The organism is Vibrio cincinnatiensis, assembly GCF_022113815.1.
Lineage (GTDB): Bacteria > Pseudomonadota > Gammaproteobacteria > Enterobacterales > Vibrionaceae > Vibrio > Vibrio cincinnatiensis_A.
Genome location: NZ_SGOM01000005.1, coordinates 57,672 through 113,178, shown reverse-complemented (window position 1 = coordinate 113,178; position 55,507 = coordinate 57,672). Strand labels below are relative to the sequence as shown.

69 protein-coding genes and 1 pseudogene (2 of these 70 only partly in view) are annotated in these 55,507 nt (G+C 45.0%); 52 read left to right on the top strand and 18 right to left on the bottom strand.

Annotated features, from left to right (window positions below; genetic code table 11):
• The 9 genes from EXA13_RS08395 to EXA13_RS08355 all read left to right on the top strand — a co-directional run.
• On the top strand, positions 1-419 hold the 3' portion of the coding sequence (locus EXA13_RS08395; protein WP_238132772.1) for a Dam family site-specific DNA-(adenine-N6)-methyltransferase. Its footprint begins 403 nt before the window's first position; 419 of the gene's 822 nt are visible here — the last part of the coding sequence; its start codon lies beyond the left edge, outside the window; it ends in the stop codon at positions 417-419.
• 126 nt (positions 420-545) lie between these two features.
• Positions 546-1,217 carry a ribulose-phosphate 3-epimerase gene (gene rpe / locus EXA13_RS08390; protein WP_238132771.1) on the top strand — a complete coding sequence of 224 codons (672 nt, stop codon included), beginning with the start codon at positions 546-548 and terminating at the stop codon, positions 1,215-1,217.
• A 28-nt stretch (positions 1,218-1,245) separates the two neighbouring features.
• Complete coding sequence (locus tag EXA13_RS08385; protein ID WP_238132770.1) at positions 1,246-1,926, top strand: phosphoglycolate phosphatase; 681 nt, start codon at positions 1,246-1,248, stop codon at positions 1,924-1,926.
• Between the two features lie 131 nt (positions 1,927-2,057).
• The gene (trpS, locus tag EXA13_RS08380) at positions 2,058-3,080 is read left to right on the top strand and encodes a tryptophan--tRNA ligase (RefSeq protein WP_238132769.1); all 1,023 of its coding nucleotides are present in this window, start codon (positions 2,058-2,060) and stop codon (positions 3,078-3,080) included.
• Between the two features lie 63 nt (positions 3,081-3,143).
• Positions 3,144-3,722 carry an aminodeoxychorismate/anthranilate synthase component II gene (locus EXA13_RS08375; RefSeq protein ID WP_238132880.1) on the top strand — a complete coding sequence of 193 codons (579 nt, stop codon included), beginning with the start codon at positions 3,144-3,146 and terminating at the stop codon, positions 3,720-3,722.
• A gap of 367 nt (positions 3,723-4,089) precedes the next feature.
• Entirely contained in the window at positions 4,090-5,301 is a 1,212-nt protein-coding gene (locus tag EXA13_RS08370) for an aspartate aminotransferase family protein (RefSeq protein ID WP_238132768.1), read from the top strand.
• A gap of 98 nt (positions 5,302-5,399) precedes the next feature.
• The gene (gene astA / locus EXA13_RS08365) at positions 5,400-6,419 is read left to right on the top strand and encodes an arginine N-succinyltransferase (protein WP_238132767.1); all 1,020 of its coding nucleotides are present in this window, start codon (positions 5,400-5,402) and stop codon (positions 6,417-6,419) included.
• A gap of 18 nt (positions 6,420-6,437) precedes the next feature.
• On the top strand, positions 6,438-7,901 hold the full coding sequence (gene astD, locus EXA13_RS08360; RefSeq protein WP_238132766.1) for a succinylglutamate-semialdehyde dehydrogenase: 1,464 nt from the start codon (positions 6,438-6,440) through the stop codon (positions 7,899-7,901).
• 34 nt (positions 7,902-7,935) lie between these two features.
• Positions 7,936-8,730 (top strand): DUF1338 domain-containing protein, encoded by a 795-nt coding sequence (locus EXA13_RS08355; protein WP_238132765.1) that lies wholly within the window; start codon positions 7,936-7,938, stop codon positions 8,728-8,730.
• 67 nt (positions 8,731-8,797) lie between these two features.
• Here the strand turns inward: EXA13_RS08355 and crp are convergent, their stop codons facing one another.
• The 6 genes from crp to EXA13_RS08325 all read right to left on the bottom strand — a co-directional run bounded on the left by crp (position 8,798) and on the right by EXA13_RS08325 (position 14,403).
• Positions 8,798-9,430 (bottom strand): cAMP-activated global transcriptional regulator CRP, encoded by a 633-nt coding sequence (gene crp / locus EXA13_RS08350; protein WP_004394497.1) that lies wholly within the window; start codon positions 9,428-9,430, stop codon positions 8,798-8,800.
• Between the two features lie 239 nt (positions 9,431-9,669).
• Entirely contained in the window at positions 9,670-10,539 is an 870-nt protein-coding gene (locus EXA13_RS08345; protein WP_238132764.1) for a phosphoribulokinase, read from the bottom strand.
• Positions 10,540-10,643: 104 nt separating this feature from the next.
• Positions 10,644-10,853: a YheU family protein gene (locus tag EXA13_RS08340; protein WP_238132763.1), complete on the bottom strand. Its 210-nt coding sequence runs from the start codon at positions 10,851-10,853 to the stop codon at positions 10,644-10,646.
• Between the two features lie 95 nt (positions 10,854-10,948).
• On the bottom strand, positions 10,949-11,923 hold the full coding sequence (locus tag EXA13_RS08335; protein ID WP_238132762.1) for a hydrolase: 975 nt from the start codon (positions 11,921-11,923) through the stop codon (positions 10,949-10,951).
• Between the two features lie 81 nt (positions 11,924-12,004).
• Complete coding sequence (locus tag EXA13_RS08330) at positions 12,005-12,484, bottom strand: TIGR02444 family protein (RefSeq protein ID WP_238132761.1); 480 nt, start codon at positions 12,482-12,484, stop codon at positions 12,005-12,007.
• Positions 12,481-14,403, bottom strand: a complete 1,923-nt coding sequence (locus EXA13_RS08325) for an ABC transporter ATP-binding protein (protein WP_238132760.1) — start codon at positions 14,401-14,403, stop codon at positions 12,481-12,483. Before EXA13_RS08325 ends, EXA13_RS08330 begins: the two co-directional genes overlap by 4 nt.
• 213 nt (positions 14,404-14,616) lie before the next feature.
• Here EXA13_RS08325 and kefG point away from each other — a divergent pair, with 213 nt between their 5' ends.
• The 36 genes from kefG to rplQ all read left to right on the top strand — a co-directional run bounded on the left by kefG (position 14,617) and on the right by rplQ (position 37,810).
• Positions 14,617-15,177, top strand: coding sequence for a glutathione-regulated potassium-efflux system ancillary protein KefG (gene kefG, locus EXA13_RS08320; protein WP_238132759.1), 561 nt, complete (start codon positions 14,617-14,619; stop codon positions 15,175-15,177).
• Entirely contained in the window at positions 15,170-16,960 is a 1,791-nt protein-coding gene (gene kefB, locus EXA13_RS08315) for a glutathione-regulated potassium-efflux system protein KefB (protein ID WP_238132758.1), read from the top strand. Before kefG ends, kefB begins: the two co-directional genes overlap by 8 nt.
• Before the next feature lie 9 nt (positions 16,961-16,969).
• Positions 16,970-17,170 (top strand): YheV family putative zinc ribbon protein, encoded by a 201-nt coding sequence (locus EXA13_RS08310; protein ID WP_238132757.1) that lies wholly within the window; start codon positions 16,970-16,972, stop codon positions 17,168-17,170.
• A gap of 95 nt (positions 17,171-17,265) precedes the next feature.
• Positions 17,266-17,859, top strand: coding sequence for a peptidylprolyl isomerase (gene slyD / locus EXA13_RS08305; RefSeq protein WP_238132756.1), 594 nt, complete (start codon positions 17,266-17,268; stop codon positions 17,857-17,859).
• A gap of 271 nt (positions 17,860-18,130) precedes the next feature.
• Positions 18,131-19,429, top strand: a complete 1,299-nt coding sequence (locus tag EXA13_RS08300) for an adenylosuccinate synthase (protein WP_238132755.1) — start codon at positions 18,131-18,133, stop codon at positions 19,427-19,429.
• A 210-nt stretch (positions 19,430-19,639) separates the two neighbouring features.
• A complete protein-coding gene (gene motX / locus EXA13_RS08295; protein ID WP_238132754.1) occupies positions 19,640-20,275 on the top strand; it encodes a flagellar protein MotX in 636 nt (211 codons plus the stop codon).
• A 325-nt stretch (positions 20,276-20,600) separates the two neighbouring features.
• Entirely contained in the window at positions 20,601-23,051 is a 2,451-nt protein-coding gene (rnr, locus tag EXA13_RS08290) for a ribonuclease R (protein ID WP_238132879.1), read from the top strand.
• A 7-nt stretch (positions 23,052-23,058) separates the two neighbouring features.
• Positions 23,059-23,799, top strand: a complete 741-nt coding sequence (gene rlmB, locus EXA13_RS08285; protein ID WP_238132753.1) for a 23S rRNA (guanosine(2251)-2'-O)-methyltransferase RlmB — start codon at positions 23,059-23,061, stop codon at positions 23,797-23,799.
• A 351-nt stretch (positions 23,800-24,150) separates the two neighbouring features.
• On the top strand, positions 24,151-24,462 hold the full coding sequence (rpsJ, locus tag EXA13_RS08280; RefSeq protein ID WP_001181007.1) for a 30S ribosomal protein S10: 312 nt from the start codon (positions 24,151-24,153) through the stop codon (positions 24,460-24,462).
• A gap of 14 nt (positions 24,463-24,476) precedes the next feature.
• Complete coding sequence (gene rplC, locus EXA13_RS08275; RefSeq protein ID WP_238132752.1) at positions 24,477-25,106, top strand: 50S ribosomal protein L3; 630 nt, start codon at positions 24,477-24,479, stop codon at positions 25,104-25,106.
• 16 nt (positions 25,107-25,122) lie between these two features.
• The gene (rplD, locus tag EXA13_RS08270; protein ID WP_078926691.1) at positions 25,123-25,725 is read left to right on the top strand and encodes a 50S ribosomal protein L4; all 603 of its coding nucleotides are present in this window, start codon (positions 25,123-25,125) and stop codon (positions 25,723-25,725) included.
• Complete coding sequence (gene rplW, locus EXA13_RS08265) at positions 25,722-26,024, top strand: 50S ribosomal protein L23 (protein ID WP_004394523.1); 303 nt, start codon at positions 25,722-25,724, stop codon at positions 26,022-26,024. Before rplD ends, rplW begins: the two co-directional genes overlap by 4 nt.
• Before the next feature lie 16 nt (positions 26,025-26,040).
• On the top strand, positions 26,041-26,865 hold the full coding sequence (gene rplB / locus EXA13_RS08260) for a 50S ribosomal protein L2 (RefSeq protein ID WP_238132751.1): 825 nt from the start codon (positions 26,041-26,043) through the stop codon (positions 26,863-26,865).
• Positions 26,866-26,885: 20 nt separating this feature from the next.
• Complete coding sequence (rpsS, locus tag EXA13_RS08255) at positions 26,886-27,164, top strand: 30S ribosomal protein S19 (protein ID WP_004394525.1); 279 nt, start codon at positions 26,886-26,888, stop codon at positions 27,162-27,164.
• 10 nt (positions 27,165-27,174) lie between these two features.
• Entirely contained in the window at positions 27,175-27,507 is a 333-nt protein-coding gene (gene rplV, locus EXA13_RS08250) for a 50S ribosomal protein L22 (RefSeq protein WP_238132878.1), read from the top strand.
• A gap of 19 nt (positions 27,508-27,526) precedes the next feature.
• The gene (gene rpsC, locus EXA13_RS08245; RefSeq protein WP_004394527.1) at positions 27,527-28,225 is read left to right on the top strand and encodes a 30S ribosomal protein S3; all 699 of its coding nucleotides are present in this window, start codon (positions 27,527-27,529) and stop codon (positions 28,223-28,225) included.
• An 11-nt stretch (positions 28,226-28,236) separates the two neighbouring features.
• The gene (rplP, locus tag EXA13_RS08240; protein ID WP_004394529.1) at positions 28,237-28,647 is read left to right on the top strand and encodes a 50S ribosomal protein L16; all 411 of its coding nucleotides are present in this window, start codon (positions 28,237-28,239) and stop codon (positions 28,645-28,647) included.
• Positions 28,647-28,838 carry a 50S ribosomal protein L29 gene (gene rpmC / locus EXA13_RS08235; RefSeq protein WP_000647192.1) on the top strand — a complete coding sequence of 64 codons (192 nt, stop codon included), beginning with the start codon at positions 28,647-28,649 and terminating at the stop codon, positions 28,836-28,838. Before rplP ends, rpmC begins: the two co-directional genes overlap by 1 nt.
• On the top strand, positions 28,838-29,092 hold the full coding sequence (gene rpsQ / locus EXA13_RS08230; protein ID WP_238132750.1) for a 30S ribosomal protein S17: 255 nt from the start codon (positions 28,838-28,840) through the stop codon (positions 29,090-29,092). Before rpmC ends, rpsQ begins: the two co-directional genes overlap by 1 nt.
• Before the next feature lie 160 nt (positions 29,093-29,252).
• Positions 29,253-29,624 (top strand): 50S ribosomal protein L14, encoded by a 372-nt coding sequence (rplN, locus tag EXA13_RS08225; protein WP_004394532.1) that lies wholly within the window; start codon positions 29,253-29,255, stop codon positions 29,622-29,624.
• 13 nt (positions 29,625-29,637) lie between these two features.
• Positions 29,638-29,955: a 50S ribosomal protein L24 gene (gene rplX / locus EXA13_RS08220; protein ID WP_078926686.1), complete on the top strand. Its 318-nt coding sequence runs from the start codon at positions 29,638-29,640 to the stop codon at positions 29,953-29,955.
• A gap of 22 nt (positions 29,956-29,977) precedes the next feature.
• Positions 29,978-30,517, top strand: a complete 540-nt coding sequence (rplE, locus tag EXA13_RS08215; protein WP_238132749.1) for a 50S ribosomal protein L5 — start codon at positions 29,978-29,980, stop codon at positions 30,515-30,517.
• Between the two features lie 17 nt (positions 30,518-30,534).
• A complete protein-coding gene (rpsN, locus tag EXA13_RS08210) occupies positions 30,535-30,840 on the top strand; it encodes a 30S ribosomal protein S14 (RefSeq protein ID WP_099610467.1) in 306 nt (101 codons plus the stop codon).
• A gap of 29 nt (positions 30,841-30,869) precedes the next feature.
• Positions 30,870-31,262, top strand: a complete 393-nt coding sequence (rpsH, locus tag EXA13_RS08205) for a 30S ribosomal protein S8 (protein WP_099610466.1) — start codon at positions 30,870-30,872, stop codon at positions 31,260-31,262.
• Positions 31,263-31,279: 17 nt separating this feature from the next.
• The gene (gene rplF / locus EXA13_RS08200; RefSeq protein WP_238132748.1) at positions 31,280-31,813 is read left to right on the top strand and encodes a 50S ribosomal protein L6; all 534 of its coding nucleotides are present in this window, start codon (positions 31,280-31,282) and stop codon (positions 31,811-31,813) included.
• A 9-nt stretch (positions 31,814-31,822) separates the two neighbouring features.
• Positions 31,823-32,176 carry a 50S ribosomal protein L18 gene (gene rplR / locus EXA13_RS08195; protein WP_078926681.1) on the top strand — a complete coding sequence of 118 codons (354 nt, stop codon included), beginning with the start codon at positions 31,823-31,825 and terminating at the stop codon, positions 32,174-32,176.
• Positions 32,177-32,190: 14 nt separating this feature from the next.
• Positions 32,191-32,694 (top strand): 30S ribosomal protein S5, encoded by a 504-nt coding sequence (rpsE, locus tag EXA13_RS08190; protein ID WP_078926680.1) that lies wholly within the window; start codon positions 32,191-32,193, stop codon positions 32,692-32,694.
• A gap of 6 nt (positions 32,695-32,700) precedes the next feature.
• Positions 32,701-32,877: a 50S ribosomal protein L30 gene (rpmD, locus tag EXA13_RS08185; RefSeq protein ID WP_078926679.1), complete on the top strand. Its 177-nt coding sequence runs from the start codon at positions 32,701-32,703 to the stop codon at positions 32,875-32,877.
• A gap of 5 nt (positions 32,878-32,882) precedes the next feature.
• Positions 32,883-33,317, top strand: coding sequence for a 50S ribosomal protein L15 (gene rplO / locus EXA13_RS08180; protein WP_078926678.1), 435 nt, complete (start codon positions 32,883-32,885; stop codon positions 33,315-33,317).
• Positions 33,318-33,337: 20 nt separating this feature from the next.
• Complete coding sequence (gene secY, locus EXA13_RS08175) at positions 33,338-34,672, top strand: preprotein translocase subunit SecY (protein ID WP_238132747.1); 1,335 nt, start codon at positions 33,338-33,340, stop codon at positions 34,670-34,672.
• Between the two features lie 38 nt (positions 34,673-34,710).
• A complete protein-coding gene (rpmJ, locus tag EXA13_RS08170; RefSeq protein ID WP_000868186.1) occupies positions 34,711-34,824 on the top strand; it encodes a 50S ribosomal protein L36 in 114 nt (37 codons plus the stop codon).
• A gap of 148 nt (positions 34,825-34,972) precedes the next feature.
• Entirely contained in the window at positions 34,973-35,329 is a 357-nt protein-coding gene (rpsM, locus tag EXA13_RS08165; protein WP_004394544.1) for a 30S ribosomal protein S13, read from the top strand.
• Between the two features lie 19 nt (positions 35,330-35,348).
• The gene (gene rpsK, locus EXA13_RS08160; protein WP_001118870.1) at positions 35,349-35,738 is read left to right on the top strand and encodes a 30S ribosomal protein S11; all 390 of its coding nucleotides are present in this window, start codon (positions 35,349-35,351) and stop codon (positions 35,736-35,738) included.
• Positions 35,739-35,765: 27 nt separating this feature from the next.
• A complete protein-coding gene (rpsD, locus tag EXA13_RS08155; protein WP_078926676.1) occupies positions 35,766-36,386 on the top strand; it encodes a 30S ribosomal protein S4 in 621 nt (206 codons plus the stop codon).
• Between the two features lie 24 nt (positions 36,387-36,410).
• Positions 36,411-37,403, top strand: a complete 993-nt coding sequence (locus tag EXA13_RS08150) for a DNA-directed RNA polymerase subunit alpha (protein WP_238132746.1) — start codon at positions 36,411-36,413, stop codon at positions 37,401-37,403.
• Positions 37,404-37,429: 26 nt separating this feature from the next.
• Positions 37,430-37,810 (top strand): 50S ribosomal protein L17, encoded by a 381-nt coding sequence (gene rplQ, locus EXA13_RS08145; protein WP_005383141.1) that lies wholly within the window; start codon positions 37,430-37,432, stop codon positions 37,808-37,810.
• Between the two features lie 131 nt (positions 37,811-37,941).
• Here the strand turns inward: rplQ and EXA13_RS08140 are convergent, their stop codons facing one another.
• Positions 37,942-38,433 (bottom strand): DUF2780 domain-containing protein, encoded by a 492-nt coding sequence (locus EXA13_RS08140; protein WP_238132745.1) that lies wholly within the window; start codon positions 38,431-38,433, stop codon positions 37,942-37,944.
• A gap of 171 nt (positions 38,434-38,604) precedes the next feature.
• Positions 38,605-39,225, bottom strand: a complete 621-nt coding sequence (locus EXA13_RS08135) for an FKBP-type peptidyl-prolyl cis-trans isomerase (RefSeq protein WP_238132744.1) — start codon at positions 39,223-39,225, stop codon at positions 38,605-38,607.
• A gap of 230 nt (positions 39,226-39,455) precedes the next feature.
• Between EXA13_RS08135 and EXA13_RS08130 the strand changes: the two genes are divergently transcribed.
• Positions 39,456-40,055, top strand: coding sequence for a LysM-like peptidoglycan-binding domain-containing protein (locus EXA13_RS08130; RefSeq protein ID WP_238132743.1), 600 nt, complete (start codon positions 39,456-39,458; stop codon positions 40,053-40,055).
• A gap of 6 nt (positions 40,056-40,061) precedes the next feature.
• Here the strand turns inward: EXA13_RS08130 and EXA13_RS08125 are convergent, their stop codons facing one another.
• On the bottom strand, positions 40,062-40,520 hold the full coding sequence (locus tag EXA13_RS08125; protein ID WP_238132742.1) for a GNAT family N-acetyltransferase: 459 nt from the start codon (positions 40,518-40,520) through the stop codon (positions 40,062-40,064).
• Between the two features lie 170 nt (positions 40,521-40,690).
• On the opposite strand from EXA13_RS08125, the gene dbpA reads away from it, so the two are divergent.
• The gene (gene dbpA, locus EXA13_RS08120; RefSeq protein WP_238132741.1) at positions 40,691-42,073 is read left to right on the top strand and encodes an ATP-dependent RNA helicase DbpA; all 1,383 of its coding nucleotides are present in this window, start codon (positions 40,691-40,693) and stop codon (positions 42,071-42,073) included.
• 65 nt (positions 42,074-42,138) lie between these two features.
• Here the strand turns inward: dbpA and cpdB are convergent, their stop codons facing one another.
• Positions 42,139-44,115: a 2',3'-cyclic-nucleotide 2'-phosphodiesterase gene (cpdB, locus tag EXA13_RS08115; protein WP_238132740.1), complete on the bottom strand. Its 1,977-nt coding sequence runs from the start codon at positions 44,113-44,115 to the stop codon at positions 42,139-42,141.
• Between the two features lie 378 nt (positions 44,116-44,493).
• Between cpdB and cobA the strand changes: the two are divergent.
• From cobA to cysC, 4 genes and pseudogenes are all read left to right on the top strand, one after another.
• Positions 44,494-45,267, top strand: a pseudogene (gene cobA, locus EXA13_RS08110) (uroporphyrinogen-III C-methyltransferase); the annotation flags it as partial.
• 66 nt (positions 45,268-45,333) lie between these two features.
• Positions 45,334-46,242: a sulfate adenylyltransferase subunit CysD gene (cysD, locus tag EXA13_RS08105; protein ID WP_238132738.1), complete on the top strand. Its 909-nt coding sequence runs from the start codon at positions 45,334-45,336 to the stop codon at positions 46,240-46,242.
• Between the two features lie 18 nt (positions 46,243-46,260).
• A complete protein-coding gene (gene cysN / locus EXA13_RS08100) occupies positions 46,261-47,694 on the top strand; it encodes a sulfate adenylyltransferase subunit CysN (RefSeq protein ID WP_238132737.1) in 1,434 nt (477 codons plus the stop codon).
• Positions 47,691-48,308, top strand: coding sequence for an adenylyl-sulfate kinase (gene cysC, locus EXA13_RS08095; RefSeq protein ID WP_238132736.1), 618 nt, complete (start codon positions 47,691-47,693; stop codon positions 48,306-48,308). Before cysN ends, cysC begins: the two co-directional genes overlap by 4 nt.
• 44 nt (positions 48,309-48,352) lie before the next feature.
• Here the strand turns inward: cysC and EXA13_RS08090 are convergent, their stop codons facing one another.
• From EXA13_RS08090 to msrA, 8 genes are all read right to left on the bottom strand, one after another.
• Positions 48,353-49,249 (bottom strand): TIGR03899 family protein, encoded by an 897-nt coding sequence (locus EXA13_RS08090; RefSeq protein ID WP_238132735.1) that lies wholly within the window; start codon positions 49,247-49,249, stop codon positions 48,353-48,355.
• A gap of 298 nt (positions 49,250-49,547) precedes the next feature.
• Positions 49,548-50,015 carry a DUF3299 domain-containing protein gene (locus tag EXA13_RS08085; protein WP_430794481.1) on the bottom strand — a complete coding sequence of 156 codons (468 nt, stop codon included), beginning with the start codon at positions 50,013-50,015 and terminating at the stop codon, positions 49,548-49,550.
• 42 nt (positions 50,016-50,057) lie between these two features.
• Complete coding sequence (locus tag EXA13_RS08080; protein WP_238132733.1) at positions 50,058-51,317, bottom strand: ABC transporter permease; 1,260 nt, start codon at positions 51,315-51,317, stop codon at positions 50,058-50,060.
• Entirely contained in the window at positions 51,317-52,030 is a 714-nt protein-coding gene (locus EXA13_RS08075; protein ID WP_238132732.1) for an ABC transporter ATP-binding protein, read from the bottom strand. The genes EXA13_RS08080 and EXA13_RS08075 overlap by 1 nt, the downstream gene beginning before the upstream one ends.
• A gap of 54 nt (positions 52,031-52,084) precedes the next feature.
• On the bottom strand, positions 52,085-52,690 hold the full coding sequence (gene zrgA, locus EXA13_RS08070; RefSeq protein WP_238132731.1) for a zinc uptake protein ZrgA: 606 nt from the start codon (positions 52,688-52,690) through the stop codon (positions 52,085-52,087).
• 61 nt (positions 52,691-52,751) lie between these two features.
• Positions 52,752-53,057 carry a DUF2607 family protein gene (locus EXA13_RS08065; protein WP_238132730.1) on the bottom strand — a complete coding sequence of 102 codons (306 nt, stop codon included), beginning with the start codon at positions 53,055-53,057 and terminating at the stop codon, positions 52,752-52,754.
• 84 nt (positions 53,058-53,141) lie between these two features.
• Complete coding sequence (locus tag EXA13_RS08060) at positions 53,142-53,696, bottom strand: YtfJ family protein (protein WP_238132877.1); 555 nt, start codon at positions 53,694-53,696, stop codon at positions 53,142-53,144.
• 188 nt (positions 53,697-53,884) lie between these two features.
• Positions 53,885-54,505 carry a peptide-methionine (S)-S-oxide reductase MsrA gene (gene msrA / locus EXA13_RS08055; protein ID WP_238132729.1) on the bottom strand — a complete coding sequence of 207 codons (621 nt, stop codon included), beginning with the start codon at positions 54,503-54,505 and terminating at the stop codon, positions 53,885-53,887.
• 246 nt (positions 54,506-54,751) lie between these two features.
• On the opposite strand from msrA, the gene tamA reads away from it, so the two are divergent.
• Positions 54,752-55,507: the 5' end (the start) of an autotransporter assembly complex protein TamA gene (tamA, locus tag EXA13_RS08050; protein WP_238132728.1), read on the top strand. The gene runs 963 nt beyond the window's last position; 756 of the gene's 1,719 nt are visible here — the first part of the coding sequence; it begins with the start codon at positions 54,752-54,754; the stop codon falls past the right edge of the window.

The window sequence follows — 55,507 nt, the reverse complement described above, 5'->3', positions numbered from 1 at the left end:
TTGGCTCATATAAAAAACCTTATTTCCCCGAAGCTGAACTCGAATTTTTTGCTGAAAAAGCGCAGCGAGCGACTTTTATTTGTACGGGTTACCATCAAACATTCAGCCAAGCTACGCAAGAGAGTGTGATTTACTGTGATCCTCCTTATGCTCCCTTGTCGACGACGGCAAACTTCACCTCATATTCGGGGAACGGTTTTTCACTGGATGATCAAGCAGCACTTGCGGATATTGCAGAAAAAACGGCTCAAGAGCGAGGCATTCCTGTCCTGATCTCTAACCATGATACGATTTTAACGCGTCGCCTCTATCATGGTGCACAATTGAATGCGGTGAAGGTGAAGCGAACCATCAGTCGTAATGGTGCAGGTCGCAATAAAGTCGATGAATTATTGGCGTTGTTTACGCCTAATCGATGATTTTTCAGCGGATTCTTTGAGCACTTTTTCAACACTAGATCGTGCTGCATACTAGGATCTCAACACTTCCTTAGGTTAGAATGCGTTACCGCCGTTCTGCGCATTTCATCACCAAAGAGGTTAGCTATGAAAGATTTCCTTATCGCCCCATCCATTCTCTCTGCCGATTTTGCTCGCTTAGGTGAGGACGTTGAAAAAGTATTGGCAGCAGGGGCTGACGTGATCCACTTTGATGTGATGGATAATCACTATGTGCCGAACCTTACTTTTGGCGCTCCAATTTGTAAAGCGTTACGGGATTATGGCATTACCGCCCCTATTGATGTTCACTTGATGGTCAAACCGGTCGATAGAATCATTCCTGATTTTGCGAAAGCGGGCGCATCCATGATTACCTTTCATGTGGAAGCTTCAGATCATGTGGATCGCACCTTACAGTTGATCAAAGAACACGGTTGTCAGGCCGGAGTGGTATTAAACCCTGCTACACCATTGAGTCACCTTGACTACATCATGGACAAAGTTGACCTCATTCTACTGATGTCGGTCAACCCAGGGTTTGGTGGCCAATCTTTTATCCCTCATACGTTAGATAAATTACGTGCTGTGCGTGAACGAATTGAGCAAAGTGGTCGTTCTATCCGTTTAGAAATCGACGGTGGCGTAAAGGTCGATAATATTGCTGAAATCGCTCAAGCTGGCGCCGATATGTTTGTCGCCGGTTCGGCGATTTTTGGTCAACCTGACTACCAAGCAGTCATTCATGCTATGCGTGAGGAATTGGTCAAGGTGAACTAACCTCCCATTCAATGATTAGGAATATGTTTTGCAACCGATAAAGTTAATTGCCTTTGATCTCGATGGCACCTTATTAGACAGTGTACCGGACTTAGCGATTGCAGCAGATCAAGCGGTTCAAGCACTAGGGTTTCCTGGTGTTTCTGAGCATCAAGTGCGTGATTATGTAGGTAATGGTGCTGATGTTTTGATTGCTCGCTGTTTGAGCCAAGGCCTAAACATAGACTCGTCATTAACGCCAGATTTACGCCAGCAGGCGCGTGAGCGGTTTGATGATTATTATGCAAAAACAGGGCATAAACTGAGCCATCTCTATCCACATGTTAAACAAACATTAGAGCAGCTTTACCAAGCGGGTTTTATCTTGGCGTTAGTGACCAATAAACCCAGCAAGTTTGTGCCCGATGTGTTAGTACAACATGGCATTAGTGAATTTTTCAGCGATGTTATTGGCGGGGATACGTTTGCTGAAAAAAAACCGAACCCAATGGCGCTAGAGTGGTTACTTGCAAAGTATCAACTTGCCCCAAATCAGATGTTGATGGTGGGGGATTCCAAAAATGATATTCTGGCGGCCAAAAATGCCGGATGTGTGTCGTTTGGTTTAACCTATGGATATAACCACGGTGAGCCAATCTCAGACTCAGCTCCGGATATCGTTGCAGATGATATCGCTCAGCTCATTGATGTTGTTATGATTTGCGCATAAAAATTATCACTTGCCACTAGTAAAATACTCATCAATGAGTACACTGCTATCTTGTGCTCGCCAGTGGCGAGCACATTTTCTCACAGAGTTTTCTGTCTTATCTCATATTCAGTAACAAGGAAATCATACCCATGAGCAAACCCATCGTATTGAGTGGTGTTCAACCGTCAGGTGAACTAAGTATCGGTAACTACTTGGGTGCTCTACGTCAATGGCAACAGATGCAAGACGATTATGATTGTCACTACTGTGTGGTTGATCTCCATGCGATCACGGTTCGTCAAGATCCACAAGCATTGCGTGAAGCGACCTTAGATGCATTGGCAATTTGTTTAGCGGTTGGTGTTGATCCACAAAAGAGCACGCTATTTGTTCAGTCACATGTACCAGAGCATGCTCAATTGGGGTGGATTCTTAACTGTTACACGCAAATGGGTGAATTGAGCCGTATGACCCAGTTCAAAGACAAATCTGCGCGTTACGCCAATGATGTGAATGCTGGTTTGTTTGACTATCCAGTGCTCATGGCTGCCGATATTTTGTTGTATGGTGCACACCAAGTGCCTGTGGGTAGCGATCAGAAGCAGCATTTAGAATTAGCACGTGATATTGCCACCCGATTTAATAATATTTATTGCCCTGATTCGAAAACGCCAATTTTTACTATTCCTGAACCGTATATCCCACAAGTGAATGCTCGCGTCATGAGTTTACAAGATGCGACTAAGAAAATGTCAAAGTCGGATGATAACCGTAAAAATGTGATTACTTTGTTGGAAGATCCTAAATCGATCATCAAGAAGATCAACAAAGCACAAACCGACACAGAGACGCCACCACGTATTGCTTATGATGTGGAAAATAAAGCAGGTATCTCCAACTTAATGGGGCTCTATTCGGCGGCTACGGGTAAATCTTTTGCTGAAATTGAAGCCCAGTATGCAGGGGTTGAAATGTACGGACCATTTAAGAAAGAGGTTGGGGAAGCCTTAGTTGCGATGCTGGAACCGGTTCAAGCTGAATATCACCGAATTCGTGATGACCGCAGTTATCTCAATAGCGTCATGAGCCAAGGGGCCGAAAAAGCGTCTGCTCAAGCTTCGATGATTTTGGCAAAAGTCTTTGATGCGGTTGGTTTTGTACCTCGTTCTTGATTCATCTCTTAGGCCAGTGAAATGACTGGCCTATTTCTTTATCATTTGTCTGTTAACCATCTTATGTTGCTGATCATCGATAACTACGACTCTTTTACCTATAACTTATACCAGTATTTTTGTCAGTTAGGTGCAGACGTTCAAGTCGTGCGTAATGATGCGATAAATATTGAGCAAATCGAAGCCCTATCTCCCAGCCATTTAGTGATTTCACCGGGGCCTTGCACTCCCAATGAAGCCGGGATCTCCCTCGCGGCTATTGAGCATTTTGCCGGTAAGCTACCTATACTGGGCGTTTGCTTGGGTCATCAAGCGATTGCACAAGTTTTTGGGGGGAAGATAGTCCGAGCCAGACAAGTTATGCATGGTAAAACCTCACAGATACGACATACGGGGAAAAGTGTATTTACCGGGTTAAATAACCCACTGACCGTTACACGCTACCATTCATTAGTGGTGGAGCAAGGAACGTTAGCAGAGGCGTTTGAATTGACCGCTTGGACTGAACATTCCGATGGTTCCATGGATGAAATCATGGGCTATCAACATAAAACATGGCCGATAGAGGCTGTACAGTTTCATCCTGAATCGATAAAAACAGAGCAAGGTCATCAATTATTGGCCAATTTTTTACGCCGTTAATCATCGAGCCTGATCACTTTTTTTACATTTATTCTGTTTTTGGCAGTCATCGTCATTTTTGAAAATTTATGCGCCAAATTTTCTGCTGATTCATCTTCCCTCCCTTATTCATTCCACGATTACTCGCTATTTTTTAATGAAAGAGAAAAAGAGCTTTATAAATATTGTGATTTAATGCATAAATAATCATATTGAATAGGGGTTGTTAATTTGAACGACAATCAAAAAGAATAATTCACTATTGAAATGGTTAATATTTTGTAAATAAAATGCTTGGCAAGCTAGAATGCAATACAAAATCTTCCACTAAGGTTTTGTCACCCCATTGTTGGGCTGCTTGGCATGCAGTATCGAGAGGGAATGTGTAATGACAGTGAAAACAAATGTGGATCGTAGTTTATTTGATGAAGTGATGGTGCCTTGTTATAGCCCAATGGACTTTATTCCAGTCAAAGGGCAAGGTTCTCGTGTCTGGGATCAGCAAGGTCGTGAATACATCGATTTTGCGGGGGGAATTGCGGTCAGTTGCTTAGGACACTGTCATCCAGTCATGGTTCAAGCATTAACTGAGCAAGCGAATAAGTTGTGGCATCTAAGCAATATTATGACCAATGAACCCGCTTTGCGCCTAGCGAAAAAGTTAACGGCTCTCAGCTTTGCTGAGAAGGTCTTTTTTGCTAATTCAGGAGCAGAAGCGAATGAAGCGGCACTGAAATTGGCTCGTCGTTATGCGGCGGATAATTTTGGTCCGGAAAAATCAGAAATCATCGCTTTTTACCAAGGGTTTCATGGTCGTACATTCTTCACGGTCACCGTCGGAGGGCAAGCGACATACTCTGATGGTTTTGGCCCAAAACCAGGCAATATTACTCATCTCCCTTATAATGATATTAGCGCGTTACAAGCACAGATTTCCGATCGTACCTGTGCGGTGATGATGGAGCCATTACAAGGAGAAGGGGGCATTGTTTCACCTTCGGCGGAGTTTGCTCAAGCTGTACGTGATCTATGTGATAAACATAATGCATTACTGATTTTTGATGAAGTTCAAACGGGCAATGGACGTACGGGAGATTTTTATGCCTACCAAGGTATTGGTGTGACACCTGATATTCTCAGTACGGCAAAATCGCTTGGGGGGGGCTTTCCCATTGGCGCAATGTTGACGACCGATAAGTTGGCAAAACATTTAAGTGTTGGTACGCATGGTTCCACTTATGGCGGAAACCCATTAGCGTGTGCTGTGGCAGAAGCGGTAGTGGATATCGTGAGTCAGCCTGAAACTTTAGCTGGTGTGACGGAACGCGGAGAGTGGATTCGTCAAGGGTTAGCGAAAATTAACGATAAATATCAAGTTTTTAAAGAGATTCGCGGGAAAGGCCTATTGGTTGGTGCTGAGCTTAATGAGCAATGGCAAGGTCGAGCAAGAGAGATTCTTGTCGCAGCAGGTCAGCAAGGTTTGATGATTTTAGTGGCGGGAGCCAGTGTGATACGCATTACCCCATCTTTGATTATTAGCCAGCAAGAGATAGAACTCGGTTTGGAAAAATTGGATCAAGCGATTGCTTCACTGGTTTAAATAGTTTGATTCGTCAGCGCCCACCACCATGGAGTTGGTGGGTGTGCCTCTAGGTTTCATCTCTACCTAGATTCTTTATGCATCGGGAGGGGATATTGATGCTAATTATTCGCCCAATTGCTATCTCAGACTACGATGCTCTACATACCTGTGCGGTAGAGTCCGGTTATGGTTTTACCTCATTGCCCGTTAATCAAGAATTACTGACAAAACGTATCGAACACTCAGAATACAGCTTCTCGAAAGCTGAAGTGTCACATCCGAGTGATGAAGGCTATTTGATGGTAGGAGTGGATTCAGAGACCGGCGAGGTGGTGGGGACGACTGGAATTGAAGCTGCCGTTGGTTGGGACCGCCCGAGTTACTCCTACCACATTAGCACCATTGTCCATTCATCCCATAAGCTAGGGGTGCACAATACGGTTAAGCTATTAACGTTTGGTAATAACTACACTGGGTGCACCGAGATCTGTACTTTGTTCCTGCGTGAACCATACCGTCAAGGCTCTAATGGCCGTTTATTATCGAAAAGCCGTTTTTTAATGATGGCGGAACACTCTGAACGCTTTTCCCCCATCATTTTTGCAGAAATGCGTGGAGTGTCGGATGCGAAGGGTAACTCCCCTTTCTGGCAGTGGTTGCAACAGCATTTTTTCTCGATTGATTTCACCCTTGCTGACTATTTAACCGGTATTGGCAAAAAAGGCTTTATTGCGGATTTGATGCCCAAACTGCCGATTTATATCAATTTGCTCAGTCCTGAAGCACAAGCGGTGATTGGGCAAGTACACGACAATACTCGTCCAGCATTAACCCTGCTTGAACAAGAAGGATTTACTTGTCGTAACTACGTTGACATTTTTGATGCGGGTCCAACGGTAGAGTGCGATTTACGTCATATTGAATCTGTGCGTCACTCTGTGCGTGCGCGGGTTGAGATTGCTCGCCATTCCAGTGGGCAAAACTATTTAATGTGTAATAGCACCTTTCAGAACTTTCGGGCCACTGCGGCTAAAGCGGCCTATAACCGAGAGCGCGAGGAAGTAGTTATTACTCCTGAAGTGGCGAAAGCGCTAGAGGTGGAACAAGGAGATTGGTTGCGAATTCTCGCGCAATAAAGAAAAAGGGGAAGGCTCATGACTCAGTGGATTGACGGACAATGGTGTGCAGGTGAAGGTGAAGCGTTTACCTCTCTCTGCCCATACAATGGTCAGGTGATTTGGCAAGGGCATTGCGCCAGCCAGAATCAAGTTGAACAAGCGATAACGGCAGCTCGTTCCGCTTTTATTGCTTGGAAGCACCGCCCTTATCATGAAAGAGAGAGCATTATCCTTGCCTTTGCGGATCTCGTTAAAGCCAACAGTGAGCATATTGCAGTGATCATTGCCAAAGAAACAGGAAAACCATTGTGGGAAGCGCGCACTGAGGCCGCTGCGATGGCGGGAAAAATTGTCATATCCATTCGGGCTTATCATGAACGTACCGGAGAGCAACACCGTGAAAGTGCGGAAAATCAGCTGGTATTACGCCATCGACCACTTGGTGTCATGGCAGTATTGGGGCCTTATAACCTTCCTGTTCACTTACCTAATGGGCATATTGTTCCAGCTTTGCTGGCGGGGAATAGCGTCGTATTTAAACCCTCAGAACAAACGCCTTGGTGTGGGGAATTGGCGGCGAAGCTTTGGCAAGAAGCGGGATTGCCCGAGGGTGTGCTTAACCTTGTGCAAGGAGGCAAAGAGACGGGCATTGCGCTCGCAAGCTCTGCCAATATTGATGGGTTACTGTTTACAGGGAGTGCCAAAACTGGGCATCAGTTGCATCGCCAGTTGGCTGGCCAACCTGAGAAAATGTTGGCATTAGAAATGGGCGGTAATAACCCGCTGGTGGTATCGAAGCAGTATGGTGACATGGATGCCACGGTTTATGCCATTATTCAGTCTGCATTTATCAGTGCAGGGCAGCGCTGTACTTGCGCTCGTCGCTTGTATCTTCCGGCTGATGAATCGGGTGACCAACTGTTAGCAAAATTGGTGAATACCACCGCTAAATTAATCGTTGATGAGCCGTTTGCCGATCCCGCTCCTTTTATGGGGCCGCAAATCTCGGTTGTTGCAGCAGACGCAATCATACAAGCGCAGGAACATTTATGTTCACTTGGAGCTAAGCCATTATTGGCGGCTCAGCTCTCTCATTTTGCTTTTGTTACTCCCGCCATTCTTGATGTGACGGATATCGATAATTTACCCGATGAAGAATATTTTGGTCCATTACTGCAAGTAATCCGTTATCAGACGTTCGAGCAGGCGGTTACATTCGCTAACCAGACTCGCTTTGGCTTATCTGCTGGCCTTATCTCTACCGATGATAAAGAGTGGCACTATTTTCTTGACCACATTCGCGCTGGAATTGTGAACCATAACCGCCCTCTGACTGGAGCCAGTGGCGATGCACCTTTTGGTGGGCCTGGGGCTTCTGGAAATTTGCGTCCCAGTGCTTATTATGCGGCGGATTACTGCGCTTATCCTATGGCCTCAATGGAAGGAGCCAGCACACAATTACCTACGACTTTATTGCCCGGAATTGATCTGGCGTGTTAAACGAGTGAATGATGGGATGATATAAGGAGGTATTATGACCGCTGAACAATTATTTCAATCATTATGGAGCGATTACACTTCGCGGCTTTGCCCTTCAGCAGAGAAAGTGCATCAACTGCTGCAAGAGGGACCTCCTCTCATTAATGACCATATTGCTCTGCGAACGTTTAATCTCGCTCCGCTTCCGTTAGCAAAGTTGGCTGAACCCTTTTTATCGCTGGGCTATCAAGCGGCTGGTAATTATTCGTTTCCCAGTAAAAAACTGCGGGCTCAGCATTTTGAACATCCCGATCCTCTACAACCTAAGGTGTTCATTAGCGAGCTTAAGGTGTCAGAGTGCTCCACGGTTTTACAACGCATTGTGACTAAGTTGGTCAAACAAGTGGCGCTAAGCCCACGAATTCACCATGACTTCTTATATTCTGGCCGTCTTTGGGATATCAGTTATGCCGATTATTTAACTTTAGCTCAAGAGAGTGAATATGCGGCTTGGGTGGCTGCGCATGGCTATGGGGCAAACCATTTTACCGTGAGTATCAATTCGCTCAGTGCGTTTGATGATGTGAAAGCAATCAATGATTACTTACGCCACGTGGGGTTTTCTATCAATGACAGTGGTGGTGAAGTGAAAGGTTCCCCAGCGGTGCTGCTTGAGCAGTCATCCACCATGGCCGATCTTGTCCCCGTTGAATTTAGTGATCGGTGTGAGAGGGTTCCTGGGGGATTTTATGAGTTTGCCAAACGTTACCCAATGGAAAATGGGCTGTTATATCAAGGTTTTGTTGCCGCTTCAGCCGATAAAATTTTTGAAAGTACGAATAGAAAATAAGCCCAAATAAAAAAGCTACTTTAGAATGGCTAAAGTAGCTTTTGTGAGGTTTGTCGGTGAGTAACGATTAACGAGTACCGTAAACTACAATCGTTTTACCGTGTGCTGAAATTAAGTTTTGCTCTTCAAGCATTTTCAAAATGCGACCCACGGTTTCACGTGAACAACCCACGATTTGACCAATTTCCTGACGAGTGATTTTGATTTGCATCCCATCGGGATGAGTCATTGCATCAGGTTGTTTTGCTAAGTTGAGAAGCGTCTGCGCAATACGACCAGTCACGTCTAGGAACGCAAGGTCTCCAACTTTTTGGCTGGTTACTTGCAGGCGACGTGCCATTTGACCAGACAAACGCATGAGAATATCTGGGTTAACTTGAATAAGCTGGCGGAATTTTTTAAATGAGATTTCCGCCACTTCACAAGGCGATTTAGCTCGAACCCAAGCAGTACGCTCTTGATCTTCTTCAAATAAGCCCAGTTCTCCGATGAAGTCACCTTGGTTAAGGTAGGAAAGAATCATCTCTTTACCTTCTTCATCTTTGATCAGTACAGCCACTGAACCTTTGACTATGTAGTACAAGGTTTCTGCCTTCTCACCCGCATGAATCAGCGTGCTTTTTGAAGGGTACTTATGAATATGACAATGTGAAAGAAACCACTCTAGTGTTGGATCGGTTTGAGGTTTACCTAGAACCATAATATCTCACTTCCTCTGCAGGGTACGCTCGCTGCTGTCCGTATTGTAGCGAAGCCTTAATGGACTAACTAGAATAAGAGGACTTCCTAATTGCTGCAAGCTATCTTGTGTTCGGTATGGAATAGTATCCTTTTTCTAATGCGATTTCTTGATTTTAATCGTGTCAAACCATGGATAATCTAAGCAAAAGTGTGCACATGATCACGGTATGAAAAGTAATCGTCATTAGTACGGAATTATTAACCGATTTTCCCAGATTCGATCAACTGTTGTAATAGTGGCCGAACAATTAACTCCATGGCAAAACTCATTTTTCCACCAGGTATGACAATGGTGTTGTGGCGGGACATAAATGAGCCATCAATCATGGCTAAGAGATAAGGGTAGTCGACATTTTTGATTCCCCGAAGCCGAATCACAACAAAGCTTTCATCTAAGCTAGGAATACCTTTGGCGTTGAGTGGGTTAGAAGTATCGACGGTCGGAACGCGCTGAAAGTTAATATGTGTACGCGAAAATTGTGGGGTGATGTAATTGAGATAGTCGTCCATGGAACGGACGATAGAATCCATCACAGCTTCCCGTGAATGGCCTCTGTCTCGGGTATCTCGAACGTATTTTTGGATCCATTCTAGGTTGACGATCGGTACCATGCCTATCAAAAAATCAACATGCTGTGCAACATTGATTTCTCCATCCACGACTCCACCATGCAGCCCTTCATAAAACAGCACATCTGTCTCTTCAGGCAGTTGTTGCCACGGGGTAAATGTGCCTGGCATTTGATTATAAGGGACGGCTTCATCAAATGTATGCAGATAGCGACGAATCTGACCCGTGCCTGATTTACCATACTCTCGAAAAAATTCTTGTAGAGCCGGAAAGTCATTCGCTTGTGGGCCAAAATAACTGATGTGTCGGCCTTGTTCACGGGCTTTACGAATTTCGATATCCATTTCTGGGCGAGTAAAGCGGTGAAAACTATCACCTTCAACCCAAGCGGGTTTAATGTCCATCATATTGAACATTTTTCGAAATGCTTCTGATGTCGTGGTGGTCCCAGCTCCTGAGGAGCCAGTAACGGCAATAATAGGGTATTTCGCTGACATGACAAACCTTGTCTATAAATCCTCAACGGGTCACGCTGACCGTGTTGTTAGTTTTCACTATATCATGGAAAATTCGCCGCAGAAAATGGCATTTTTATGCTCAATTAACGAAGTTTGCTTTTGATATCGATGGTTTCATGTAATTCTGAGTAGACGATCACAGCCTCACCAGCGTGAAGCTGGGCTTTCACTTGTTCAATTTTATCTTGCAGGCTAACTTCGGCTTCACCGTAATCTGTCCCTTCTCGTAATACAAATTCTCGGATCAAGTTTTCCAGCGTGTCGTTGGCGATCTGTTGCCAAGGTACGATCATAAATACCTCATCTATTTTATGTTCGAAGGTGAATCGTTCACCCACCGTTTAAAGATGATAAAACCGATCAACGGTGAGTGTAGTGGTAAGACAAACTAAGCGGTTTGCAACCCTGCATAGTAGGCTGGGAGGGCTTTTTCTAACCAAAATTCAGGTTTCGTTAAACTACCGGATAAAAAGCCGACATGGCCGCCTTTGGCAAATAATCGGTAATCAATATTGCTGGGGAGTACAAATTTCGGGATCACGGCATCGGTCATGAAAGGATCATCTTTTGCATGGATGATTTGGGTTGGTACTCGTATTTCTTTCAGTCTGTGTATGCCAGAGCAGCGTTGATAGTAATCTTGTGCATTTTTAAAACCATGCAATGGTGCCGTAATGAGTTCGTCAAATTCATACAGCTTGGTGACGCGTTTAATACTGTGATAAGAGAGCCCTAGCTCGCCTTTGAGCAAATGGTGTTTTTTTAAGGCATTGTGTTTTAACGATGAGAGCAAATAGCGGCGATAAAGCTTAGAAAAACCTTGTTCAATACGTTGTGAGCAAGCGGTTAAATCTAAGGGAGCGGAGATGACTGTTGCTGCGGTAACGATGGGGTCTGCTCGATAATCAGCAAGGTAATTGATCAACATATTACCCCCTAAGGATACGCCAGCAGCGACAATGGTTTGTTGTGGAAACTGTTGGCGTAAATATTCGAGTACCCATCGTGCATCTTCGGTTTCTCCGGAGTGGTAAGCTCGAGCTAAGTGATTAGGTTTCCCACTGCAGCCTCGAAAATGCATCATCACGGAAAGCCAGCCTTGCTTGGCAAACGCATCCATTAATCCGTTAGCATAAGGGCTATAAAAGCATCCCTCCAAACCGTGAAACAGAATAAAAATGGGTTTATTTTTCGCTTCTTTTGTTTCAGGATCTTCACTCCAAGCGAGGTCGAGAAAATCACCATCGGGGGTATCGAGTGTTTGCCAGATGGGTTCGAACAGTGCTTTTTTCCGAATGAGACGAGGGAGCAGTGTTTGTAAGTGTGGATTTTGTAAACCACTGGCAGCAACGAAGTGAGGCATAATTTCACCCTGAAGTATTATTTATTGGTAAGTATATACCTAAGTGATATTTCCTTCCTACCGGAAGCGATGGTGAGCGAGCTAAGCTTTAGTCAATGTGGAAATGGAGGGTAAAAATATTTCGCTAAGGCATTGAGCTCCGAGCTGTTGGCAATAGTGGGTGGTGAGCGGGCGCTCAGTTTGGGGGGTGAGAGGCCATTGTTCAAGACAGCCGATAAGATCGGCTTGTTGCTGCCTTTCTATCTGTAATTCAAATTGTAGTGCTTCTCGATACAGGGTATCTGGCAGGTGAGATTTTAGTTTACGGCGAAGATCTCGGTAATGTTCAATTAGACTTTCAGTGCGCGCTAACGCATCAGCAATGGTTGCCCAACCTTGTTCTGGAAAGGTCAGTTGCTGCTCGTCTAACCATTTGAGCAGCAAAAGCAAATTCACATTCCCATGGAACCGATTTTGTAGGCATAAGCACGCTTCTTTGACCTCTCTAACACTGTAATAACGTAAGCTAAATTGCCATAGGCTTTCCAGGGTGGGTAAAGGGGGGGCGTGCGTATCATTCATTGACTGTTGAACTCCTGTTCCATCTGTTCCAGATTTTCCTGTTCGGTCATCCATTCACTTTCAATTTGCTCTAACTCAGATTTACTGCTGGCTTGAGTGGCGATCACTTCTGTCAGTTTAGCCTTATTTTCTGCTTCATACAGTGACGTATCGGATAAGGTGAGTTCCGCTTGAGCAAGAATGGTAGTTAACCTATCCATTTTTTCTTCAAGTTGTGTCAGTTTTTTGCGAATTGGCGCGGTTTGTTTACGAAAATCAGCTTCTCGACGTTTTTGCTCTTTTTTGGCTGCAGCACTGTTGCCGTTGTCTTTATTGGGTTGAGTGGTTTGGGCATCTTTACGTGCCGCTTTTTGCTGTTCGGTCAGCCATTTATAGTAATCGGTTAGATCGCCATCAAAAGGAGCCACTTGTTTATCGTGTACTAAATAGAGATCGTCGGTGGTGGCTCGCAGTAAATAGCGGTCGTGGCTGACGATCACCATCGCTCCTTCAAAGCTTTGTAAAGCGAGAGTGAGAGCTTGGCGCATATCCAAATCGAGGTGGTTGGTTGGTTCATCAAGTAGTAGTAGGTTCGGTTTTTGCCACACCACTAATGCCAGTACCAAACGTGCTTTTTCGCCACCGGAAAAAGGACCGACATTTTCTAATGCTTTATCCCCATTGAACCCAAAACTACCGAGATAATTGCGCAGTTCCAATTCGGTTTTATCGGGGGCAAGTTGCATCATATGCTGTAGAGGTGTTTCTTCTGGGTGCAAGGTTTCTAATTGATGCTGGGCAAAGTAACCAATTTTTACCCCTTGAGAATAAGTCAGATCACCCCCTTGTGCTTTTAATTCACTGGATAGCAGTTTTATTAGGGTCGATTTTCCCGCGCCGTTACGGCCAAGCAGACCAATTCGGCTACCAGGCACTAAGTTAAGTCTAATTTTCTCAAGAATAAGATGGTTTTCGTAACCCGCACTGACATTATCCATCATTAATATTGGGTTAGGTAAGGCACTTGGTTCTCGGAATTCAAAGCTGAAAGGGTTATCAAACTGTGCTGGTAGCACTTTTTCCATTTTTTCTAGCGCTTTAATTCGGCTTTGGGCTTGGCGTGCTTTAGACGCTTTATAGCGAAAACGGTCAATATAGCTCTGCATGTGAGCCATCTGTTTTTGTTGTTTTTGAAATTGTGCTTGTTGCTGTATCAGCTTTTGAGCACGTTGTACTTCAAAAGAGGAATAGTTACCGGTGTATTCATTTAACTGCTGGTTTTCGATATGAATAATACGATTAATTATCGGATCCAGAAAATCGCGGTCATGAGAAATTAATATCAATGTACCAGGGTAACTTTGTAGCCAGCGTTCTAACCACATCACGGCATCTAAGTCTAAGTGGTTAGTGGGCTCGTCGAGCAGAAGTAAATCGGAGCGACAAATGAGAGCTTGAGCCAAGTTAAGGCGCATACGCCAGCCACCAGAAAATTGAGTGAGGTTCCAACTCATCTGTTCTTGGCTAAAGCCCAGCCCATCGAGTAATTCGGAGGCTCGGGCTTTAATACTATAGCCTCCAATGGTTTCGATTTGTCCGTGTAGCTCAGCAACCCGTGTGCCATTGTCTATTTGTTCTGCTTCAGTGAGCTGTTTTTCTAGCTGGCGGTATTCTCTATCCCCATCAATCACATACTCTAAGGCTTGTCGTTCGAGTGCGGGCGTTTCTTGGGCGACCCAAGCCAGTTCCCAATGTGCAGGTAGGCTAAACGATCCCGCATCAATGGACAATTCCTCTTTTATTAAAGCGAATAATGTTGATTTACCGCAGCCATTTTTCCCGACTAAGCCGACTTTGTCGCCGGGATGAATGGTGGCTGAGGCTTGGTCAAGCAGAGGCTTTCCGCCGCGAAGTAATTGAATGTCAGAGAAGGTAATCATAATAAATCGTATCTGTTTAGCCGTGAGTGTGTCGCCGCGAATAGTAGGGGCAATAGGGATAAATGTCGATCATTATACAAATTACGTTATGATGCTTATAGTTTGTTAATAAAACGGAACCATTTATGGTTCGTATTTGTTAATAGTGGAGTTATGGCCTTTATTTAAGTCCTTAACTTTGCGGTTTGTCTGATTATCTCAGGGAGTCAAGGAATGACGAACGATCCCTCTTCTAAACATAAACCAAATATTTTAGTGATTTATGCCCACCCCGATCCGGATCACTCTGTGGCGAATAAGGTGATGATTGACCATATTTCGACATTACCGCATGTCACGCTTTTGGATCTTTATGCCACTTATCCTGATTTCTTTATTGATGTTAACCGAGAGCATCAGCGGTTGCTTGATCATGATGTGATTGTCTTTCAGCACCCTCTCTACCTTTATTCATGCCCAGCTTTGCTAAAAGAGTGGATGGATACGGTTTTGGGGAAAGGTTTTGCTTTTGGGCCAGAGAGCGCATTGCAGGGTAAATATTGGCGCAGTGTGATCACCGTCGGAGGGCAGCAAGAGGCCTTTAGTGAACAAGGATATAATCGTTATCCGTTGAATGACATATTACAACCTTTCGAACTGACGGCCGCGTTGTGTCGTATGCATTGGTTAGATCCATTAGTGCTTTATTGGGCGAGAAATATCAGCGCAGAAGAGCGTCAGCAGCATGCAGAACGCTATTTTCTTTGGCTGAAAGGATTGGTTACCAATGGATGATTTTTTGACCAATGTCGCCGTTTTCTTAACAGCGGCGGTGGTGGCGGTACCGATTGCGCAGCGGTTAGGGCTTGGCGCGATTTTAGGCTATTTATTGGCAGGGATTGTGATTGGCCCTTGGGGGCTTAAGCTAATTACCGATGTTAATGCCATTTTGCGTTTTGCTGAATTTGGGGTGGTGTTATTACTGTTTTTAATTGGCCTCTCACTGAACCCTCACCGGTTATGGCAAATGCGTGGGGCTCTCATTGGCCTCGGTGGTTCACAAATGCTGTTGACCAGTGCCGTGTTGAGTTCTGCTCTGATACTGTATGGGGTAAGTTGGCAAGCGAGTGTGGTGGTTGGATTATTGCTGGCCCAATCTTCCACGGCGATTGCTTTACGAACGATAGATGAGATGCGTTTAACGCTCAGTGATACAGGGCGAGTCGTTTTTGCTGTTTCTCTTTTTCAAGATTTAGCCGTTATTCCCACACTAGCGTTGTTGTCTTTGTTGGCTGGCTCGACCATCGGAGATGGTTGGCAATTTGTCTGGATGATCAGTGCCATTACCGCTTTACTGGTGGTGGGGCACTTTGCCTTACAACCCTTGTTTCGCTGGATCGTTAATAGCCAAGTCAGAGAGTTATTTACCGTTGCCGCCTTATTACTGGTTATCTCTATTGCCTTACTCATGGATACTTTAGGCTTATCAATGGCATTAGGCGCTTTTCTAGCGGGAGTCTTGCTGGCTGAAAGTGAATTTAGGCATGAGTTGAGTGTCACGATTGAACCTTTTAAGGGATTATTACTTGGCCTGTTTTTTATTGCTGTGGGGATGTCTGTTGATATTGATTTACTCACAGAACGCTGGGCAACGATAACCTTGGCGGTGATGGCTTTGATTAGTATAAAAATGGCCATCATGTATGGATTAGTAAAAGTGGCCCAGATTCGATCTAAAGCCCGAAGTCGCAGTGCGTTACTGTTAAGCCAAGGTGGCGAAATTGGCTTTGTTATCTTGACGGCAGCAAGTGATGAACAATTGATCTCTTCCCAGCAATCAGCTCTGCTTATTCTTGTCATCAGTGTATCTATGATGACGACCCCATTTTTACTTAAACTACAAAGCATTTGGTATAGTCGCACATTGAATAATGAAGAGGAAAAGTTGGATGAGAGCTTTGAAAAGCAAAGCCCACAGGTGATCATCGCAGGTTTTGGACGTTTTGGGCAGATTGTTGGACGGTTAATGTACGCCAATAAAATTAAAATCACCGTATTAGAAAGTGATGCGAGCCAAATAAAATTACTGAGGAAATACGGTTATAAGGTGTTTTATGGTGATGCGACTCATCTTGAGTTATTGCGCTCTGCTGGCGCAGAACAAGCACAAGCGATCGTGATCTGCACGGATGAGCCCGATGAAGTGATGCGAATCGCGGAGTTATGCCAACAACATTTTCCGCAGTTGAGAATCTTAGCACGAGCCCGCAGCCGAGTTGAAGCTTATCAATTACTTAATCAAGGCATTCACGGTTACTCAAGAGAAACCTTCTTAGGAGCATTAGATTTAGGGCGTCAAGTATTGACGGAACTGGGTATGCATCCCTACCAAGCGAAACGTGCGGAAGCACATTTTCGCCGTTTAGATACTTCGATGCTGAAAGAGTTATTACCTCAGCATAATGATGACAAAGCATTAGCCCTGCGTACCAAAGAGGCAAGAAAAGAACTAGAAGAAATTTTTGGCCGAGAAATGGCCAATGATCGTCAAACCCGAGATGATTGGATTAAAAAGTAGGACCCAAACATGAAAGAAAAAAAACGCTTTATTGCGGGAGCAAGTTGCCCGAACTGTCACATGCAAGACACTCTTCGCTGGTGGATAGACAATAATATTGAGCTGGTTGAATGTGTGGAATGCCATTATAGCGAGCAGCGAAAACCTCAATCTGTTGAACAAACACCTCACGCTGATGAACAAATGATCGGGATTTTTAAGCCAGAATAATTGAGTTTCTGCGTATAATCCCCATAATAGTGGCTAGCTCAATCTTTTCTTTGCTGAGAGATGAGAAGAACCAAACCAACCTCCTTGGAGCCGTTATGAAAATTGAAAAAAACGTGGTTGTTAGCATAGCCTATCAAGTTAAACTCGAAGATGGCATTGTGGTAGACCAATCCACAGCGGAAGCCCCGCTGGAGTACCTACATGGTCACAACAACCTAATCACAGGCCTTGAGCGTGAATTAGAAGGTAAAGTTGCCGGTGATAAATTCAGCGCAACGGTGGCTCCTGAAGACGCTTACGGTGAGCACAGCGACGAGCTAGTTCAGCGTGTTCCTGCCGAAGTATTCCAAGGTGTCGATGAAATTGAAGTTGGTATGCGTTTCTTAGCTGATACTGATCAAGGCCCTATTCCGGTTGAAATTACTGAAGTTGATGGTGATGAAGTGGTGGTTGATGGTAACCACATGCTTGCAGGCCACACCTTGACTTTTGATGTCGAAGTTGTTGCGCTACGTGAAGCGACGGACGATGAAATTGCCCATGGTCATATTCACCAAGCTGGCGGTTGTGGCCACGACCACGATCATGACCATGACCATGAAGGCGGATGCTGTGGCGGTGAAGGTCATGGACATCATCACGGTGAGAAAGATGGCTGTTGTGGTGGTGGACACTGCGGCTCTCACTAATGTAGAGCTATTGTTCATGCCTCTTGCATGTGAACATACGTAATAACTGAATGTAAAAGCGTTAATTACTAGGGTGATTAACGCTTTATTTTTTGTATCCACAGGTATGTAGAACAAGGATTCATGAGGATGAACTAAACGGTGAGTTTCTCATTGCTTCACTCCGTTACCGTGGTTCTTTGAACTCGGTAGGAATACGTTTAAAAAATGACTGCAAGGAAGGAGATTCGGTGCTAGAATCCTTTTTTAACTAGCAATCAGACTTGGAAAGATGGGAAATAACGTTGTCGTTCTAGGCACCCAATGGGGTGACGAAGGTAAAGGTAAGATCGTAGACCTTTTAACAGAAGATGCTAACTATGTCGTTCGCTACCAAGGTGGTCATAACGCCGGGCATACTCTGGTTATCGACGGTGAAAAAACCGTTCTTCATTTAATTCCATCCGGTATTCTCCGTAATAATGTGAAATGTATCATCGGTAATGGTGTTGTACTTTCACCGGATGCACTTATCAAGGAAATGAAGCCTCTCGAAGAGCGTGGTATTCCCGTTCGTGAACGCCTTTTCATTTCTGAAGCTTGTCCATTAATTCTCCCTTATCATATTGCACTTGACCAAGCACGCGAAACCGCTCGTGGTAAAAAAGCCATCGGTACTACGGGGCGTGGTATTGGCCCTGCTTATGAAGATAAAGTCGCTCGCCGGGGTTTACGAGTCGGTGACCTTTTCAATATGGTGTCTTTCGCTGAAAAACTGAAAGAAGTGATGGAATTCCACAACTTCCAGCTTGAGCATTTCTATAAAGCAGAACCCGTCAGCTATGATGATGTGCTTGCTCAAGTTGAAGGCTATGCTGAGCTATTGACCTCTCTGGTCATTGACGTGACCGATGAATTAGATGCCGCTCGTAAGCGTGGTGATAAGATCATGTTTGAAGGTGCTCAGGGTACTTTGCTTGATATCGACCATGGTACTTATCCTTATGTAACTTCTTCGAACACGACGGCTGGTGGTGTTGCTGCCGGTTCTGGTTTTGGCCCTCGTCATTTAGGCTATATTCTTGGAATTGCGAAAGCTTACTGTACTCGTGTTGGTGCGGGTCCGTTCCCAACAGAGTTAGAGGACGAAGTGGGTAACCATTTGGGGACTAAAGGCCATGAATTTGGTGCAACAACAGGCCGTAAACGTCGTTGTGGTTGGTTTGATGCCGTGGCGATGCGCCGCGCCATTCAAATTAACTCAGTAACGGGATTTTGTTTAACTAAGCTTGATGTATTGGATGGCTTGGATGAACTAAAAATTTGCACTGGTTATCAAATGCCAGACGGTTCTGTTGCGCAGGTTTCGCCAATGGCTGCTGACGCTTTTGACGCTGTGAGCCCAATTTATGAAACCATGCCCGGTTGGTCAGAAAACACCTTTGGTGCAAAATCATTAGCAGACCTTCCTCAAGCCGCTCTCAATTATATTAAGCGTATTGAAGAGTTGACGGGTGTACCTATCGATATTATCTCGACTGGCCCAGATCGTAATGAAACGATTATTAAAGTGCATCCGTTTAGCGTGTAACACTTTGTTGAAAAAGAAAAAGCCGGCTAAAAAAGCCGGCTTTTTTTATTAGTGTCAGCCATGCTTTTTATTGAGTGGCAAAAATTTGCCACTAATAGGCAATTTTTTCTAAAGCCTGCAATCTGCCGGCCGATATAGGAATCAAACCGAGCCTTTGCGCATTGCCGCGCTATACTGTTATGGCTATCGGAATTAACCAAGAGTGCATGTATGAAGCTACGTACGGTAGCCACTTCATTATTATTCGCATTACACTCTGCATTCAGTCACGCCAACGTGGCGGATGTCGGAGAACCTGTGCCGATTTATTCTGAAGCTGAGCTGATCAAACTGATTGAACAAAATAAACATTTAACACGTGTCAAAGCGGATAATTGTCAGTTAGTTGAGGATATTGTTGCCCGAGCGACACGTATCAGCCTGCCTGCTTATGAATTTCTGTATGGTGATATGCTAGCTTGGGGTGTTTGCGTTGAACAGGACGTCGAACTTGGCTTGTACTATATGGAAAATGCGGCTCACCAAGGATTACCTACGGCACTTGAGCAGCTTGGCCGTTACTATTCTCGAGGCACCTTGGTGCAACAAGACAAGGAACGCGCAATTCCTTATCTGAGAGAAGCGGCAGCGATGGGAAATTTGAATGCGCGTATTCACCTCGCAGAGCTATTACTGCGTGATCATGGAAGCCCGTTAGATTACGAAGATGCTTATCGTTGGTTGTATAACTCAGTGACCGCAGATCAACGAACTCACCACCGAATTGCCTTGTTAAGACAAGGGTTAGAGCTGCGAATGCCGGAAAATATTATTGCACGCGCGAAGCGTCGAGGCAGCTTTTGGTAAATAACGCTTGTTTAATCGCATACACTTCTCTATGATCCTGTCACTTACCCCAACAAAGTTGTGCGGTAAGTGATAGATTTAGATAATGAATATTTCAAGCCTATCTTATTATTTCCTACTCAGCGCTTTAGCGCTCGCTTTACCACTTTCTCCAACATTTCGTCATCATACAACACGACTAACTTTCTTGTGATTATAGTGACAACTTGATTCCGGTCACGTAATGCATAAAGTTGTTATGCTTCTGCCGGTTGGGATTAGCTATTAAGCTTAAGAACGCAGTAGGATATACTTTATGTACCTTCCTAGAAAAGCAGGTCTGCCTATGTCTGATACTACCCATACTGATCCGTTTGCGGATCGCGAAGCCGATAACTACGAGAATCCCATCCCGAGTCGTGAATATATTTTAGAATTTCTTACTCAAGCGAATGTTCCTATGAATCGCAATGATTTATTTGAAGCGCTTGAGCTTAAGGGTGAAGAACAATACGAAGGCTTACGCCGTCGCCTGCGTGCGATGGAACGTGATGGCCAGCTGGTTTTTACCCGTCGTCAATGTTATGCCTTACCTGAAAAGCTTGAAATGGTGAAAGGGTCTGTCATCGGTCACAAAGATGGACATGGTTGGGTTCGCCCAGAAGGTAGCCTTAATAAAGAAAACGATATCCTGCTACCTCATCATCAAATGCGTACTCTTATCCATGGTGATTTTGTCTTAGTTCAACCAACGGGTACCGATAAACGAGGTAGAAAAGAAGGGCGGTTAGTTCGTATTCTTGAAGAGCGTAATACTCAGATCGTTGGCCGATTTTTCTTTGAACATGGCTATTCATATGTTGTTCCTGACGATTCTCGTATCCATAAAGATATTTTAATTCCTAACGAGCTACGTGAAGGGGCTCGGATGGGGAATGTTGTGGTGATTGAAATTACCGATCGTGGCTCACGCAGCCGAGGAATGATGGGAAAAGTCGTGGAAGTGCTCGGTGAAAATATGGCACCAGGTATGGAAACCCAAATTGCTATCCGTACTCACCAGATCCCCCACGAGTGGCCCGAAGAGGTGCTTAAACAGGTTGAAAACCTCAGTGAAGAGGTGCCTGAAGAAGCCAAACAAGGGCGTGTAGACTTACGTGACTTACCCTTGGTAACGATTGATGGCGAAGATGCGCGAGATTTTGATGATGCCGTCTATTGTGAAGCGAAAAAGGGGGGAGGTTGGCGCTTATGGGTTGCCATTGCTGATGTCAGTTATTACGTTCGCCCTGATAGTGCGCTAGATAAAGAAGCAATCAATCGAGGTAACTCGGTTTACTTCCCTTCACAAGTTGTACCTATGCTTCCAGAGGTTCTTTCCAACGGGTTGTGTTCACTTAACCCACAAGTGGATCGTCTATGCATGGTCTGTGAAATGACGATCTCAGATACCGGAAAGCTCTCGGGGTATAAACATTATGAAGCCGTTATGAATTCACATGCTCGGCTCACCTACACCAAAGTCCACGAGATTTTGCAAGGGGATGAAGAGCTACGTGAGCGTTACCAAGAGGTAGTGCCTCACCTTGAAGAGCTCCATAACATGTATACCGTACTTAAAGATGCAAGAGACCAACGAGGGGCAATTGAGTTTGAAACGGTTGAAACCAAATTCATCTTTAATGCTCAACGTAAGATTGAAAGCATTGAACCTGTCATTCGTAATGAGGCTCATAAGCTGATTGAAGAATGTATGATCATGGCCAATATTGCTTCCGCTTCTTTGGTTGAAAAAGCCAAAGAGCCTGCTCTTTTCCGAGTTCACGAATCTCCGGGTGAAGAGCGCTTAATGGGCTTTAGAGATTTCTTAGGTGAACTTGGCTTAGACTTGGGTGGTGGCCTCGAACCATCCCCTACCGATTACGCAAACTTAATGAAGCAAATTGGTGAGCGGCAAGATAAAGAACTCATTCAAACCATGCTGCTGCGCTCAATGAAACAAGCGGTATACAACGCTGATAATGCAGGGCACTTTGGCCTAGCTTTGAAACGTTATGCGCATTTTACGTCACCGATTCGTCGCTACCCAGATCTGCTGCTTCACCGTGCTATCAAATATCTGATCGCGAAGCAAGAAGGACGTAACCAAGATCGTTGGACGCCTACAGGGGGATATCACTATTCCTTTGATGATATGGACTACTATGGTGAACAATGTTCGACGACCGAGCGTCGGGCTGATGATGCAACTCGTGAAGTATCTGATTGGCTCAAATGTGAGTATATGCAAGATCATGTTGGAGAAGAGCTAGAAGGGGTGATTGCTAATGTCACAGGCTTTGGCTTCTTTGTTCGATTAACCGAACTGCATATTGATGGTCTTGTCCATATCTCTACACTGGCGAACGATTACTACCAATTTGATCCGATTGGCCAACGATTAATTGGTGAGTCTTTTGGGCATATTTATCGATTGGGTGATGCTGTTAAGGTCAAAGTGTTATCGGTTAATCTGGATGATAGACAAATTGATTTTGAATTAATCGAGACAAGTCGTAAGCTACGCGGCGAGGGTAAAACTGCCAAAAAACGTGCAGTGGAAGCGAAAGCTAAAGCAAAAGGGAAAAAAGCAGCGGCTACTCGTGGTGCAAAAGCGGTTCCGATGATAGAGCCAGTGAAACGTCCAGATGAAAAAGAAACGGGCAAGAGCCAGAAAGGAAAACGGGCCAAACCGGATAAATCTCGTAAAGCTAAATCAGGCCCTAAAACGGCCAAAAGTCGCTCGAAATCGAAATAGGTAAGTCATGAGTAACGAATTAATTTATGGTATTCACTCGGTCAGCGCTGTCATGCAGCGCGACCCTGCGCGTATCATCGAAGCGTATGTATTAAAAGGTCGACAAGATGACAGGTTACTGCCTGTATTAAATGAATTATTACGCTTAGGTGTGTCCATTCAGGAGATGGGGCGAAAAACGTTAGATGACAAAGCACAAGGGGCGAATCATCAAGGTGTGATTGCCAAAGTTCGACCAGCAAAAGCGCTCAATGAACATGACTTAGAGGAGATTCTTAGTCAACATGAACAGCCTTTGCTATTAGTGCTTGATGGGGTGACCGACCCACATAACTTGGGGGCTTGTTTACGTAATGCTGATGCCGCAGGCGTTGCTGCAGTAATTGTCCCTAAAGACAAATCTGCTCCAATGACGGCAACTGTTAGTAAAGTGGCATGTGGCGCAGCCGAAACTGTCCCTTTAGTTCGTGTGACAAACTTGGCTCGTACAATGCGTGCATTGCAAGAACTAGGCGTTTGGTTTGTGGGAACCGCGGGTGAAGCGACCCATGATATCTATCAAAGCAAATTGACAGGGCCATTAGCGATTGTAATGGGAGCGGAAGGAGATGGCATGCGCCGTTTAACGCGTGAAACCTGTGATGATTTGATTAAAATCCCAATGGCAGGCAGTGTATCGAGCCTCAATGTCTCTGTTGCCACTGGCATTTGCTTGTTTGAAGCGGTTCGTCAGCGCAATATCAAATAATAAATAGGAAGGCCAAGCACACAATCCTTTGGCCTTCTTCTTACTTCTGTTCGTTTATTTTTCAAACACCCCTTGCAAGAGAATCTGTGATCTGTATAATGCAGCCCCACTGGTTAAGCCAGTTGTGAACCAATGAGCAGCGAGGAGCAAGCTTGTGGTAACGCAAGTGAGGTAACGTATACTCAGCTTATGTTCGCAGTTAATATGATTAGCTTTGGTTAATTTAATTAGCTGACAATGTGCCCAATCCGGGTACTACGGTTTCACATAAATCAATCGGCATTCACCCGCTTTAGCAGGTTCGAATGGCGATATTGTTTGTGTAATTTTTACTTATTGGAGCTCTGTCTCATGCAGAACCAACGCATCCGTATCCGCCTTAAAGCTTTCGATTATAAACTGATCGATGCTTCTACTGCGGAAATCGTTGAAACAGCTAAGCGTACCGGCGCACAGGTTCGTGGTCCAATCCCACTACCTACTCGTAAAGAGCGTTTCACTGTTCTTATCTCTCCACACGTAAACAAAGATGCACGTGACCAGTACGAAATTCGTACTCACAAGCGTCTGATCGACATCGTTGAACCCACTGACAAGACTGTAGATGCATTAATGCGTCTTGATCTTGCTGCTGGTGTTGATGTGCAAATCAGCCTAGGTTAAGGGAGATTAGAAGAATGATTGGTCTAGTCGGACGTAAAGTGGGTATGACCCGCGTATTTACTGAAGAAGGCGTTTCTATCCCAGTAACTGTTGTTGAGGTTGAAGCGAACCGTGTTTCTCAAGTGAAAACTCTTGAGACTGACGGCTATGCTGCAATCCAAGTAACTGCTGGTGCTAAGAAAGCTAGCCGCGTAACTAAACCAGAAGCAGGTCACTTTGCGAAAGCAGGTGTTGAAGCTGGTCGCGGTCTTTGGGAATTCCGTTTAGAAAACGGCGAAGAGTTCGAAGTTGGTGCTGAACTAACGGTTGAACTGTTCAACGAAATTAAGAAAGTAGACGTTACTGGTACATCGAAGGGTAAAGGCTTCCAAGGTGCTGTTAAGCGCTGGAACTTCCGCACTCAAGATATGACTCACGGTAACTCTTTGTCTCACCGTGCACCGGGTTCAATTGGCCAATGTCAAACTCCAGGTCGCGTATTTAAAGGCAAAAAAATGGCAGGTCACATGGGTGCTGAGCGTGTAACGACTCAAAACCTAGAGATCGTACGTGTTGACGCTGAGCGCAATCTGCTTCTTATTAAAGGTGCAGTCCCAGGTGCAACTGGCGCTAACGTGATCGTCAAACCAGCTGTTAAAGCATAACGTCTAGGAGTAAGTAATGGAATTGATGGTTAAAGGTGCTAACGCACTAACTGTTTCCGAAACTACTTTCGGACGTGAGTTCAACGAAGCTCTTGTACACCAAGTAGTTGTTGCTTATGCAGCAGGTGCTCGTCAAGGTACTCGTGCTCAAAAGACACGTTCAGAAGTTTCTGGCGGTGGCGCTAAGCCATGGCGTCAAAAAGGTACTGGCCGTGCACGTGCTGGTACAATCCGTAGCCCAATCTGGCGTACAGGTGGTGTTACTTTTGCTGCGAAACCACAAGATCACAGCGTTAAAGTAAACAAAAAAATGTACCGTGGTGCTATGAAAAGCATTCTTTCTGAGCTTGTTCGTCAAGAGCGTTTAATCGTTGTTGATAACTTCTCAGTTGAAGCACCAAAAACAAAAGAGCTAGTAGCTAAGCTTAAAGAACTTGAGCTTAACGATGTTCTTATCGTTACTGGCGAAGTAGACGAAAATCTATTCTTAGCTGCTCGTAACCTATACAAAGTTGACGTGCGTGACGTTGCTGGTATTGATCCAGTTAGCCTCATCGCATTTGACAAGGTTCTAATGACTGCTGCTGCAGTTAAGCAAGTTGAGGAGATGCTGGCATGATCCGTGAAGAGCGTCTACTAAAAGTTCTACGTGCACCGCACATCTCTGAAAAAGCAACCATGGCTGCTGAAAAAGCGAACACTATCGTTTTTAAAGTAGCAAAAGATGCCACTAAAAAAGAGATCAAAGCAGCTGTAGAAAAGCTATTTGAAGTTGAAGTTAAGTCTGTAAATACTCTTATTCTTAAGGGTAAGACCAAGCGTCAAGGTCTACGCCAAGGCCGTCGTTCAGACGTGAAGAAAGCGTACGTTACTTTGAAAGAAGGTCAAGATCTTGACTTTGTTGGCGGCGCGGAATAACAGGAGTAGTTGAAAAATGGCTATTGTTAAATGTAAGCCGACTTCGGCTGGTCGTCGTCACGTTGTTAAAGTTGTTAACGCTGACCTACACAAGGGTAAGCCTTACGCCCCTCTTCTAGAGAAAAACTCTAAGAATGGTGGTCGTAATAACAACGGTCGTATCACAGTACGTCACATCGGTGGTGGTCACAAACAACACTATCGTTTGATTGATTTCAAACGTACTAAAGACGGTATCCCAGCGAAAGTTGAACGTCTAGAATACGATCCAAACCGTAGCGCAAATATTGCTCTAGTTCTGTATGCAGACGGTGAGCGTCGTTACATCATTGCACCTAAAGGCATCAAAGCTGGAGATGTTATCCAGTCTGGTGTTGATGCGCCAATCAAAGCAGGTAATGCTTTGCCTATGCGCAATATCCCAGTAGGTTCAACCATTCATAACGTTGAATTGACTCCGGGTAAAGGTGCGCAAGTAGCTCGTTCTGCGGGCGCTTATGCACAACTTGTAGCGCGTGATGGTGCTTATGTTACTATCCGTCTACGCTCTGGTGAAACGCGCAAAGTACTTGCTGAAGGCCGTGCAACAATCGGTGAAGTTGGCAACTCTGAGCACATGCTGCGTGAACTAGGTAAAGCGGGTGCTAGCCGTTGGCGTGGTGTTCGTCCTACCGTTCGCGGTGTGGTAATGAACCCTGTTGATCACCCACATGGTGGTGGTGAAGGTCGTACTTCTGGTGGCCGTCATCCAGTATCTCCATGGGGTATGCCAACGAAAGGCTTCAAGACCCGTAAAAACAAACGCACCGACAAGTACATCGTACGTCGTCGCACTAAGTAATCTATTTAAGAGGATAAGCCATGCCACGTTCTCTCAAGAAAGGTCCATTTATTGACCTACACTTGCTGAAGAAGGTAGAGAAAGCGGTGGAAAGCGGAGACAAAAAGCCTATTAAGACTTGGTCCCGTCGTTCAATGATCATTCCTACAATGATCGGTTTGACCATCGCTGTCCATAATGGTCGTCAACACGTTCCAGTTTTCGTAACTGACGAGATGATCGGTCACAAACTGGGTGAATTTGCCCCAACTCGCACTTACCGTGGCCATGCTGCGGATAAGAAAGCTAAGAAGCGTTAAGGAGTAGATGATGGAAGCATTCGCTAAACATAACTTTGCTCGCATTTCGCCTCAGAAAGCTCGCTTAGTTGCAGATCAAATTCGTGGTAAGTCAGTAGACCAAGCTCTAGAACTTCTAACATTCAGCAACAAAAAAGCGGCTGATCTGATTAAGAAAGTTCTTGAGTCAGCAATCGCTAACGCGGAGCACAACGAAGGTGCTGACATCGACGATCTATGTGTCGCTAAAATCTTCGTAGATGAGGGCCCTATCATGAAGCGTATTATGCCTCGTGCTAAAGGCCGTGCGGACCGTATCTTGAAGCGTTCAAGCCACATTACTGTGGTTGTCGCAGATCGCTAAGAGACTAGGAGAGTAAGCAATGGGTCAGAAAGTACATCCAAATGGTATTCGTCTAGGCATCGTTAAGCCTTGGAATGCTACATGGTTTGCTAATACCAAAGATTTCGCTGACAACCTAGACGGCGACTTCAAGGTACGTCAATACCTTACTAAGGAATTGGCAAAAGCGTCTTTATCACGCATCGTTATCGAGCGTCCTGCAAAAAGCATTCGTGTGACTATTCACACTGCTCGTCCAGGCGTAGTTATCGGTAAGAAAGGTGAAGACGTTGAGAAGCTACGCGCAGCTGTAGCTAAAATTGCAGGTGTACCAGCTCAGATCAATATTTCTGAGGTACGTAAACCTGAGCTAGACGGTCAATTAGTGGCTGATAGCATCGCGTCTCAACTAGAGCGTCGCGTTATGTTCCGTCGTGCGATGAAGCGCGCAGTACAAAACGCAATGCGCCTAGGCGCTAAAGGTATCAAAGTGGAAGTAAGTGGCCGTCTAGGCGGTGCTGAAATTGCACGTTCTGAGTGGTATCGTGAAGGCCGCGTGCCTCTACACACTCTTCGTGCTGACATTGATTACGCAACTTCTTCGGCTCACACCACCTATGGTGTAATCGGCGTTAAAGTTTGGATCTTCAAAGGTGAGATTCTAGGCGGTATGCCAGCTGCTAACGCAGTAGAGCCAAAGGCTGACAAGCCTAAGAAGCAGCGTAAAGGCCGTAAGTAAGGAGTAGACAGATGCTACAACCTAAACGTACTAAGTTCCGCAAGGTTCATACAGGTCGTAACCGTGGCCTAGCAAAAGGTACTGAAGTCAGCTTCGGCACCTTTGGTTTGAAAGCTGTAGGCCGTGGTCGTCTAACTGCTCGTCAAATCGAAGCGGCACGTCGTGCGATGACGCGTCATATTAAGCGTCAAGGTAAAATCTGGATCCGTGTGTTCCCAGACAAACCAATCACAGAAAAACCACTTGAAGTTCGTCAAGGTAAGGGTAAAGGTAACGTTGAGTACTGGGTAGCCCAAATCCAACCTGGCAAGGTAATGTACGAAGTTGATGGTGTACCTGAAGAATTGGCTCGTGAAGCGTTCCGCCTAGCGGCACGTAAACTGCCATTCAAGACTACATTTGTAACTAAGCAGGTGATGTGATGAAAGCACAAGATCTACGCGAAAAAAGCGTTGAAGAGCTTAACTCTGAGCTATTGAATTTGCTGAAAGAACAGTTCAACTTGCGCATGCAAGCTGCCACTGGTCAACTACAGCAAACTCATACTCTGAAAGCTGTCCGCCGTGATATCGCACGTGTGAAAACTGTTTTGACTGAGAAGGCAGGCGCATAATGAGCGACAAAATTCGTACCCAACAAGGTCGTGTTGTTAGTGACAAGATGGACAAGTCTATCGTTGTTGCTATCGAGCGTTTCGTGAAGCACCCAATCTACGGTAAATTCGTTCGACGCACGACTAAAGTACACGCACATGATGAAAGCAACGAGTGTGGCATTGGCGACACTGTTGAAATCCGTGAGTGTCGTCCACTGTCTAAGACTAAGTCTTGGACATTGGTAAAAGTAGTAGAAAAAGCGAAAATCTAATTGAGCTTTTGATGCGAATACAGCGGCCCCAATTATTTTTGGGGCCGCTTGTTTTTTGACTACCCAATCACAAAAAAGGGTGGTACAATTCGCGTCCCTTTAAAGAGGCAGCCCGACCCGAGATGGGTCTAGTTTTTTTAATATTTAGCGGAGCACTAACATGATCCAAATGCAAAGTATGCTGGACGCAGCTGATAACTCAGGCGCTCGCAGCGTAATGTGTATTAAGGTTCTGGGTGGCTCTCACCGTCGTTACGCCCATGTGGGCGACATCATCAAAGTTACTGTGAAAGAAGCAATTCCTCGCGGTAAAGTAAAAAAAGGTGATGTATTGAAGGCAGTGGTAGTTCGCACCCGTAAAGGCGTACGTCGTCCAGACGGTTCTGTCATTCGCTTCGACCGAAATGCTTGCGTATTGCTTAACAACAATACTGAGCAACCAATCGGTACACGTATCTTTGGTCCAGTGACTCGTGAACTTCGTAACGCGAAATTCATGAAGATTGTGTCACTAGCACCTGAAGTTCTGTAAGGAGCGGCAAACAATGGCAGCTAAAATCCGTCGTAATGACGAAGTGATCGTTCTTGCTGGGAAAGACAAAGGCAAGAAAGGTAAAGTAACTAAGGTTCTCGCAACCGGTAAAGTTATCGTTGAAGGTATCAACCTTGTTAAAAAACACCAAAAGCCAGTTCCGGCTCTAGGTCAACAAGGTGGCATCGTTGAACAAGAAGCGGCAATTGATGCTTCTAACGTTGCAATCTTTAACGCAGCAACTGGTAAAGCGGACCGTATCGGTTTCCGTTTTGAAGACGGCAAAAAAGTTCGTTTCTTCAAATCTAACGGCGAAATCGTTTCTAACTAATAGAGTAATTTGGAGTTCTACTATGGCGAAACTGCATGATTACTACAAGTCGTCTGTAGTCGCTGAACTGGCCAAACAGTTCGGTTACACAAGCGTCATGCAAGTCCCTAGAATTGAGAAAATCACCCTCAATATGGGCGTTGGTGAAGCTATCAACGATAAGAAACTACTAGAAAATGCAGCTTCTGATATGGCGACCATCTCTGGTCAAAAGCCACTTATCACTAAAGCACGCAAATCTGTTGCTGGTTTCAAAATCCGTGAAGGCTACCCAATCGGTTGTAAAGTAACCTTGCGTGGCGAACGCATGTGGGATTTTCTAGAGCGTTTGATTTCTATCGCTCTACCACGTGTACGCGATTTCCGCGGTGTTAGCGCTAAGTCTTTTGACGGACGCGGTAACTACAGCATGGGCGTTCGCGAGCAAATCATCTTTCCGGAAATCGACTACGATAAAGTCGATCGTGTACGCGGTCTTGATATCACTATCACGACGTCTGCTAGTACCGATGAGGAAGGCCGTGCTCTGCTGGCTGCCTTTAACTTCCCATTCCGTAAGTAAGGTGAAGGGTTACTGTTATGGCTAAACAATCAATGAAAGCACGTGAAGTTAAACGTGCCAAGCTCGTAGCTCAGTACGCAGAAAAGCGTGCAGCGCTTAAAGCTATCATCAGCGATGTAAACGCATCAGAAGAAGATCGTTGGAATGCGGTTCTTAAACTGCAAACTCTTCCACGTGATTCAAGTGCATCACGTCAGCGCAACCGTTGCAACCAAACTGGTCGTCCACACGGTTACCTACGTAAATTCGGTCTAAGCCGTATCAAAGTTCGTGAAGCTTGCATGAAAGGCGAGATTCCTGGACTTCGTAAGGCTAGCTGGTAATTGCCACTTAATCATTTGGAGTATAGTCTATGAGCATGCAAGATCCGATTTCGGATATGCTGACCCGTATTCGTAACGGTCAGGCAGCAAATAAAGTTGCTGTAAAAATGCCTTCTTCAAAGCTTAAAGTTGCAATTGCTGCACTACTTAAAGCTGAAGGTTACATCGCAGACTTCGCTGTTGAAGGCGAAGCAAAACCTGAGCTGGAAATTACGCTTAAGTATTTCCAAGCAAAACCAGTAATTGAGCAAATCAAACGCGTTTCTCGTCCAGGTCTTCGTGTTTACAAGAAGAAAGATGAGCTTCCATCAGTGATGGGCGGTCTTGGTGTTGCTGTTATTTCCACTTCCAAGGGTCTGATGTCAGACCGCGCTGCTCGCAAAGCAGGTCTTGGCGGTGAAATCATTTGCTACGTAGCTTAATTTAATAGGAGTAGAACATGTCTCGTGTTGCTAAAGCACCTGTCGCTATTCCAGCTGGCGTAGAGGTGAAACTAAACGGCCAAGAGATCACTATTAAAGGCGCTAAAGGTGAATTAACTCGCGTTATTCACAATGGCGTAGTGGTCGCACAGGAAGAAAACAACCTAACGTTCGGTCCTCGTGAGGGTATCGCAAACGCTTGGGCTCAAGCAGGTACTGCTCGCGCTCTAGTGAACAACATGGTTGTTGGTGTTACTGAAGGCTTTACTAAGAAGCTCGTTCTTAAGGGTGTAGGTTACCGTGCTGCTATCAAAGGCAACGCTGTAGGTCTAACTCTAGGCTTCTCTCACCCAGTTGAGCACGAGTTGCCAGCGGGTGTTAAAGCCGAATGTCCAACCCAAACTGAAATTGTCCTAACTGGTTGCGATAAGCAAGAAGTTGGTCAGGTTGCGGCTGACATTCGTTCTTACCGCGCGCCTGAGCCTTATAAAGGCAAAGGTATTCGTTACGCAGATGAAAATGTGCGTACTAAAGAAGCTAAGAAGAAGTAAGGTAACACTATGGATAAGAAAGCATCTCGCATCCGTCGTGCTACACGCGCACGTCGTAAGATTGCAGAACTGGGTGCAACTCGCCTAGTAGTACACCGTACTCCTCGTCACGTGTACGCTCAAGTGATTGCAGCTAATGGCTCTGAGGTTATCGCCGCAGCTTCTACTGTAGAAAAAGCGATCCGTGAGCAAGTGAAGAATACTGGTAACATCGATGCAGCAAAAGCAGTAGGTAAAGCTGTTGCTGAGCGTGCGCTAGAAAAAGGCGTATCGTCAGTTGCATTTGATCGTTCTGGTTTCCAATACCACGGTCGAGTAGCCGCGCTAGCAGAATCTGCTCGCGAAGCTGGTCTGAAATTCTAAGGTAGGGTTGGAAGATGGCTAAAGAACAACAAGTTCAAGCGAATGATTTGCAAGAAAAATTAATCGCTGTTAACCGTGTTTCTAAAACGGTTAAAGGTGGTCGAATCATGAGCTTCACTGCACTAACAGTTGTTGGTGACGGTAATGGTCGTGTAGGTTTCGGTTACGGCAAAGCTCGTGAAGTACCTGCTGCGATTCAAAAAGCAATGGAAAAAGCACGTCGTAACATGGTTACTATCGCGCTTAACGAAGGCACTCTTCACCATCCAGTGAAAGGTCGCCACTCGGGCTCTAAAGTTTACATGCAGCCAGCTGCAGAAGGTACAGGTGTTATCGCCGGTGGTGCGATGCGTTCAGTACTTGAAGTTGCTGGTGTACATAACGTTTTATCTAAAGCATACGGTTCAACAAACCCTATCAACATCGTTCGTGCAACGATCGACGCTTTAGTAGATGTTAAGTCACCTGAAATGGTTGCAGCTAAACGTGGTCTAACTGTTGAAGCGATTTCGGAGTAAGAACACATGGCAACTATTAAAGTAACTCAAACTAAAAGCTCAATTGGTCGCCTGCCAAAGCATAAAGCTACTTTGCGCGGTTTAGGTCTTCGTAAAATCAACCATACAGTGGAACTTGAAGATACAGCGTGCGTACGCGGTATGATCAACAAGGTTCACTACATGGTTAAAGTTGAGGAGTAATCATAATGTTTTTGAATACTCTATCACCGGCTGCGGGTTCTAAACCTTCTAAGAAGCGTTTAGGTCGTGGTATCGGTTCTGGCCTTGGTAAAACAGGTGGCCGTGGTCACAAAGGTCAAAAGTCACGTTCTGGCGGCAGCGTTCGTCCAGGTTTTGAAGGCGGTCAAATGCCATTAAAACAACGTCTACCTAAATTCGGTTTCACTTCTCGTAAGAGCCTAGTGACAGCTGAAGTTCGTCTAGCTGAGCTAGCGAAAGTAACAGGTGATGTTGTTGATCTTAATAGCTTGAAGGCAGCGAACGTTGTTACTAAAAACATCGAATTCGTGAAGGTAGTTCTTTCTGGCGAGATCAACAAAGCAGTGACTGTGAAAGGTCTACGCGTGACTAAAGGCGCTAAAGCTGCAATCGAAGCTGCAGGCGGTAAAATCGAGGAATAATCTCGAGGATTGAGGTACAGATGGCTAAGAAACCAGGACAAGATTTTCGTAGTGCTCAGAGCGGCTTAGGTGAGCTAAAGTCGCGCTTATTATTCGTAATTGGTGCACTTTTAGTATTCCGAGCAGGCTCTTTTGTGCCGATTCCTGGTATTGACGCTGCTGTACTTGCCGATTTGTTCGAACAGCAAAAAGGCACCATCATTGAAATGTTTAATATGTTCTCTGGTGGTGCTCTTGAGCGTGCATCTATATTCGCACTGGGTATCATGCCGTATATTTCGGCATCAATTGTTGTCCAGTTGCTGACTGTAGTTCATCCAGCGTTAGCCGAGCTCAAGAAAGAGGGTGAAGCAGGCCGTCGTAAGATCAGCCAATATACGCGCTACGGCACGCTTGTACTTGCAACATTCCAAGCGATAGGTATTGCAACAGGCTTACCAAACATGGTCAACAATCTGGTTGTTATCGACCAAACCATGTTTACCCTGATTGCCACCGTGAGTTTAGTAACCGGTACTATGTTTTTAATGTGGTTAGGTGAACAAATTACAGAGCGAGGGATTGGGAATGGTATCTCCATTCTGATTTTTGCAGGTATTGTTGCTGGTTTGCCAAAAGCAATCGGACAAACGATCGAGCAAGCGCGTCAAGGTGAACTGCATGTGCTTCTTCTGCTGTTAATTGCAGTGTTAGCTTTTGCTGTTATCTATTTCGTTGTTTTCATGGAGCGTGGTCAGCGTCGTATCGTTGTCAACTACGCGAAGCGTCAACAAGGGCGTAAGGTATTTGCAGCACAAAGTACTCACTTGCCGTTGAAAATTAATATGGCTGGGGTAATTCCTGCAATTTTCGCATCAAGTATTATTTTGTTCCCTGGAACATTAGCGCAGTGGTTTGGTCAGAATGGTGAAAGCAGTACACTTGGTTGGTTAACTGATGTGTCTTTAGCTTTAAGCCCTGGTCAGCCCCTGTATGTAATGCTTTATGCAGCAGCGATTATTTTCTTCTGTTTCTTCTATACGGCGTTGGTATTTAACCCACGTGAAACAGCAGATAACCTGAAGAAGTCTGGTGCATTCGTACCCGGTATCCGCCCAGGTGAGCAGACTGCAAAATATATTGATAAAGTGATGACACGGTTAACCTTAGCGGGTGCTTTGTATATTACCTTTATCTGTCTGATCCCTGAGTTCATGATGGTCGCATGGAACGTACGTTTCTACTTTGGCGGTACATCATTACTGATTGTCGTTGTAGTAATCATGGACTTTATGGCACAGGTACAGACTCATTTGATGTCAAATCAATATGATTCTGTGTTGAAAAAGGCAAATTTAAAAGGCTATGGCCGTTAATACGGTCGCCATTTAAGTTAGATTTACGGAGTTTAGCAATGAAAGTTCGTGCTTCCGTTAAAAAAATCTGCCGTAACTGTAAAGTTATCAAGCGTAACGGTGTCGTTCGCGTGATTTGCAGTGAGCCAAAGCACAAGCAGCGCCAAGGCTAATAAGCAGAAATTTTTACTTGAAAATTAAAGGTTGGTCGAGTATATTCCTCGGCCTACCTTTTGCGTGCAAAAGAAGTAGTATCCCGCAGCGTATCCTCGACGGGCTTTGCTGCGGATAATTCTTTATAGAAAGTACTAGGAGTGCATAGTGGCCCGTATAGCAGGCATTAACATTCCTGATCAAAAACATGCTGTAATCGCTCTGACTGCGATTTACGGTATTGGTAAAACCCGCTCAAAAGCTATTCTAGCTGATGTGGGTATTGCTGAAAGTGTTAAGATCAGTGAACTAACTGAAGAGCAGATCGATCAACTGCGTGATGGTGTAGCTAAATACACTGTAGAGGGTGATCTTCGTCGTGAAGTTTCCATGAACATCAAGCGTCTTATGGACCTTGGTTGTTATCGTGGTCTTCGTCATCGTCGCAGTCTACCACTACGTGGACAGCGTACTAAAACCAATGCTCGCACCCGTAAGGGTCCGCGTAAGCCGATCAAGAAATAGTCGGGAAGGGTAGAGTACAATGGCTAAACAACCAACACGCGCTCGTAAGCGCGTACGCAAGCAAGTTGCTGATGGCGTAGCGCATATCCACGCATCTTTCAACAACACAATCGTAACCATCACTGACCGTCAAGGTAACGCATTAGCTTGGGCTACTGCTGGTGGTTCAGGTTTCCGCGGTTCTCGTAAATCAACACCGTTCGCTGCACAGGTTGCTGCTGAGCGTTGTGCTGAAATGGCTAAAGAATATGGCCTAAAGAACCTTGAGGTTATGGTTAAGGGTCCAGGTCCAGGTCGTGAGTCTACTGTTCGCGCACTGAACGCTGCTGGTTTCCGTATCACAAACATCGTTGATGCGACACCAATCCCTCATAACGGTTGTCGTCCACCTAAGAAACGTCGCGTTTAACGTTTCTGGGAACATTGGAGAAAGATCATGGCAAGATATTTGGGTCCTAAGCTGAAGCTTAGCCGCCGCGAAGGTACTGACTTGTTCCTTAAGTCAGGCGTTCGTGCGATTGATACCAAGTGTAAAATCGATAACGCACCAGGTGTACACGGCGCTCGTCGCGGTCGTCTATCTGAGTATGGCGTTCAGCTTCGTGAGAAGCAAAAAGTTCGTCGTATCTATGGCGTTCTAGAAAAACAATTCCGTAACTACTACAAAGAAGCAGCTCGCCTAAAAGGCAACACAGGTGAGAACCTACTTATGCTTCTTGAAGGTCGTCTAGACAATGTTGTTTACCGTATGGGCTTTGGCGCAACTCGCGCGGAAGCACGTCAATTGGTTAGCCACAAAGCTATCCTAGTCAACGGTAACGTTGTAAACGTACCTTCTTTCAATGTTGCGGCTAACGACGTTGTTGCAATCCGTGAGAAAGCGAAAAAGCAATCTCGCATCAAAGCAGCTCTAGAAGTTGCAGAACAACGCGAAAAACCAACTTGGATTGAAGTAGATGCAAGCCAGATGGAAGGTACATTCAAGCGTTTGCCTGAACGTTCTGATCTATCAGCTGACATCAACGAACAATTGATCGTCGAGCTTTACTCTAAGTAAGGTTTAAACTAAAGAGAGGACACAATGCAGGGTTCTGTAACAGAATTTCTTAAGCCACGTCTTGTTGATATCGAACAGATTAGCACGACACACGCAAAAGTAACTCTTGAGCCATTAGAGCGTGGTTTCGGCCATACTCTTGGTAATGCACTTCGCCGAATTCTTCTATCTTCTATGCCGGGTTGTGCCGTAACAGAGGTAGAAATTGAAGGCGTACTTCATGAGTACAGCACTAAAGAAGGCGTTCAGGAAGATATCCTTGAGATACTCCTTAACCTGAAAGGGCTGGCGGTTCGCTTAGGCGAGAATAAAGATGAAGTGTTCATTACATTAAACAAATCAGGCTCGGGCCCTGTGGTTGCAGGTGACATCACCCATGACGGTGATGTAGAGATCGTAAACCCTGAACACGTTATCTGTCACTTAACCAGTGACAACGCTGAAATCGCTATGCGTATTAAAGTGGAACGTGGTCGTGGTTATGTTCCTGCTTCTGCTCGTATTCATACCGAAGAAGATGAACGTCCTATCGGTCGTTTGCTTGTCGATGCAACATTCAGCCCTGTAGACAAAATTGCCTACTCTGTTGATGCCGCTCGTGTTGAGCAACGTACTGACTTAGACAAACTCGTTATCGATATGGAAACGAACGGTACTCTTGAACCTGAGGAAGCTATCCGTCGTGCAGCAACAATTCTTGCTGAACAATTGGATGCGTTCGTAGATCTTCGTGATGTACGCGTTCCTGAGGAGAAGGAAGAGAAGCCTGAATCCGATCCGATCCTACTGCGTCCTGTAGACGATCTTGAACTAACAGTTCGCTCTGCTAACTGTCTGAAAGCAGAAGCGATTCACTACATCGGTGATCTAGTACAGCGCACTGAGGTTGAGCTACTTAAAACGCCTAACCTTGGTAAGAAATCTCTTACTGAGATTAAAGACGTGCTTGCATCACGTGGCTTGTCTCTGGGCATGCGCCTAGAAAACTGGCCGCCAGCGTCCATCGCTGAAGATTAATCGATATTAGTTAGAAGGATTTGGTCATGCGCCATCGTAAGAGTGGTCGTCAACTCAACCGCAACAGCAGTCATCGCAAAGCGATGTTCAGCAACATGGCTAGCTCTTTAGTACGTCATGAAGTTATCAAGACTACTTTGCCAAAAGCGAAAGAGCTGCGTCGCGTCGTTGAGCCTTTGATTACATTAGCTAAGACTGACAGTGTTGCTAACCGTCGTCTAGCATTTGCACGTACTCGTGATAACGAAGTTGTTGCAAAACTATTTAACGAACTTGGTCCACGTTTTGCTGCTCGTCAGGGCGGTTATACGCGTATCCTAAAAGCTGGCTTCCGTGCTGGTGATAAAGCTCCAATGGCTTACATTGAGCTTGTTGATCGCCCAGCTGCTGAAGAAGCCGCTGAGTAATCAGTTCGCGAATAAAAAGCCGAGCATTTGCTCGGCTTTTTTATTGGATCGTTATTCATATTCTACCGCAACGAATATTTAATGATTGTGTCCTTGAGCGCTTAATCCTTCACTTTCCCTCTTTGTGTCTGTTAATGCCACAACCCTTGTAACGTCTGTAATAAATCTGTACCTGCATTTTGTTGAGTTAAATATTGCAGGAGTACAGGGGCAAATTGTTCCACCATGCTGGAATCAAGACCTAACTGATTAAATACTTCATTAACCTCTTCGAGAGTTGTGAGCGAGGAGGGCGATGTTCCGGTTGGTGAAAGTCCTAGTTGGGTGAATGTATCCAATGAGGGGATTACATGGCTTAATTCAGTTTGATGACTTTCGGTTAATTGGTTATTGGCTAAGGCGAATAGGGCGGCGATTCCCCCGCTAGCTTGTTGTTCAGAAATTGGTAATTGTGTTTTTATTTGATCAACCAGAGCTGAATGCTCTTTGATTTCCAATAAATTACTATTTACCAAAGAGGCAATATCTTGGTGATTGTTGCTATCTAATTTCAGGAATGCCCAACTGTTCGGGCTACTAATCATGGCTGATAGAATCAGTGATGTGATGAGAGTTTGTTTCATAGTTAATGAAATCCCAGATGAAAGGTTTGGTTTGAAAATAGGAGTGTACTGTTGCAATGAGTTTAGCAAAGTATCCGAGGCTCACCTGTTTTTCTGTGGTTCGCTGGGGAAATGAACTGATGATAAAAAAAGCGGCGCAATGCACCGCTGGAAATTGGTATTAAGTGAAACTTATAGAATATCCAGTAGCTCAACTTCAAAGACAAGAGCAGCAAATGGAGGAATTGCAGCACCGGCACCACGTTCACCATAAGCAAGGTCGTGAGGGATGTATAATTTCCATTTGGAACCAACAGGCATCAGCTGTAGAGCTTCAACCCAACCTTTGATGACTCCTGTTACTGGGAATTCAGCGGGTTGACCGCGAGAGACTGAACTATCAAATACCGTACCATCGGTGAGTTCACCATGGTAATGAACACGAACAGATTTATCTGCGCTTGGTACTTCACCAGTACCTTCATTGATAATTTCGTATTGTAGACCTGATTCTAAAACGGTCACTTCTGGACGTAGCGCATTATCTTTTAAAAAGCTTTCACCTTCGGCAGCGGCCATTTTTGCTGATGCTTGGCGAGCTTCTTCTGCACGCATGTGAATAGCTTGTAGTGCTTGATTGATTTCATCAATTTCAATCGCTGGCATTTCACCCACTAAAGCGGTGGCGATACCGGCCGCAATCGCATCAACATTTAGGCCTTCCAGACCACTACCTGCCAATTGCTGGCCCATTTGTAGACCAATGCCATAACTGGCTTTTTGTTCTACGGTTTCAAATTTTACGTCAGACATAAGTGTCACTCTTTGTCACAAAAAGAAAGCCGACAGAATACCAGTTTCAGAGGTTGGATGAAATGCTTGCCAGAAAATCCTGTTATAAAGGTGCTAAGGTGTGAGTTATCGCAGGATCTAAGAGAAAAAACTTCAAGATTGTGTCAACCTTTGGTAGAAGCAAGGCCATGCTCTATACTCTTGGCACGTGAGTTTTTATACTGTACCAAGCATTTTAGGGACGGATAGAAATGAATCGCCGACATAAGAAAAAACAGCAAACCGATTACTTTGCATCGATGAAGCGTCAGTGGTTAGCCATTGAGTGGCAAAATATATTCCAGCGTTTCGCCGAACACACCAATATTAAGCGTTGGGGAGCCTTTTGGCAGCGCTTACCGATTTATCACCAAAGAGCGTTGATGGTATTAATTCCCCTGGTTGTCATTCTACTATTGGCCCCATGGCCATCCACTGAATCGCCTGCTCCTAAAGAGTCATCCAAACCGACTCATCAACGGGTGCCAATTGCGGTGAATACTCAAGGATTAAGTGAACAGAATAAAGAACTATCCCCCCCTACGGTGGAGAAAGCTTGGCAAGAGTATATTGTTCAGCAAGGGGATACCCTATCCCAAGTATTTCGCCGTAATGATTTATCGATGGCGGATCTCAATGCATTAGTGCAGATTGAAGGTGGTGATAAACCGCTGAGTCAGATTCAACAAGGGCAATTAATTCGCTTTAAGCTGACGGCTGATGGTCAGTTAGATATCCTTCAGTTAGAAAAAAACAACCAATCAGTGATGTTTTTTCGTCTGTCTGATGGTGGGTTTGGGCGTAGTAAATAATAGTCATCATTGGGTGGGTGATTTTTTCATATCAATATGAGCAATGCCATCTTCTAAATAGCTTTCCGATGTCGGAATAAATCCGAATTGGGCGTAGAAGTGGGTGAGGTAGGTTTGTGCACCAATTTCTATGGCTTGCTCCGGCCAATGTTGGGCACAGTGCATCAGTGCTTGTTCTAGTAACTGATGCGCAAGGCCTTTTCCTCGGGCGTTTTGTGCAATAGCGACTCGACCAATACTGGCACTTGGGTAGCTAACTCCTGGGGGAAGTAGGCGAGCACAAGCGACTAATTGTTGTTGATCATAACCCATTAAGTGCCACGTTTCGGCTATGCGATCTTTGTCATCCAATTCAGGGTAAGGACACTGTTGTTCAACCACAAAAATATCTACTCGTAGTTTCAATAATTCATAAAGTTGCTCTGTCGTGAGTTCGTTAAACGAACGGCATTGCCAAGTGTACATCGGTTAACTCCTTGTCTTTATTCATTTTATATAATGAACGTCTGGTTAAAGGAAGGATTGGTTTTACATAATCGTATGCAAAGAGCCATCGTAGCTCAATATTGGCTGGTGGTCTGAGGAAAAATAGCGATAATAGGCGGTTCTTCTTTCGTCTAACAAAGGACGCTTCCTTGAGTAATACCTCTTTTTCTACGATTAATTTAAAGCCAGACCTTCTTTCGAACCTCGCTACATTGGGTTATACCCAAATGACGCCAATTCAAGCATTAAGCTTACCAAGCATTTTGGCGGGTAAGGATGTCATCGGGCAAGGAAAAACGGGGTCAGGGAAAACCGCGGCGTTTGGTTTGGGGGTGTTATCGAACCTAAATGTGAAACGCTTTCGGGTACAAGCCTTGGTCTTGTGTCCAACCCGAGAGTTAGCGGATCAAGTTGCGACTGAAATTCGTACTCTAGGCCGTGCGATTCATAATATTAAAGTGCTGACTTTATGTGGCGGCATGCCCATGGGGCCACAGATTGGTTCACTGGAACATGGTGCTCATATTTTGGTTGGGACGCCGGGGCGAATTCTGGATCATCTAGAGAAAGGACGAATTGATCTGTCAGAGCTCAATACGTTGGTATTAGACGAAGCTGATCGCATGCTCGAAATGGGATTTCAGGAATCGTTAGATGCGATCATCAATGAAACCCCCATTTCACGTCAAACCTTACTCTTTAGTGCGACATTCCCCACTCAGATCAAACACATTGCTCAGCGTATTATGCGCGAGCCTGAAATGGTGAAAGTGGAATCGACGCATAATACTTCTAGTATTCAGCAATTCTTTTATAAAGTCGAAGGAACTCAAGCGAGAGATCAAGCGCTTGAGTTGTTGTTGTTGCATCATCAACCGGAATCGGCGGTCGTTTTTTGTAATACCAAAAAAGAAGTACAAAGTGTGGCGGATGAGCTGCATCATAAAGGGTTTAGTGTCGTTGAACTGCACGGTGATTTAGAGCAACGAGAGCGTGACCAAGCTCTGATTCAATTTTCTAATAAAAGTATCTCCATTTTGGTCGCAACCGATGTGGCTGCGCGTGGTTTGGATGTGGATAATTTAGATGCCGTGGTTAACTTTGAGCTCTCTCGTGATCCAGAAGTGCATGTGCATCGCATTGGACGAACTGGGCGAGCGGGCAGTAAAGGGTTAGCCTTTAGTTTCTTTAGCGATAAAGAGATGCATCGAGTTGCTATGATTGATGAGTATCTGGATATGCCGATTGAGGCTGCAACGCTTCCCGAGGCGAATCCTCAGGCTCAACCTTATGTCGCAAAAATGGTGACGTTACAGATTGATGGCGGGAAAAAGCAAAAAGTACGCCCAGGAGATATTCTGGGAGCATTAACTGCGGAAGGGCAGATAGCGGCTGAGCATATTGGTAAAATTAACGTATTACCTATGCGTGCCTATGTTGCGGTCAATAAAAAGGTGGCCAAGCTGGCGCTGCAAAAATTGAGTAACGGAAAAATTAAAGGCCGCCAATTTCGAGCGCGTCTATTGAAATAGCCTGAAGTCGCCAAGAAAAGCCAGTGCAGAGCACTGGCTTTTGTCGTTATTAGTCAGCACTCATCTTAGTTTGCTTGAGTTTGTGCTGTGAGGTCGACTCGATAGACGGCAAAACCCGCGTCATCCGTGCTGATATAACTCATGGGATATTGGCCGTTATTTTTTATAAATTGTGCCGCTTTTTCACTGGGAGCGGTTTCAAAGCGAATGTCTAACGGGGTATGGGTTCGAATGGGCGCAAATGACCAGTTATTATCGGCACTTGGGGTTACGTGCCCTTTCTCTTGGCTGATGAGATAAATGTAGCTGGCGACAACGGTGCGATTTTCATCGGGGGAATCAAAAGCGACATGCTCTGCGCCTGTACCTGCAAATTTATTGCTGTATGCACGATAGTTATTGGTTGCGACCAAAAAGATCTGCTGTTTATCGATAGGCTTTCCTTGGAAAGAGAGTCCAACAATACGTTCTGCATTCTCATTGATAACTTGGCATTCACCGTTGTATTTAGCCGGTTGTGTGATATCAATTTGGTAGTTTACACCATCGATTACATCAAAATTATAGGTGCGAAAACCATCCCAATTAATCAGTGATTGAGGGGTACTTCGGGTTGGATCAATTTGGTTAAATTGACCGGCGCTGCATTCTAACCACTCTTTGACCTCTTTTCCGGTCATCTTTAATGCGACCAAAGTATTAGGGTAAAGGTAGAGATCGGCGGCGTTACGAAACGTTAATTGCCCCGCTTCCACTTCAGTAAAACCATTGGGATCATCTTTGCGTCCTCCCACTTTAAATGGTGCAGCAGCAGAAAGCACTGGTAGCCCATCTAATGAGGGGTCACCTTGGATAAAGCGTTCAACGTAATCTTTCTGTGCGAGATTTACTATTTGAACCGTGGGATCATCTTGCACGAGCGCTAAAAAGCTATACATCACATCATCAGCCTGGCCGATGGGTTGATTGACAAACTGACGGGTTGCTTGATGATCTTCTGCAAGGGCTTTCACGATTCCAGTATCGGCTTTGGCTAAGGCGGTATTGCTCTGCTTGTCAAAGATTGGGCGGGCTTGGGATTGACTTTGAACGACTTGCCATTTTCCTTGTGTATTATCTAACGTGAGATCAATGACACCTACATGACTGCCCCAGCGGCCGGGCATGACCGCAGCAATGCCATTGATTGTTCCTTGATTAATATCAGCACCGGGCAATTGAGCAAAGTCTTTACTTGGAAAAACAGCATGTGAATGGCCAAATGTAATGGCATCAATACCTTCAACTTGGGTGAGATAGTACACCGAATTTTCAGCGCCACTCTGATAAGGATCGGCGGATACGCCTGAATGAGGAATGGCGATGATCACCTCGGCACCTTCTTGCCGCATCTGAGGTATTAACTGTTGCGCGGTCTGCTTAATATCTTTAGTGAAAACCTTCCCTTGTAAATTTTTCTTATCCCATACCATGATTTGAGGAGGCACAAAGCCAATATATCCAACCTTAACAAGGTGTTGATTGCCGTCGTTATCTGTAAAGGTATGATTTTTTATTAGGTAAGGCGTGAAATAGTGTTGACCTGTAGCTTGGTCAAATACATTCGCATTTACATAAGGAAACTCAGCCCCCGCGATCGCTTGACGAAGAAAGGTTAAACCGTAGTTAAATTCATGGTTACCCACATTACCCACATCATAGCCCAGTTGATTCATGGCTTTGTAAGCGGGGTGAATTTCTCCTTTCGTAATGCCTTTGGCCGCGATGTAATCCCCCATTGGGCTACCTTGAATTAAATCGCCATTATCGACCAATACGGCATTACTCACTTCAGCTCTGGCTTGTTTGACTAAACTGGCCGCTCGTGCCAAGCCCAGTTGTTGAGATGGTTTGTCTTTGTAGTAATCATAATCCATCAAATTGGTATGAATATCCGTCGTTTCTATGATTCGTAATTGAATGGTTTCAGCCATTGCTGGGCCAGCCAGATTCAGCAGCCCACCTAAAAGCGCGACAGAAAGAGGCTTGAGTGGTGAATTCATGGGGAGTTCCTATCTATTGAATGGGAGATAAAACGCAACTCGGGCAAATGTATCAAATAGCTATGCAACAAGAAGCTTGATACATCACAAAGTGTGATTTATTTATATTTTAGAGGTGAGGTGATCCGCTCGCCGATTTTTCAGGTAAAGAATTTTCTTGTGAATTTCTCTCTTATCAGCTTTTAGTATAAAAAATGAAATTTTAGAATTTCAGGTAATAAATGGAACTGCTCATAATGCCTATTATCGATTGAGTGATGGATAACAAATATGGCGGGTTCACAGAGCGTTAATAGCGGGTTTACTCCCTCCACTCCATTAGTGGCATTAGAGGGGGGGGCATCATCGCATCCTTTTACCCGTTTTTCAGGTAACCCATTACAACCTGGAGAAGTGGCACTCGTGGGAGCCGGTCCCGGTGATCCTGAATTATTGACAATTAAAGCCTTCAACTATCTTCAGCAGGCCGATGTCATTCTTTATGACTACTTGGTGTCCGATGAAATCATGTGCTTAATCCCTTCTGACACCATATTGGTTTGTGTCGGAAAACGTGCTGGTCACCATAGTGTGCCACAAGAGAAAACCAACCAGCTATTGGTGGATTTTGCTCAGTCAGGTTATCGAGTAGTACGTATGAAAGGGGGAGACCCTTTTATTTTTGGACGTGGGGGAGAAGAGCTCGAAGCCTTGGTTGATGCTGGAATTTCTTTTCAGGTTATCCCCGGGATTACTGCTGCTGCAGGAGCCACGGCCTATGCTGGCATTCCTCTTACTCACCGTGATTATGCGCAATCTGCCGTTTTTATTACCGGTCATCTTAAAAATGAAACCGCAGACGAAATGGATTGGTCCACATTAGCTCGTGGTCAGCAGACTTTAGTGATTTATATGGGATTGATGAAATCCCAGTTTATCGCTCAGCAGTTAATAAAGCATGGAAGAAGCGACAGCACCCCGATCGCTATCATCGAACGAGGGACTCAGCGCTCGCAGCAAGTACAGCGAGGAACTCTGAGAGCGTTACCACAATTGGCGGCTCAGGCTCAATCTCCGGCTTTAATTGTCATTGGTGAGGTGGTCTCTTTGGCTGACAAACTGGCTTGGTTTGGTGAACGTTCGGTTCACTCGTCTCACTATCAATACGCCTAACCCGATTTTAATAGAAAGCCTGTCGTGGTTGTTTTGCGATAAGGCAGCTAAAAGGAAGCTCGCAACATGGATCAACAACGCTTAACCCATTTACAACAGCTTGAAGCAGAAAGCATACACATCATTCGTGAAGTGGCGGCAGAATTTGCTAATCCAGTCATGATGTACTCGATTGGCAAAGACTCCTCCGTCATGCTGCATCTGGCTCGAAAAGCCTTTTATCCGGGAAAAATTCCTTTTCCTTTGTTGCATGTGGATACGGATTGGAAGTTTCGTGAAATGATCGCCTTTCGTGACGCCACCGCTAAAAAATATGGTTTTGAATTGCTTGTGCATAAGAACCCAGAAGGCATGGCGATGGGTATGAATCCTTTTGTGCATGGTTCATCGAAACATACCGATATCATGAAAACCCAAGGGTTAAAACAAGCCCTGAACCAGTATGGGTTTGATGCTGCTTTTGGTGGTGCGCGACGTGATGAAGAAAAATCGCGTGCCAAAGAACGTGTTTACTCTTTTCGTGACCAAAACCACGCTTGGGATCCGAAAAATCAGCGTCCGGAACTGTGGCGTACCTACAACGGGCAGATCAATAAAGGAGAAAGCATCCGAGTGTTCCCGTTATCTAACTGGACGGAGCTGGATATTTGGCAATACATCTACCTAGAAAATATAGAGATTGTACCACTTTACCTGGCGGCGGTTCGCCCTGTGGTGGAACGAGACGGTATGTTGATCATGGTTGATGATCAACGGATGGAGCTAAAAGAGGACGAACAGATTCAGCATAAAAGCGTTCGCTTTCGCACATTGGGCTGTTACCCCCTGACTGGTGCGATAGCGTCCACAGCCAGTACGCTACCTGAAATTATTGAAGAGATGCTGGTGGCAACCTCCAGTGAGCGTCAAGGAAGAGCGATCGACCATGATCAATCAGGATCGATGGAACTGAAAAAACGCCAAGGTTACTTCTAAGGATTTGAGGAAAGAAAAATGAACAGTGCAGTGCATGCTCAACTTGCTGAGCTTGGTATTGAAGGATACCTCAACCAACATCAACATAAATCATTACTTCGGTTTTTAACCTGTGGCTCTGTTGACGATGGAAAAAGTACCTTAATCGGTCGTTTACTTCATGACTCAAAGCAGATTTATGAAGATCAATTAGCGGCGGTCCATTCTGACAGCCAGCGAGTGGGGACAACCGGAGAGCGCCCAGATCTCGCTTTGTTGGTGGACGGGTTACAAGCTGAACGCGAACAAGGCATCACCATTGATGTGGCGTATCGCTACTTCTCCACCCAAAAGCGTAAATTCATTATTGCCGATACACCGGGGCATAAGCAGTACACTCGCAATATGGCGACCGGAGCCTCTACTTGTGATTTAGCAATCATTTTAATTGATGCCCGTAAAGGCATTTTAGATCAGACTCGCCGTCACTCTTTTATCGCTAATCTGCTTGGAATCAAACACTTTGTGGTGGCGGTGAATAAAATGGATTTGGTGGAATATTCGGCAGAGCGCTTTGATGAAATTCGTCAGCAGTATGCTGAGTTTTCTCAGTATTTACATGGCGATATTGATATTCAACTTATCCCTATCTCGGCACTCGAAGGTGATAATGTAGTGGAAAAAAGCCAGCAGATGCCTTGGTATCAAGGGCCGTCATTGCTGGATCTGCTAGAAACCGTAGATATTGAAAAACAAAAAGGGCGTGGTGAGTTTCGCTTTCCTGTTCAGTATGTGAGTCGTCCTAATCTGGATTTTCGTGGCTTTGCGGGCACCATTGCCGCAGGGGCGATCAAGGTCGGGGATAAGGTCAAAGTATTGCCTTCTGGGAAAACCTCAACCATTGCCCGTATTGTCACTTTTGATGGCGATTTGCCGCAAGCAGAAGCAGGCTTAGCGGTAACCTTAACCCTGAGCGATGAAATTGATATTAGCCGCGGTGATCTGCTGGTGTTGGCGGAGGCGGATTTGCAAAGTACGCAATGTTTACTGGCGGATGTGGTGTGGATGACAGAGCAACCCTTACAAGCTGGGCGTGAATACGACATAAAAATTGCAGGTAAGAAAACGGTTGGGCGAGTAGAATCCGTTCGTCATCAATACGATATTAATCAACTATCGACTTTTGAGAGTGAAACATTACCACTTAACGGTATCGGGCTTTGTGAGTGGACTTTCCATCAATCCATCGCCTTGGATCGTTATTTAGATTGTGCCGATACTGGTGGTTTTATCATTATCGATCGCTTAACCAATGTCACTGTTGGCGCTGGGCTGGTTCGTGAATCTCTCGCCGCCCCACAAGCAGATGAACCCTCTATCTCAGCCTTTGAGCTAGAACTCAATGCTTTGATCCGTAAGCATTTTCCTCATTGGGATGCCCGTGATCTCTCGATATTGAAGGGAAGGTTATGAGCTCAGTGAAGGAAAACATTGTTTGGCACTCACATGAGGTGGATAAAGCCTATCGAGCACAACTGAAAAATCAGCGCCCAGCGGTGTTGTGGTTTACCGGGTTGTCTGGTGCGGGGAAGTCAACCATTGCTGGTGCTTTGGAAAGTCGATTGGCTCAGTTGGGCTACCACACCTATCTGTTGGATGGGGACAATGTTCGTCATGGTTTATGCGGTGATTTAGGCTTTTCAGAACAAGATCGACGAGAGAATATTCGCCGAATTGGTGAGCTAGCCAAACTGATGGCCGATGCTGGGTTAATTGTATTAACCGCATTTATTTCACCTCATCGAGAAGAGCGGCAGTTGGTACGGGATCTCTTTTCAAGCGATGAATTCCTTGAAGTGTATGTGAATACTCAATTGTCGATCTGTGAGCAGCGTGATCCTAAAGGCTTATATAAGAAAGCGCGAGCAGGAGAGATAAGCCACTTTACGGGTATTGATTCAGTCTATGAAGCGCCACTGGCTGCAGAGATTGATTTACCTGCAGGGGAAGCTTCGGTGGCGGTGTTAGTTGACAACTGCTTAGCTCATCTGCATGAGCGTGGCATTATTCATCTTAGTGAATCATAAATGAGCAATAAGTTAAAACCAGCCATGATGGCTGGTTTCTTTTCTTAGACGGTATGATGAATGGCACTATTGGTATCGGTATGTACGACAAATTTCTGACTGAGCAAAGCGATCAGTTGATCGTAGTAACTCGTATTGGGTTTATTTCCGAGTAGTCGACACAACTCATTACCTGTGGGGGTAAAACGGTAATAAAGTAAATGCACCCCTTTTGAAGTGGCATTCAAGATCAGATGTTTATTTTGGTAGCTTAGGCTCAGTGGAGGATCGAGCTCGATCTCTCCAGACTCCAATTCAGTTGCATGCAATAAACCCAACTCAATTAATACAAGTAAACTGGAGTAGGGGAGTTGGTGGCTACCAATATTTAGAGTAATTGTTGAATTACGCTTTCCTAAACTGAAAAGGCTGTTGTGCATTTTTAGCCCAAACAACAATTTCAAGCTGGTATCACTGCCAAAACTACAAGCAAGAGTGGCTGCTCGTTGCAAGGTTTGCGCTTCTTTGGGCGTCATATTTTGCAGCACAGTTAAGGCTTTCATGGAAGTAAAACCTGGGTTAGTGACTTCCCGCTTGAGTACTTGCGCCCAGAGACGCTGCATGGATGAGTTATGAATATCTTGTGCCATATCGAAGAAACGATATAACCAATCTTGATCTGGATCTCCAGCTGTTTCGTTATTGCATGAAACGTGAGCAAGACGAATGATCTGCTCTAAATTTTTCTGGCGCTGTTCTTTACGATCTCGTTCACGTTTTAGTGCTCGGTCTAATGGGGTTTTCTTTGGTGCTTCAGTGAGTAACAGTGCATCAAGCCCATGTTGTCGAGCGATCGTCGAAATACGGCTAGCGCTATCTTTAAGGTAGCTGGATTTTTTTTCTTTATAAGATCCGGTCGTGGTTGGATGTTCAATCACGACTGAGGATTTTAGCTCGGCCATGTCTTACCAAATCTTACCATCTGAACAATGGACTAAAATGTACCGTGGATTGAGCCACGGGACTAGTGAAACTCTTAGTGATAGCGCACAAATTTACCCTATCAAAGATGATAATAACTTGTTAAAATTGTTATCGTCTTTTGTGGGGTGAACATGAAGTACAATAAAGAACGTCGTTGGATTAAGCTCCTGTCGACCACATTACTATTCATTGTTTACTTGGTATTACTGAGTTACCTCGCCAAGTATCTTATATAAATAGCACGGGTCGAAAGGTGATCGATTTTATAACAAATGCTTACATATCATCGTAATCGGCCAATGCTTCTCCTTCAATGAGGTAGCCGGTTTCTGCAATATCGACACTGACGATTTCTGTTTTGAGCGTTCCTATGACGTAAACGACATCCCATAATTGTTGTACAGGAGCCCCTTTAGGAAATTTAACGTAGACGATCTGATTGGGCGGTGGAGGGGGAACATGGATACAAGCACCAAAGTAGGGAACCAGTAAAAATTCGGTGACCGTATTTTCATCCCCTTCCAAAGGAATCACAAATCCCGGGATTTTAACTTTACTGCCATTGAGCTCCGGGCGAACATGACCAACTTGGGTTTGTTGAGCCGGTAAATCGCTGTTATGGTCCACCATGGGCATACCCAAGTGATCGAGTAAATGACGTTCATTCTCAGGAATAAGATCAATCCAATCCAGCTTTAGTACGTCATCATTGCTGTAAGCATTTGGTATGAATACAACTAGCATTGTCAAAGCTAGGCTGAGTAACCATTTGTTCATCAATATCTCCTAAACTCGGATGGTCATGCCATCACTGAGTGACTGGCGATAAGCTCGTAGAGCGGGAATCAAGCCTATCATGGTCCCCGCCGCTTGCACATAACCCAATAGTTGCCATTCATAAGTACTGAGTGATTGCAAGGATAACAGGATTCCATATTGACGGGCGATGATCGGTGCGGTGAAGGCGAGTAAAACATACAAGCCAATCACACCGGTCAGAATACCGAAAAAAGTGAGAGCACTGGCTTCACTGATTAGCAGTGCGAATACATGCTTAGGTTGTGCCCCCATTGCTCGCAAAATAGACATTTCTCGCCGCCGCTCTTGTAGGCTGGTCAATAAACTGCTGAGCATTCCAAGCAGCCCGGCGATCACGACAAAAATGGATACGGCTGTCAATGCTTGCTCAGCGATTGACATCATCCCCCAAAGTTCATGCAGGGCGACGCCCGGTAAAATAGCACTCAATGGCTCATCTCGGTATTGATTGATTTCTCTTTGTAAAGCAAAGGTCTGAATCTTAGAACGAAGGCCAACCAGCATTGCGGTAATTTGTTTGGGCTGGAATTCATACTGTTCTAACTGTGCTTTGCTCGGGGTATGACCTAAGTTGGCTCCTGACTCCCAACCTACATGGATTGCTTCTATGGCTTGTAGCGAGACATGTACGGTTTTATCAACGGGAGTACCGGTTGGATCAAGAATTCCTACCACAGCAAAAGGTAAATGATCGTGACGACTGAATCCGACATCATTGATGCCGTGGGCAATAATGATTTCACTGCCTAACTGATAGTTCAGTTGTTTCGCAACATCGGCCCCCAGTACGACATCAAATAATGCAGTAAAAGGTTTTCCTTGAGAAAAAGTAAGGGGTTGCTTACTTCCGTACCGAAAATGTTCAAAGTAACTCTGATTGGTTCCCATCACGCGAAACCCTTTATGGGAATCACCTAAGGCGATCGGGATTGCCCATTGTACCGCACGGTGTTGGCTGAATGCTTGGTAGCTTTTCCAATCAATATTATTGGTGGCATTGCCAATTCGAAAGACCGAATAAAGCAGAAGATTCACTTGTCCTGAGCGTCCACCTACGATGAGATCGGTTCCTGAAATTGTATTCGCAAAACTGGTTTTGGCTTGGGTACGAATGCGTTCGACCCCCATTAATAGAATGACGGAAATGGCCACCGTTAACAGAGTTAAGAATGCGGTAGTTTTTCGATTGAGTAGGCTTTTCCAAGCTAAATTTGTGATAACACCCATTAGATACCTCGTGCACGATTTAAAGCGGGTAAGTACACACTACGGTTAAACAGCTTTTCTAAGGTCGGATCATGACTGACAAATACCAATGTTGAGCCGACTCGGTTGGCTTCTTTTAACAGGAGCTCAATAAAAGCGGTACGGTTATCGTGATCTAAGGCGGAAGTGGGCTCATCAGCAATCAGCAAGGCGGGTTCTCCGATCAAGGCGCGAGCGGCTGCGACTCGTTGCTGTTGGCCGATGCTTAATTCCACCACGGGTTGATGCAAGAGCGATTCCGGTAAATGCAATTGACTGAGCAGCTCAATCGCTCGGCAGGTGAGATCCCCTGCAATCGTGTTTCGGCGTCGGGATGAAAATTGGCAAGGTAAGATGACATTTTCAATCACCGAAAGATAGGGTAATAGATTGAATTGCTGGAAGATGTAACCGATATGGTCAGCCCGAAAACGATCCCGTTCACGAGCTTTCTGTTGAGCAAGATCATGCCCAAGCAAGGAAACCTTACCTTGATTTGCGACATGAATCCCCGTCAATAAGCTTAATAAGGTGGATTTACCGCAGCCACTTGGACCTTTAATAAATAGGTGTTCTCCCGCTGCAACGGAGAGCATTTCAATATCTAGGGTTAATTTCAGATTATTTGGCCACTGAAATTTCACCTGTTCCAACTCAATGACAGGAGGCGAAGCGTGGCTAAAGGTAGCATTCATCACGGTTCCTTTTAATAGAGAAAGTGGGTAAGTATTTACTTACCCAAATAAACGTTAGAGTGAAATTCGAGCCTGCTTAGGCGTTAACACTAAGGCAGTTTGTGTTCGCTCCGTTAACAGATTGACGCTCATTTTTTCTGTGCTTGGGAATAGAGTAAACCATTGGTTATCTATGTGACGAAGCGCAGAAATATTGTCACAATGATAGTGGTATTGCGCCGTCAATCCACCATGCTGTTGGTCGTGGTCGTGGTCGTGGTCGTGGTCGTGGTCGTGGTCGTGGTCGTGGTCGTGATGATGTTCATGTTCATGATCTTCATGGTGTTCTTCGTGTCCACCGAGTGAATGAGTAACATGTACTTCTGCCAGTTGACAGTGTGCTTGTTCCGACAAGGTAAACACCGTGCCTGCTTGTTGCAGTGTTTCCAATGCACGGTTGAGTCTTTGCGTTTCTTGCTCAGTTTGTGGTGCGTGTTCAAACCCCACAACATCGACTCCGGGTGCGGTCACTTCAATCAGTAAATCTTGTCCATCCTGTGCAATATTGAGTTCAACATGGCCATGAATGTGGGCATCGTGTTGGCGAAAATCTTGAGCGAAAGCGACGCTGGATAAAGCGGTTGCGATACTTAAAGTCAGTAAAGGTTTCGTAATAAGCATGGTCATCAATTCCATTCTAATAAAATAAGTAAACCCCTCCGAGATCGGGGGGAAGTCTTCGTTAAAGTGGAAAATCAGACAATGGAGGTGAACGGGCTAAATAAGCAAACTGAACCAATACACTAGAAAAAGGAGAAACAAAGGGGGGGTTAGGATAACGGGCAGGCCAAACTGGTGGCTCGACCATAGTATGGCTAAGCCCATATTGAATACCTGAAAATAACTGACAATGGTGCTGCTCATGATGGAGAGGATCGACATCCAATTGATGAGCGAGCGAAGCCACATTTAGCCATAGACTCAGTAAGACAGCCACGAGAGCGACAGTCTGAGTTTTGAGACGTAAAGGTTGTAGGCTTAGCTTCATGGTGCACCGCTGAGAAAAACAGGATTGTTATAATATAACAATCCTGTTGGCAAGCAAGAAAAGAGTGAGGGGAATCTGTTGTGGTTAAGCGAGATGTTCACGAATGAGGGTCAGAACTTGGTTGATCTCCTTTTCACTCAATGCGCCCTCTTTAATAAATAAAACCCGCCCTTGTTTATCTAATACAATAATGGTGGACGATTTTTCTGCTAACGCCCAGTTTTGCGCTACCACACCAGACTCATCAAGAACAATGGATGACCAAGGAAATGCTTTTTTACTGTCCTGAGCGGAGGATTTGACAAAAGAGCCGGTTCCCCAAATGGCGTCGTCTTGGTTGATGATGGAGGTGGTCTGATAGTGTTGCTCAGGAAACTGCGCAGCAGTCAGTGCGGCCATCAGCGGTGCATTCATTTCTTTGGCGCTGCTGCGTCCCGCAAGAGCCTGAATGACACGAACTTTGCCGAGTAATTGCTTACTGTTCCAAGAGGCAAAATGGGTCTGATCTCCTTCAAGGATGACTTCCCCATGGCTTTTGACTTCAACCAAAGGGAGGGGGTGGCCGAGTTGTATATTTTGTGCAAAAGCGGAGAGCGCATAGCTGACAAAAGTCAGTGTCAGGAATATTCTTTTTATCATCATTATGTATCCATATTATTAAATAGAGAAATTTGGTTTTTGGTTATTAAAGAAAGCAGACAAGGTGATTGCTTTGTCTGTTTTTCACGCCTAAATCAGCGTGAATCCAAGTATAGAACAAGTCTGCTATTCTGCTTGTTCGAGCGTAAGGAATGAGGCGTTTGTAAAATTTATGGAGTTTTAATTGGTTAAAAACAGACGCCAGTTCCGCCTAAGCCACAGTAACCGTTAGGGTTTTTGGCAAGATACTGTTGATGATAGCCCTCGGCATAATAGTAAGGACCTGCAGTAGTAATTTCGGTAGTAATCTGACCTCGTTGATGGTGTTTTAAGGCAGCCTGATAGTTAAGCAAACTCTCTTCAGCCATGGCTTGCTGAGCCGGTAAATAAGTATAAATGGCGGATCGGTATTGAGTGCCGCGATCATTTCCTTGTCGCATGCCTTGGGTTGGATCATGGTTTTCCCAAAAGAGCTTGAGCAGTGTTTCTAGGGGCATAAACTGAGGCTGGTACACGACTCGAACGACTTCAGCGTGGCCCGTTTGCCCGGAGCAGACTTCTTCATAAGTAGGGTTGGGAGTATAACCACCGGAATAACCAACAGAAGTGGAGATAATGCCTGCTTGTTGCCAGAACAGTCTTTCTGCTCCCCAAAAACAGCCCATTGCTAGCAAGATTTGTTCTTCACTGGCATTGGGTTGATAGGTGAGCGGTATTGAAGAGACAAAATGTTTATCTTCAAAGGGGATGGCGGTTGCCCTGCCTGGTAACGCTTGTGCGGCATTGATGAGGGAATCGGTGTTAAACATGGCCTTTATCTCTCGGTGATTGTTTTTTTGAACTATACCCAATAGTGATACTCTGAATTGTATATCAGAAACAGGGATGAGCTCCTACGTTAACGTAGAGCACTTTATGATGGATTTCATTATTAACCTGACGGTGGTTGAAAAAGGAAGGATGAATGGATAATTCTCATACAGACTTCCACGCCTATTGACGGTATGATTCTGAACCAGTGAACGCCAACCGCTAGTGACGCCGATTAATTCAGCATGAGATACATTCTATTACCAACATTGTTGATTACCTTGTTTTTCTCTTCCATGACTTTCGCCAAAGTGGATTTAACCATTGAAGGGCTAAAGGGAGAGGTAAAAGACAATGTGGACGCTTATCTATCGTCAATTCCCGATACGGATTATTCCACACAGTTACGTTTTCAATCTCGATTAGAAAAGATGATGACCGAAGCGCTTAATGCTCTGGGTTACTACCAACCACAATTTTTCTTTCAGGTAACCAAGCCCGATCAAGCGATGACGGTAACAGTGGATCTGGGCGAGGTGGTTCGTTTGGCAGAAGTGGATATTGTGATTAGTGGTGAGGCAGAACAGGATGAAGATTTTGCCCGCTTAATCAAGCGTAGTGGGTTAACGATTGGCGAGCCCCTTAATCATAGCCAATATGACAGTTTGAAATCGTCATTGCGTAATTTAGCGCTACAGAAAGGCTATTTCGATGGCGATTATCAATTGAGCCGACTAGAAGTGGTGCCCGATCTTCAGCAAGCTTTTGTGCGCTTACATTATGACAGTGGCATTCGCTACCATTTCGGAGCGACAGAAATCAATGGCAGCCAGATAGAAGACGTTCGAGTTCGTTCCTTACAACCGTATCAACAAGGGGATCCTTACCTTGTCTCTCAAGTTGGCGAGTTTAACCTCAACTTAGCCAATACAGATTGGTTTTCCTCCGTCTTTGTAAAACCGGACATTAGCCAGTTGGATCCGGGGCAGCGAGAGTTGCCT

Coding starts and splice junctions, on each gene's coding strand:
- rpe (WP_238132771.1), top strand. CDS start 546: ATGAAAGATTTCCTTATCGCCCCATCCATTCTCTCTGCCGATTTTGCT.
- trpS (WP_238132769.1), top strand. CDS start 2,058: ATGAGCAAACCCATCGTATTGAGTGGTGTTCAACCGTCAGGTGAACTA.
- EXA13_RS08375 (WP_238132880.1), top strand. CDS start 3,144: ATGTTGCTGATCATCGATAACTACGACTCTTTTACCTATAACTTATAC.
- EXA13_RS08370 (WP_238132768.1), top strand. CDS start 4,090: ATGACAGTGAAAACAAATGTGGATCGTAGTTTATTTGATGAAGTGATG.
- astA (WP_238132767.1), top strand. CDS start 5,400: ATGCTAATTATTCGCCCAATTGCTATCTCAGACTACGATGCTCTACAT.
- astD (WP_238132766.1), top strand. CDS start 6,438: ATGACTCAGTGGATTGACGGACAATGGTGTGCAGGTGAAGGTGAAGCG.
- EXA13_RS08355 (WP_238132765.1), top strand. CDS start 7,936: ATGACCGCTGAACAATTATTTCAATCATTATGGAGCGATTACACTTCG.
- crp (WP_004394497.1), bottom strand. CDS start 9,430: ATGGTTCTAGGTAAACCTCAAACCGATCCAACACTAGAGTGGTTTCTT.
- EXA13_RS08345 (WP_238132764.1), bottom strand. CDS start 10,539: ATGTCAGCGAAATACCCTATTATTGCCGTTACTGGCTCCTCAGGAGCT.
- EXA13_RS08340 (WP_238132763.1), bottom strand. CDS start 10,853: ATGATCGTACCTTGGCAACAGATCGCCAACGACACGCTGGAAAACTTG.
- EXA13_RS08335 (WP_238132762.1), bottom strand. CDS start 11,923: ATGCCTCACTTCGTTGCTGCCAGTGGTTTACAAAATCCACACTTACAA.
- EXA13_RS08330 (WP_238132761.1), bottom strand. CDS start 12,484: ATGAATGATACGCACGCCCCCCCTTTACCCACCCTGGAAAGCCTATGG.
- EXA13_RS08325 (WP_238132760.1), bottom strand. CDS start 14,403: ATGATTACCTTCTCTGACATTCAATTACTTCGCGGCGGAAAGCCTCTG.
- kefG (WP_238132759.1), top strand. CDS start 14,617: ATGACGAACGATCCCTCTTCTAAACATAAACCAAATATTTTAGTGATT.
- kefB (WP_238132758.1), top strand. CDS start 15,170: ATGGATGATTTTTTGACCAATGTCGCCGTTTTCTTAACAGCGGCGGTG.
- EXA13_RS08310 (WP_238132757.1), top strand. CDS start 16,970: ATGAAAGAAAAAAAACGCTTTATTGCGGGAGCAAGTTGCCCGAACTGT.
- slyD (WP_238132756.1), top strand. CDS start 17,266: ATGAAAATTGAAAAAAACGTGGTTGTTAGCATAGCCTATCAAGTTAAA.
- EXA13_RS08300 (WP_238132755.1), top strand. CDS start 18,131: ATGGGAAATAACGTTGTCGTTCTAGGCACCCAATGGGGTGACGAAGGT.
- motX (WP_238132754.1), top strand. CDS start 19,640: ATGAAGCTACGTACGGTAGCCACTTCATTATTATTCGCATTACACTCT.
- rnr (WP_238132879.1), top strand. CDS start 20,601: ATGTCTGATACTACCCATACTGATCCGTTTGCGGATCGCGAAGCCGAT.
- rlmB (WP_238132753.1), top strand. CDS start 23,059: ATGAGTAACGAATTAATTTATGGTATTCACTCGGTCAGCGCTGTCATG.
- rpsJ (WP_001181007.1), top strand. CDS start 24,151: ATGCAGAACCAACGCATCCGTATCCGCCTTAAAGCTTTCGATTATAAA.
- rplC (WP_238132752.1), top strand. CDS start 24,477: ATGATTGGTCTAGTCGGACGTAAAGTGGGTATGACCCGCGTATTTACT.
- rplD (WP_078926691.1), top strand. CDS start 25,123: ATGGAATTGATGGTTAAAGGTGCTAACGCACTAACTGTTTCCGAAACT.
- rplW (WP_004394523.1), top strand. CDS start 25,722: ATGATCCGTGAAGAGCGTCTACTAAAAGTTCTACGTGCACCGCACATC.
- rplB (WP_238132751.1), top strand. CDS start 26,041: ATGGCTATTGTTAAATGTAAGCCGACTTCGGCTGGTCGTCGTCACGTT.
- rpsS (WP_004394525.1), top strand. CDS start 26,886: ATGCCACGTTCTCTCAAGAAAGGTCCATTTATTGACCTACACTTGCTG.
- rplV (WP_238132878.1), top strand. CDS start 27,175: ATGGAAGCATTCGCTAAACATAACTTTGCTCGCATTTCGCCTCAGAAA.
- rpsC (WP_004394527.1), top strand. CDS start 27,527: ATGGGTCAGAAAGTACATCCAAATGGTATTCGTCTAGGCATCGTTAAG.
- rplP (WP_004394529.1), top strand. CDS start 28,237: ATGCTACAACCTAAACGTACTAAGTTCCGCAAGGTTCATACAGGTCGT.
- rpmC (WP_000647192.1), top strand. CDS start 28,647: ATGAAAGCACAAGATCTACGCGAAAAAAGCGTTGAAGAGCTTAACTCT.
- rpsQ (WP_238132750.1), top strand. CDS start 28,838: ATGAGCGACAAAATTCGTACCCAACAAGGTCGTGTTGTTAGTGACAAG.
- rplN (WP_004394532.1), top strand. CDS start 29,253: ATGATCCAAATGCAAAGTATGCTGGACGCAGCTGATAACTCAGGCGCT.
- rplX (WP_078926686.1), top strand. CDS start 29,638: ATGGCAGCTAAAATCCGTCGTAATGACGAAGTGATCGTTCTTGCTGGG.
- rplE (WP_238132749.1), top strand. CDS start 29,978: ATGGCGAAACTGCATGATTACTACAAGTCGTCTGTAGTCGCTGAACTG.
- rpsN (WP_099610467.1), top strand. CDS start 30,535: ATGGCTAAACAATCAATGAAAGCACGTGAAGTTAAACGTGCCAAGCTC.
- rpsH (WP_099610466.1), top strand. CDS start 30,870: ATGAGCATGCAAGATCCGATTTCGGATATGCTGACCCGTATTCGTAAC.
- rplF (WP_238132748.1), top strand. CDS start 31,280: ATGTCTCGTGTTGCTAAAGCACCTGTCGCTATTCCAGCTGGCGTAGAG.
- rplR (WP_078926681.1), top strand. CDS start 31,823: ATGGATAAGAAAGCATCTCGCATCCGTCGTGCTACACGCGCACGTCGT.
- rpsE (WP_078926680.1), top strand. CDS start 32,191: ATGGCTAAAGAACAACAAGTTCAAGCGAATGATTTGCAAGAAAAATTA.
- rpmD (WP_078926679.1), top strand. CDS start 32,701: ATGGCAACTATTAAAGTAACTCAAACTAAAAGCTCAATTGGTCGCCTG.
- rplO (WP_078926678.1), top strand. CDS start 32,883: ATGTTTTTGAATACTCTATCACCGGCTGCGGGTTCTAAACCTTCTAAG.
- secY (WP_238132747.1), top strand. CDS start 33,338: ATGGCTAAGAAACCAGGACAAGATTTTCGTAGTGCTCAGAGCGGCTTA.
- rpmJ (WP_000868186.1), top strand. CDS start 34,711: ATGAAAGTTCGTGCTTCCGTTAAAAAAATCTGCCGTAACTGTAAAGTT.
- rpsK (WP_001118870.1), top strand. CDS start 35,349: ATGGCTAAACAACCAACACGCGCTCGTAAGCGCGTACGCAAGCAAGTT.
- rpsD (WP_078926676.1), top strand. CDS start 35,766: ATGGCAAGATATTTGGGTCCTAAGCTGAAGCTTAGCCGCCGCGAAGGT.
- EXA13_RS08150 (WP_238132746.1), top strand. CDS start 36,411: ATGCAGGGTTCTGTAACAGAATTTCTTAAGCCACGTCTTGTTGATATC.
- rplQ (WP_005383141.1), top strand. CDS start 37,430: ATGCGCCATCGTAAGAGTGGTCGTCAACTCAACCGCAACAGCAGTCAT.
- EXA13_RS08140 (WP_238132745.1), bottom strand. CDS start 38,433: ATGAAACAAACTCTCATCACATCACTGATTCTATCAGCCATGATTAGT.
- EXA13_RS08135 (WP_238132744.1), bottom strand. CDS start 39,225: ATGTCTGACGTAAAATTTGAAACCGTAGAACAAAAAGCCAGTTATGGC.
- EXA13_RS08130 (WP_238132743.1), top strand. CDS start 39,456: ATGAATCGCCGACATAAGAAAAAACAGCAAACCGATTACTTTGCATCG.
- EXA13_RS08125 (WP_238132742.1), bottom strand. CDS start 40,520: ATGTACACTTGGCAATGCCGTTCGTTTAACGAACTCACGACAGAGCAA.
- cpdB (WP_238132740.1), bottom strand. CDS start 44,115: ATGAATTCACCACTCAAGCCTCTTTCTGTCGCGCTTTTAGGTGGGCTG.
- cysD (WP_238132738.1), top strand. CDS start 45,334: ATGGATCAACAACGCTTAACCCATTTACAACAGCTTGAAGCAGAAAGC.
- cysN (WP_238132737.1), top strand. CDS start 46,261: ATGAACAGTGCAGTGCATGCTCAACTTGCTGAGCTTGGTATTGAAGGA.
- cysC (WP_238132736.1), top strand. CDS start 47,691: ATGAGCTCAGTGAAGGAAAACATTGTTTGGCACTCACATGAGGTGGAT.
- EXA13_RS08090 (WP_238132735.1), bottom strand. CDS start 49,249: ATGGCCGAGCTAAAATCCTCAGTCGTGATTGAACATCCAACCACGACC.
- EXA13_RS08085 (WP_430794481.1), bottom strand. CDS start 50,015: ATGCTAGTTGTATTCATACCAAATGCTTACAGCAATGATGACGTACTA.
- EXA13_RS08080 (WP_238132733.1), bottom strand. CDS start 51,317: ATGGGTGTTATCACAAATTTAGCTTGGAAAAGCCTACTCAATCGAAAA.
- EXA13_RS08075 (WP_238132732.1), bottom strand. CDS start 52,030: ATGAATGCTACCTTTAGCCACGCTTCGCCTCCTGTCATTGAGTTGGAA.
- zrgA (WP_238132731.1), bottom strand. CDS start 52,690: ATGCTTATTACGAAACCTTTACTGACTTTAAGTATCGCAACCGCTTTA.
- EXA13_RS08065 (WP_238132730.1), bottom strand. CDS start 53,057: ATGAAGCTAAGCCTACAACCTTTACGTCTCAAAACTCAGACTGTCGCT.
- EXA13_RS08060 (WP_238132877.1), bottom strand. CDS start 53,696: ATGATAAAAAGAATATTCCTGACACTGACTTTTGTCAGCTATGCGCTC.
- msrA (WP_238132729.1), bottom strand. CDS start 54,505: ATGTTTAACACCGATTCCCTCATCAATGCCGCACAAGCGTTACCAGGC.